At 50.6% G+C, this 41,238-nt stretch carries 37 protein-coding genes and 1 pseudogene; 21 read left to right on the forward strand and 17 right to left on the reverse strand.

Annotation, left to right across the window (positions count from 1 at the left end; all coding sequences use genetic code 11):
- Positions 1-253: hypothetical protein (locus C2M35_RS13865; RefSeq protein WP_158677987.1), on the forward strand; the 253-nt coding region annotated here is incomplete at its 5' end.
- 156 nt (positions 254-409) lie between these two features.
- Positions 410-1,084: a M15 family metallopeptidase gene (locus C2M35_RS13870; protein WP_105265590.1), complete on the forward strand. Its 675-nt coding sequence runs from the start codon at positions 410-412 to the stop codon at positions 1,082-1,084.
- On the opposite strand, the gene C2M35_RS13875 is transcribed toward C2M35_RS13870, so the two are convergent.
- The 3 genes from C2M35_RS13875 to C2M35_RS13885 all read right to left on the reverse strand — a co-directional run bounded on the left by C2M35_RS13875 (position 1,060) and on the right by C2M35_RS13885 (position 2,913).
- A complete protein-coding gene (locus tag C2M35_RS13875; protein WP_105265591.1) occupies positions 1,060-1,872 on the reverse strand; it encodes an alpha/beta fold hydrolase in 813 nt (270 codons plus the stop codon). The two genes, C2M35_RS13870 and C2M35_RS13875, sit on opposite strands and share 25 nt — an antisense overlap.
- Before the next feature lie 114 nt (positions 1,873-1,986).
- Positions 1,987-2,445, reverse strand: coding sequence for a hypothetical protein (locus tag C2M35_RS13880; RefSeq protein WP_105265592.1), 459 nt, complete (start codon positions 2,443-2,445; stop codon positions 1,987-1,989).
- Between the two features lie 3 nt (positions 2,446-2,448).
- On the reverse strand, positions 2,449-2,913 hold the full coding sequence (locus C2M35_RS13885; RefSeq protein WP_199774433.1) for a hypothetical protein: 465 nt from the start codon (positions 2,911-2,913) through the stop codon (positions 2,449-2,451).
- Between the two features lie 419 nt (positions 2,914-3,332).
- On the opposite strand from C2M35_RS13885, the gene cspE reads away from it, so the two are divergent.
- Positions 3,333-3,545, forward strand: a complete 213-nt coding sequence (gene cspE / locus C2M35_RS13890; RefSeq protein ID WP_105189283.1) for a transcription antiterminator/RNA stability regulator CspE — start codon at positions 3,333-3,335, stop codon at positions 3,543-3,545.
- Between the two features lie 264 nt (positions 3,546-3,809).
- Here cspE and C2M35_RS13895 read toward each other — a convergent pair whose 3' ends face one another.
- From C2M35_RS13895 to C2M35_RS13905, 3 genes are all read right to left on the reverse strand, one after another.
- Entirely contained in the window at positions 3,810-4,442 is a 633-nt protein-coding gene (locus C2M35_RS13895) for an acyl carrier protein phosphodiesterase (protein WP_105265593.1), read from the reverse strand.
- A gap of 183 nt (positions 4,443-4,625) precedes the next feature.
- Positions 4,626-4,796 carry a hypothetical protein gene (locus C2M35_RS13900; RefSeq protein ID WP_158677988.1) on the reverse strand — a complete coding sequence of 57 codons (171 nt, stop codon included), beginning with the start codon at positions 4,794-4,796 and terminating at the stop codon, positions 4,626-4,628.
- A gap of 357 nt (positions 4,797-5,153) precedes the next feature.
- Entirely contained in the window at positions 5,154-6,680 is a 1,527-nt protein-coding gene (locus C2M35_RS13905) for an arylsulfatase (RefSeq protein WP_105265594.1), read from the reverse strand.
- 243 nt (positions 6,681-6,923) lie between these two features.
- On the opposite strand from C2M35_RS13905, the gene C2M35_RS13910 reads away from it, so the two are divergent.
- Positions 6,924-8,420 (forward strand): arylsulfatase, encoded by a 1,497-nt coding sequence (locus C2M35_RS13910; protein WP_105213796.1) that lies wholly within the window; start codon positions 6,924-6,926, stop codon positions 8,418-8,420.
- A gap of 62 nt (positions 8,421-8,482) precedes the next feature.
- Here C2M35_RS13910 and C2M35_RS13915 read toward each other — a convergent pair whose 3' ends face one another.
- The 5 genes from C2M35_RS13915 to C2M35_RS13935 form a co-directional block, all read right to left on the reverse strand.
- Entirely contained in the window at positions 8,483-8,935 is a 453-nt protein-coding gene (locus tag C2M35_RS13915; RefSeq protein WP_234000071.1) for a methyltransferase family protein, read from the reverse strand.
- 30 nt (positions 8,936-8,965) lie between these two features.
- A complete protein-coding gene (locus tag C2M35_RS13920; protein WP_105265595.1) occupies positions 8,966-11,224 on the reverse strand; it encodes a tetratricopeptide repeat protein in 2,259 nt (752 codons plus the stop codon).
- A 133-nt stretch (positions 11,225-11,357) separates the two neighbouring features.
- A complete protein-coding gene (locus C2M35_RS13925; protein ID WP_105201251.1) occupies positions 11,358-12,143 on the reverse strand; it encodes a hypothetical protein in 786 nt (261 codons plus the stop codon).
- 67 nt (positions 12,144-12,210) lie between these two features.
- The gene (locus C2M35_RS13930; RefSeq protein WP_105265596.1) at positions 12,211-13,374 is read right to left on the reverse strand and encodes a BamA/TamA family outer membrane protein; all 1,164 of its coding nucleotides are present in this window, start codon (positions 13,372-13,374) and stop codon (positions 12,211-12,213) included.
- A gap of 94 nt (positions 13,375-13,468) precedes the next feature.
- Positions 13,469-13,876 carry a hypothetical protein gene (locus C2M35_RS13935; protein WP_105201249.1) on the reverse strand — a complete coding sequence of 136 codons (408 nt, stop codon included), beginning with the start codon at positions 13,874-13,876 and terminating at the stop codon, positions 13,469-13,471.
- Between the two features lie 194 nt (positions 13,877-14,070).
- Here C2M35_RS13935 and C2M35_RS13940 point away from each other — a divergent pair, with 194 nt between their 5' ends.
- Positions 14,071-18,012, forward strand: coding sequence for a rhombosortase-dependent M36 family metallopeptidase (locus C2M35_RS13940; RefSeq protein WP_158677989.1), 3,942 nt, complete (start codon positions 14,071-14,073; stop codon positions 18,010-18,012).
- Positions 18,013-18,068: 56 nt separating this feature from the next.
- Here the strand turns inward: C2M35_RS13940 and C2M35_RS13945 are convergent, their stop codons facing one another.
- Positions 18,069-19,022: a HEAT repeat domain-containing protein gene (locus C2M35_RS13945; protein ID WP_158677990.1), complete on the reverse strand. Its 954-nt coding sequence runs from the start codon at positions 19,020-19,022 to the stop codon at positions 18,069-18,071.
- A gap of 273 nt (positions 19,023-19,295) precedes the next feature.
- Between C2M35_RS13945 and C2M35_RS13950 the strand changes: the two genes are divergently transcribed.
- From C2M35_RS13950 to C2M35_RS13995, 10 genes are read left to right on the forward strand one after another with little or no spacing between them, the layout of a single operon-like run.
- The gene (locus tag C2M35_RS13950; protein WP_105265598.1) at positions 19,296-19,982 is read left to right on the forward strand and encodes a thermostable hemolysin; all 687 of its coding nucleotides are present in this window, start codon (positions 19,296-19,298) and stop codon (positions 19,980-19,982) included.
- Complete coding sequence (locus C2M35_RS13955; RefSeq protein WP_105265599.1) at positions 19,979-21,400, forward strand: AMP-binding protein; 1,422 nt, start codon at positions 19,979-19,981, stop codon at positions 21,398-21,400. Before C2M35_RS13950 ends, C2M35_RS13955 begins: the two co-directional genes overlap by 4 nt.
- A 6-nt stretch (positions 21,401-21,406) precedes the next feature.
- Complete coding sequence (locus C2M35_RS13960) at positions 21,407-22,096, forward strand: TenA family transcriptional regulator (RefSeq protein ID WP_105265600.1); 690 nt, start codon at positions 21,407-21,409, stop codon at positions 22,094-22,096.
- Positions 22,093-22,878 (forward strand): SDR family oxidoreductase, encoded by a 786-nt coding sequence (locus C2M35_RS13965; RefSeq protein ID WP_105265601.1) that lies wholly within the window; start codon positions 22,093-22,095, stop codon positions 22,876-22,878. The genes C2M35_RS13960 and C2M35_RS13965 overlap by 4 nt, the downstream gene beginning before the upstream one ends.
- Positions 22,879-22,881: 3 nt before the next feature.
- Positions 22,882-23,544 carry a tetratricopeptide repeat protein gene (locus tag C2M35_RS13970; protein WP_234000072.1) on the forward strand — a complete coding sequence of 221 codons (663 nt, stop codon included), beginning with the start codon at positions 22,882-22,884 and terminating at the stop codon, positions 23,542-23,544.
- 15 nt (positions 23,545-23,559) lie between these two features.
- Entirely contained in the window at positions 23,560-24,234 is a 675-nt protein-coding gene (locus tag C2M35_RS13975) for a response regulator (protein ID WP_105265602.1), read from the forward strand.
- Positions 24,231-25,517 (forward strand): Stf0 family sulfotransferase, encoded by a 1,287-nt coding sequence (locus C2M35_RS13980; RefSeq protein WP_105265603.1) that lies wholly within the window; start codon positions 24,231-24,233, stop codon positions 25,515-25,517. The genes C2M35_RS13975 and C2M35_RS13980 overlap by 4 nt, the downstream gene beginning before the upstream one ends.
- Positions 25,502-25,843 carry a cupredoxin domain-containing protein gene (locus tag C2M35_RS13985; protein ID WP_233998016.1) on the forward strand — a complete coding sequence of 114 codons (342 nt, stop codon included), beginning with the start codon at positions 25,502-25,504 and terminating at the stop codon, positions 25,841-25,843. Before C2M35_RS13980 ends, C2M35_RS13985 begins: the two co-directional genes overlap by 16 nt.
- Positions 25,840-26,568: a hypothetical protein gene (locus tag C2M35_RS13990; RefSeq protein WP_105265604.1), complete on the forward strand. Its 729-nt coding sequence runs from the start codon at positions 25,840-25,842 to the stop codon at positions 26,566-26,568. The genes C2M35_RS13985 and C2M35_RS13990 overlap by 4 nt, the downstream gene beginning before the upstream one ends.
- Positions 26,556-27,245, forward strand: a complete 690-nt coding sequence (locus C2M35_RS13995; protein ID WP_105265605.1) for a hypothetical protein — start codon at positions 26,556-26,558, stop codon at positions 27,243-27,245. Before C2M35_RS13990 ends, C2M35_RS13995 begins: the two co-directional genes overlap by 13 nt.
- A 64-nt stretch (positions 27,246-27,309) precedes the next feature.
- Here the strand turns inward: C2M35_RS13995 and C2M35_RS14000 are convergent, their stop codons facing one another.
- The 4 genes and pseudogenes from C2M35_RS14000 to udk all read right to left on the reverse strand — a co-directional run bounded on the left by C2M35_RS14000 (position 27,310) and on the right by udk (position 33,681).
- Positions 27,310-30,525, reverse strand: coding sequence for a S41 family peptidase (locus C2M35_RS14000; protein ID WP_105265606.1), 3,216 nt, complete (start codon positions 30,523-30,525; stop codon positions 27,310-27,312).
- Between the two features lie 119 nt (positions 30,526-30,644).
- Positions 30,645-31,412: a substrate-binding periplasmic protein gene (locus C2M35_RS14005; protein WP_105201236.1), complete on the reverse strand. Its 768-nt coding sequence runs from the start codon at positions 31,410-31,412 to the stop codon at positions 30,645-30,647.
- A gap of 402 nt (positions 31,413-31,814) precedes the next feature.
- A pseudogene (locus tag C2M35_RS14010) lies at positions 31,815-33,037 on the reverse strand (NupC/NupG family nucleoside CNT transporter).
- 14 nt (positions 33,038-33,051) lie between these two features.
- On the reverse strand, positions 33,052-33,681 hold the full coding sequence (gene udk, locus C2M35_RS14015) for a uridine kinase (protein ID WP_105258859.1): 630 nt from the start codon (positions 33,679-33,681) through the stop codon (positions 33,052-33,054).
- A 304-nt stretch (positions 33,682-33,985) separates the two neighbouring features.
- Between udk and C2M35_RS14020 the strand changes: the two genes are divergently transcribed.
- The 3 genes from C2M35_RS14020 to C2M35_RS14030 all read left to right on the forward strand — a co-directional run bounded on the left by C2M35_RS14020 (position 33,986) and on the right by C2M35_RS14030 (position 36,804).
- Entirely contained in the window at positions 33,986-35,218 is a 1,233-nt protein-coding gene (locus C2M35_RS14020; protein ID WP_105201234.1) for a phosphopentomutase, read from the forward strand.
- 11 nt (positions 35,219-35,229) lie between these two features.
- Complete coding sequence (gene deoD, locus C2M35_RS14025) at positions 35,230-35,931, forward strand: purine-nucleoside phosphorylase (protein WP_105201233.1); 702 nt, start codon at positions 35,230-35,232, stop codon at positions 35,929-35,931.
- A 216-nt stretch (positions 35,932-36,147) separates the two neighbouring features.
- On the forward strand, positions 36,148-36,804 hold the full coding sequence (locus C2M35_RS14030; RefSeq protein ID WP_233998381.1) for a HEPN domain-containing protein: 657 nt from the start codon (positions 36,148-36,150) through the stop codon (positions 36,802-36,804).
- Positions 36,805-36,925: 121 nt separating this feature from the next.
- On the opposite strand, the gene C2M35_RS14035 is transcribed toward C2M35_RS14030, so the two are convergent.
- A complete protein-coding gene (locus C2M35_RS14035; protein WP_105265607.1) occupies positions 36,926-37,354 on the reverse strand; it encodes a GNAT family N-acetyltransferase in 429 nt (142 codons plus the stop codon).
- A 165-nt stretch (positions 37,355-37,519) separates the two neighbouring features.
- Between C2M35_RS14035 and C2M35_RS14040 the strand changes: the two genes are divergently transcribed.
- The 3 genes from C2M35_RS14040 to C2M35_RS14050 all read left to right on the forward strand — a co-directional run.
- A complete protein-coding gene (locus C2M35_RS14040; protein ID WP_105265610.1) occupies positions 37,520-38,236 on the forward strand; it encodes a hypothetical protein in 717 nt (238 codons plus the stop codon).
- A gap of 861 nt (positions 38,237-39,097) precedes the next feature.
- Positions 39,098-39,997, forward strand: a complete 900-nt coding sequence (locus C2M35_RS14045; RefSeq protein WP_105265608.1) for an OmpA family protein — start codon at positions 39,098-39,100, stop codon at positions 39,995-39,997.
- 155 nt (positions 39,998-40,152) lie between these two features.
- Positions 40,153-41,238, forward strand: a 1,086-nt coding sequence (locus C2M35_RS14050; protein WP_234000073.1) for an Ig-like domain-containing protein, incomplete at its 3' end; no start/stop codon positions are given.

Here is a 41,238-nt window from a genome sequence, read left to right on the forward strand (position 1 = left end):
GTGGGAAGGTCCGGGTACAATTGAGTCTCCAAACTCGGCTGTAACCAATGTGACTGGCCTGAGCGAAGGTGAGCATACCTTCACTGTGAGCGTAAGCGATGGCGAAATGGTCACGACACGTGAAGTAGTTGTAACTATTACTGCTGAGCAAATCACAGTAGTGCCAGAGCCAGAGAGCAAATCAAGCTCAGGTTCACTAGCCTGGTTATTACTTCTTAGCCCGCTAGCCTGGTTACGCCGTAAAAAAGCTTAACTAACCCAACCTAGTTAACAGCTTAATGCCGCTTACCCTCTCGGTAAGCGGCATTTTTTTATGCCTGTTAAAACCCAAGGGATGCTGTGGCCTTTATCCACTGTTTTAATTGGGGTATGTTAAATAAACAACTCTCAAGTGAGTAGGCTTGGCTTTATGAAAAAGCAGATTATCTTCTGTATTGCTCCATTATTATTTTCTGCATGTGCTAGCTCGACCAATGTTATGCCCGAGGACTTTATTGCCCTGGGCGAGCTGGACCCCAGCATAGCAATGGATATTCGCTACTTTGGCAGTAACAATTTTGTCGGCATTAAAGTAGAGGGTTATGAGGCGCCCAAGTGCATTTTACAGCGCAACGCAGCTAAGGCGTTGGCGCAAGTGCAGCAGGCGGCCAAAGCGCGAGGTCTTACACTAAAGGTGTTTGATTGTTATCGGCCGCAGCGCGCGGTGGATCATTTTGTGCGCTGGGTTGAAGATGATAACGATATTAAAACTAAGGACGAGTACTATCCGAATTTAGCTAAGGATAAGTTATTGGGAGGCTATATTGCCGCTCAGTCTGGCCACAGTCGTGGCGCCACGGTCGATTTGACCCTGGTGGACAGCAGCAGTGGCAAAGAACTGGATATGGGTTCGCCCTTTGATATGTTCGATACTTTATCGAACACAGACGATCCACGCATTAGTGAGGTGCAGCGAAAAAACCGTTACTTGTTGCGGGATTTAATGATGGCCCAGGGCTTCGCTCCTTACCCCTTGGAATGGTGGCACTTTTCATTGAAACCCCAGCCCTATCCCAATACCTATTTTGATTTTGTAGTGCGCTGAACCAGCGCCTTAATTTCCTCGAGCACCATCTCGGGCTCATCCCGTTGCGGAAAATGGTAGCTTTTATCCGTGAGGACGATTTTCCCTTGCGGGAAGGCCAACGCCCAATCTCTGTGCAGTTCGCCCCACATCACTCTGGCCTTATCGGTATAAAATAACAGCGGCGGATTTTCATAGCGCTTAATCGAGGCGATTACCGTTACCGGAATATCGGCTATCTCCGGGTGATCGGGCAAGGGACGTTTAGCCCAAAAGTCGAGGTACTGATTCGACATACCGTTTTTCATGTCATCACGCTTTACCTCGGCTATTTCCTGCTCCGCCTTGGCTAAATCGATCTGACGCATAATATCAACATCATGCTCGGACGCCGGCTCGATAAGCATTAGCGCCGCTACTTTTTCTGGATATCGAGCGGCGAAGGTACGGGCAATATAGGCTCCATACGAGTGGGCGATATAAATAACCGGACCATCAATTTTCAGGGCATCAAGCAGTGCCAGCGCCTCATCGGCGTATTCTTCTGAGCTGTAATTTTTGCGCACCGCGGTGGAACCGCCGTTACCAATACGTGAATAGCGCAGGGTACGATACTCGCTGGTAAGCCGGTCATAGATGGGGTTCCAGTCTTCTAGGCCGGCCGAGCCACCGGCCTCGAGCAGCAAGGTGGCTTTAGAGTCGCCTCGCAATTCGTATTCGACCCGATAGTCACCCAAGGCCACATAAGCGACTTTGGCATTGAGGCTAAGGGAGATAAGCAGCAATAGAATGGCACTAAATTTAGTCATCCTGACATCCAAAATTTAATTTTTAACTCTATGTTTTAATTTATTGAAATGTATTCGGGTAAGTGAGGAAGGTAAATCAAGGCGGCCTATAGGCCACCTTGGGGTCGAGATTGCTCAGGGCTCTGGTTTATCCAGATACACTTGCTGATAGGCATCTTTCACCGCTAAGTCGGTGATCGCCTTGGCAATACCACGGCGCAGGCCGGTACGCCAGCGGTCAATATGGCGCTGCTCAACTTCGCAAGGTGGCTTTTTACAGTCATTGTTAACGCTTGAAATGGCCTCAAACCAAATCTTTTCGCTGTTGTAATGGATATTGACGCGCAGCACGTAGCCCTTGTAGTCCAGCTCCGCCTCGATTGTGTCCGGCGTTTGGTTAACACTGCGCCATTGATATTGGTTCATGCCCAGTTTGATCACCTTGGCGGGTTCGGTGACATAGGGTTGCAACAACAATGGATCGTCATACATGGTAAATGATTGATTTGTTTCTGCGTGAACCTGACTAACTAAGGTGCAGCTCAGGGTGGCAGTGAGCAATAACGACGACAAGGTGCTTTTTATATTTTTCATGCTTTAGACTCCCTGCAAGGCGATTTTCAACTGCTTGACCAGCGAGCGGTTGTATTTGTAATAGTTTCTATGTGTTTTGTAGCAATAATCGCCGACCAGTTTTTCACATTGGTAATCGTTTAGGCCACCTGCATATTTGATTTGTACCGCTTCGCCGTTGTATTCAATGCGATGAAAAATGGTGTGGCCCTTGTAATCCCAGCGCGCCAGAATATAGCCGTCGCCTTCTTGCTCCAGTAGCCAGGCAACGCCCTTGGTTTTTTGCATGCCTTGGAGAATAGCCAAACGCGCCTTAGCGGCATCGCCACTGGGGTTAGGGATCAGATCATAGACGCCGCGCATCTTAGATTCGGATGCCATGCCTCGTCCTTGTTTTTGATATTCGAATGGTTCAGGGGCAGCGCTTAACGTGGTGCTTAACAAAGCCGCCGATAGGCCCAGCGCCATTGCCGCAAGTTGATGTCGCATAAGAAGTCCTTTGTTCTTGTTATATCTAAGGTTAGGGAATGTTTAACTCGATATAGTTAAAACTAAGTTTAAACCTGAACATTAATGTAACACATTGATATCAGATTCATAATAAACACCAAGCAAAGTCGGTAACAAGGGCTCGGCAATGGGGGTTATGAACTTGTTGGGTGAAAATTGTACAAAAAAATGTCGTAAACCTTAGGTGATCTCGTCCCCTTGTGTTAGGATGCTCGCGTCTGATGAGTTCTACCCAGATTCGATTTTGCTTTTGTACTTCAGTTCTTCGTGTGTTCTACCCAGTTAGTGTTCCACCCGAATTTATGCAGCGTAAGCCACTCGTGTTAGCTAGTACTTAGTTCGGCAATTCTGATGTTGCAACGCAACACATTATTTAATTTAAATATTTTGGAGACACTATGTCTAAAACAACTGGTACAGTTAAATGGTTCGACGAAGCAAAAGGCTTTGGTTTTATTACTCCTACTGATGGCGGCAAAGACGTGTTTGTACACTTCCGTGCTATCGTTGCTGAAGGCGGTTTCCGTACCCTTCAAGAAGGTCAGCAAGTTGAATTTAACGTTGAAGAAGGCGCTAAAGGCCCTCAAGCTTCTGACGTTACAGCTATCTAATTAGCTGGCATATCCAGGTGGGGCACCCTCGCTCCACCCGTTTACCTTCCTCTTTACCACTATTTTTACCTCTCGTTTTTTATTAAAGCTTTCTTAAGCTTCATCCCCTAGCTTGCTTTGAGCATAAAAATTGAAATTGCTATAAAAAAGCAATAAAGCCCTTAGTAACCTTACTTACGCCCTTTGTCATCTTCATCTCGAATGTTCTTGATCTGTTAACTCTAAGCCTTGCAGCCCTGTGTATTAGCTCTGTGAGCGGCTACTTTATGTCCGATATTTCAATGGCGCGGGCAAGGCGTTCGAATCCATGTTCACCAATTCAAGGTTATGGGTTTGCACATGGGTGATAAGCTCGGGGAAGAAGGCCAAAAAATGGGCTTCAAAGGCATCGAAATGGCGCTCAATATCTTCGATTGCGCCAGTAAAGTCATTGCGAAAACGGATCCGGCTAGCGATCCTATCCAGTGCCAGGGCAACGCCATCGAGTTCGGCATAGGTAGCAAACCAGTTTTGTTCGCACATTTTCCCCACCACATGTTGCATACGCTCGGGCATCAGCTCGGTGCGAGTGTTGAGAAGCTGGTAACTTTGCTGGCAAAAATCGTTAAATTCGTTGCTGGTAAAGTCTTGCCAATGACGGATCAGCAGATGATCAAACAGCACATCCAATGCTACCGGCGCGAAGCGTCGTCGTTGTGGCGAAAATAAGCTAGTTGCGGCACGCACACTGCTGTGCTTATCGGTAAACCTGTCCACCAGTAAGTGATTCTCTAAACCTAATTGCACCGCCTTGGGCCATTGTTGATGAACCAGGCCGCGGCGAAAATCACCGAGCAGGTTGCCAAAGTGGGAGTCGGCAGTGGGCTGAGCTAAATACAGATGGGCGAGGTAATTCATGGCCACTGATCGCCTTGCTATAAACAGGAGTATGAGTGTAACGCTTTTAAGGCGCTCAGATAAGGGGCGGCGCGCAGGGAGATTTTACCAATTTTGAATGTGCGCGGTGAAAGTTAACCGCAATTAGGTTTGCCTCGGGTTTTAAGGCATAAAAAAGGGAGCTAAACGCTCCCTTTTTTGGTTTTAGGCCTGGCCCTTTAGCCACTGCATAAAGCCTTGCATATCGGCGTTATTTGCAAACTCGATATAGCTTTTGCCTTGATGGTGACTAATGGCCATGCGGCGTTTGTTGATAGAAATACCTGCGATCGGCAAGGTAATATCAATACGTTGATTGTTATATAAATAGGACATAATAAAACTCATTTATTGGCGCCGAAGGGCGCATTCAAATTGCCTTATTATCGTCTGGAAAGCGGCGTCAATTGCGCGGCATTGGGGCTAGCTGCTGTTACAAAACGGCAGTACCCGGTTAATCTTTGTCAGACTTTTAAGGCGTTATAAATTTCGGGATGGAACTGACTGGATCAAGGAAAGGCATCACACGCGCACATTTAATATGTGCATTGCTTACTGATTTAGGATGAGCAAGCAATCCGACAATATACCCATGTAAAAAAGATAAAGCAAGCATTTTATTTAGCTGTCGCTACCCAGAGTGCTTTATCGCTCTAAATCAGGCAGGGGATGAACCCTGCCTGTGATGTATAGCTAGCGGCTGATAGCCTGGTTATTAATAAACTTGCTGACGTCATCTACCTGCAAGCTCATGCTCTTCTGCGTCGGTGGAAATTCTTTAAAGGTCTCAACAAACTCCGCAATTTGCTTGCCGGCTGGGCCTAAGATCCAGCTGCGATTTTCCGCCCATTCATCATAGCCGCGGGCTTCGTGGAAGCGCTCGAACGGATCGAGTTTGAGGTTAGTGATATAGGGGGAGGTTAACGATTGCTGTGTAGCCCTAAACCAGTGATTCTGCTCTTTAAACAATAACTTCCAATCGCCATGACGTAATCCATGAAACGTTGCTTCGGTAAAGTAGTAGAAGTCTTTACGCTTGGTTTTGCCCTGATTAAGGAGCAAGTCGCTTTGATCATAGCCATCGAGGTGCACCTTGTATTTTCGGCCATTGATCTTTTTACCCTTAAGCAGCTCCTCTTTAAGGTTGCCCTGACCAACCCAGGCCATTAGGGTGGGTAGCCAGTCTTCCATGGTCATAAATTCGCCGGTGCTGACGCCCGCGGGGATTTTACCCGGCCATTTAACAACAAGGGGAACGCGGAAACCGCCTTCCCAGCCGCCTACACCTTTTTCACCATGGAAGGGTTGATTGCCGCCATCGGGCCAGGAATTAGAGGCGGCACCATTGTCGGTCGAGAACATTACTATGGTGTTATTGGCCACCTTTAATTCGTCGAGTAGGTTAAGTAACTCGCCCACATCATCATCCATTTCCATCATGCCATCGGCATAAATGCCGTAACCACTGCGGCCTTCATAATACTCATTAAGGTTGGTGCGATAGTGCATGCGGGTGGTGTTATGCCAGACAAAAAATGGCGTATCGGCTTTGACCGCATCGCGAATAAAGCGTTTGGACTCAACCAGAACTTCTTCATCGATATTACGTTGTCTTTCTTTACCGAAGGGGCCTAAGTCTTTGATTTCTTGCTTGCCATTTGCCAAAGCCTTGGAGTGAGTAACACCGCGCATGGGGGCTAAGCCAACGCGCTCTTGCGTCTCTTTATCTTGTGGGTAGTCATATTGCTCAGCATATTCACCGGCATTGAGGTGATAAAGAATGCCGTAAAACTCATCAAAGCCGTGGTTGGTCGGTAAGTGCTCGTCACGGTCACCTAGGTGATTCTTACCAAACTGACCTGTTGTATAGCCTTGTGCTTTAAGCATAGTCGCTAAACTTGGATCGGATGTTTGTATCCCCTCCTTGGCACCGGGTAAGCCCACAGTACTCAAACCTGTACGGATAGGGTATTGGCCGAGAAGGAACGCAGCGCGACCTGCGGTACAGGAAGCCTGCGCGTAATGATCCATAAACATCATGCCTTCATTAGCGATACGGTCGATATTTGGGGTGCTGCCCCCCATCATGCCGCGGTGGTAGGCGCTGATATTCCACATACCCACATCGTCGCCCCAAATCACCAGAATATTGGGCTTATCTGCTGCAAAACTGGGAATACAGGTTAATAGGCAGGATATAAATACAGCGAAACGTAACATAGCTCTCTCCTTGAAATTATATGAGTCCCCATAAGTTATAGCAGTTCCCGGTATTACAACAAGGAAACTGATTATTTTATCTAGCCGATGCCTTGGTATTTGATTTTAATCACAAAAGATGTCCCTTTTTTTGATAAATCATCGTTATTTCTCAACCTTCGTCTATAGTTACTAGGGCTCAAAATTTATTTATCGATGTAGTTTAAAACTTATTTTTATCTTGCTAATAATCAAGGAGAAGTTATGAAATTGCCATTGATAGGTGTAATGGCAGGATTGTTATCGCTGGCGGTAAATGCGAAAGATGATCCTAATGTACTTGCCATTATGGTCGACGATGTTGCGCAACTGTCACTGAGCGCATACTCGCACGGCATGACCTATAACACCCCCAATATCGATCGTATCGCCAATGAAGGCGCGCTGTTTACCGATCACTATGCCCAGCCCAGTTGCACCGCCGGACGTGCGGCCTTTTTAATGGGTCAGTTGCCGGTGCGCACCGGCTTGACCACGGTCGGGCAGCCGGGTAACCCGCTGGGCATTAAAGAAGCGGATCCGACCATGGCCGAGTTTTTGAAAGAGCGAGGCTATATGACGGCGCAGTTTGGTAAAAACCATTTAGGCGATCTGGATGAGCATTTACCCACCCGTCATGGCTTTGATGAGTTCTTCGGTAACCTCTATCACCTCAATGTTTCCGAGGAGCCAGAGCAGGAGGATTACCCCAAGGGCAAAGACTTTAAGAAAAAGTTCGGCCCGCGTGGGGTCATAGAGGCCTATGCCGATGGTCGTATTAAAGATACCGGCCCGCTCACTCGCAAGCGCATGGAAACATTCGATGAAGAGGTGCTCGCTCGCAGCCTGGATTTTATGGAGCGTGCGGTCAAAGCGGATAAGCCCTTCTTTATTTGGCATGCGCCAAGTCGCATGCATGTGTATACCCACCTTAAACCCGAAAGTCGTCATCTGGCCACGCAGATCAGCTCGGAAGAAGATGTGTTTGGCAGTGGTTTAATCGAGCATGATGGCCATGTGGGCCAGCTTTTGGATAAGCTTGATGAGCTTAAGATTGCCGACAACACCATAGTGATCTACACCACGGATAATGGCCCCGAGCAAAGCTCCTGGCCCGATGCCGGTACCACTAAATTCCGCGGTGAGAAAATGACCACCTGGGAAGGCGGTGTGCGCGTGCCCTTTATGGTGCGCTGGCCTAAGGAGATCCCGGCGGGGTTAAAACTCAACGGCATTTCTTCACATGAAGACGTGTTCCCCACCATAGCCGCGGCTGTGGGGGAGAAAAATCTGCGTAAAGCCATGGAAAAGGAATTTAATGTCTATATCGATGGTGAAAATAACCTCGCGTACTGGCGTGGCAAGGTAGAAAAGTCGGCGCGTAACCACTTTTTCTACTATTACGAGTCACAGCTGACCGCGGTACGCGTTGGTCCGTGGAAGATGCACTTTGCCTCTAAACCTGGCGGTCGTTATTATGAAGACCTGGTAACGCATACCATGCCCAAGTTATTTAACCTGCGTAAGGATCCCATGGAGCACTATGACGGGGTCACCGGTTTTCATCAGATCATGAAGAAAAGCTGGGTATTCCAACCGGCCATCGCCTTGTTGACGGAACATATCAAGACCTTTGAAAAGTTCCCGCCACGTCAAGAGTCGGCTTCGCTGAATATTAACGAGGCCATCAGTAAGGCCAAATCGGCATCGACTAACCGCTGATAGTTCATCCTCACTCGGCTGCACTGTGGCCGAGTGAGGTTAACTGATAATCCCTTAAGACCTTAAAACCAGCGCCGCACTCGGCGGCAATAGCGCTTGTATTTATCCCCAAAGGTTTGTCTGAGAAAATGCTCTTCCGGCCGTATTTGAAAACGGTTGAGGTAGATAACAAACAAAGGCAATACGGGGATGGTCGCTAGGTTAGCAAGCCAAAGAGCCCACCCACTCAACATAAGCAAGAATCCCAGGTACATGGGGTTGCGACTCATTTTATAAATGCCGCCGCTGACCAGGCGCGCCGAGCGCTGTGGGTAGCGTGGGTCGACCGTGGTTTGGGCCAGGCGAAATTGCAGCACGCCAAGGGTGGCGATAGCTCCACCGGTTGACACCAATGCCAGGGCAAAACCTAGGCGTCCCCAAAGTTGGAAGGTCAAATCCGGAGTCAGGATTGCGACCAGCCACATTATCAGTGCAGCGAGCAGCACCAGAACCAAAGGTGGGATTTTTAGCGCCACACTTGTCTCCTTATTCTTATGAGCACTCAGCTAGGGCGTGACCGACTGCATCAGGGTAAGCTTTTCTACTAGGGCCGCTATTTGAGGATCTCGTGGCACCAGCTCTTGTAGCCGGGTAGCATAGCGCAGAGCTTGGCGGTAGTTTTGCTCGTTTATGTGGATTTGTACCAGGGTATAACACAGATCCGCGTTATTGCTATCGAGGGCGAAGGCCCGCGCTAATTGTGTTAAAGCGCCCTGAGTCTCACCCATTTCGTTCAGGAGCAAGCCGTAAGTGTAGATATGATTTACGCTGCCATATTGGGCGGCGAGTGCAAGATGCTCTTTGGCCTTGGTTCTGTTTTTCTCTCTCACCCAACTCATGGCCAAGGCGTAATGCACAGCGGCATTGTCGGCATCCTGTTGCAATGCTTGTGTGAGTACTGCCCGTACCTTGCCTTCATCGCCTTGGCGCCGGTAAAGATCCGCGAGGTTAACGTAGGCGGGGATATAAATGGGTTCCACTGCAATGGCTTGTTCATAGTGTTGGTGGGCCACTTTAATTTGCTCCAGCTCCAAGGCCAGGTTACCTAAATTGGTATGGCTACTGGCGCGCTCGCTATTGTAACGCTCCGTTTGTCGGTATTCCTCTAACGCTTTTGCCAACTCGGCTCTGGGCGCATCCTGTAAGTTATTTGGAAAGGGGACCACCAGCATGGCCGCCAGAGCGCGGGCTGCACCGGTGCGAATAGCCAGACGCGGGTCAGCCAACAAGGGTTGTAGCAGGGTATAGCGTTGTGGCAATGGAAACCCCCTTGCGGCCTCGATGGCCCCCAAACGCTTTAACGGCTCTTCATCCCTAACGGCTCGGCTGATTGCGACTAGGGTATTTTTATCCGGGTATCTGGCCATACGTGCCAGCGCCGAGGCGCGGATAATATCCGTATACTCACTGCTTTGAGCGATACGGGTCAGCAATTGAGACGCCGTTGGCAACCCTTGGTCGGCGGCATAAAAGGCTTGAGAAAAATGGCTTTTTCCCAAGTAGTTAGAGTCTGGATGCCAAGTCTTAATGGCGTTAACGGCCCATTGTGGGGTTTTATCCTGATGGCAGCCGTTACAGGCATTCGGTGCCTGTGTCTGTATGCTGAGATCCGGGCGCGGTACGCGCAGACTGTGATCGCGGCGGGGATCAACCTGCATATAGGTGGTGCTGGGCATATGGCAGTCGACGCACTGGCTGCCGGTGCTGCCAAGGGTATGGCCATGATGCTCTGTGCTTTGGTATTGACTGCTGTCATGGCACTGCGTACAGGTTTGGTTGCCGTCCAGCTTTAGTTTGCCCGAGTGGGGGTTATGACAGTTACTACAGGTGACGCCGGCGGCGTACATCTTGCTTTGTAAAAAGGAGCCCCAGACATAATCCTCGTCGAGGATTTGCCCATCCACATGATAAAGCTGCGGTGTGAGCAGGGCAGGCTTAAAGGTATCTAACAGCTCGGCGTGAGGTTCACGGTCCGCGAGTTGCGAGCGCCTGGCATGGCAGGTGGCACACTGAGCGATCTGCTCGGTCTGTTTTACCTCTCCTTGAGGTAATAGGCTGCCATCGGCACCGCGGCTAAAAAGCGCTATCTGAGTGCTTATGTCTTTACTAAAGCCCTTATGTTCTATGTTTTTGTCGCCCTCGGCCCATTGCAGGTGTTGCTGGCTATCGCCGTGGCAGGCGGCACAATCGATATTGATGGCTGCATAGCTCGATGCGAAGCGATTCGATTGAGAGGAAAATTGCTTTTTAAAGTCGGTACTGTGGCAGTCGGCGCACATATGGTTCCAGTTTTGTCCCATTTGGGTGTGATGAAATTCATCCGTGCTGCGCTGCTGCGGGTGCAAAATAAACCAGCGTTGGCCGCCTTCTTCCTTGGTTCGGCTGTCCCACGCCAGAGGGATAAACTGATAGCCGCCGCGTTCGTCTGCAACCAGATATTGTTGCAGGGGCTGATAACCAAAGGTGTAGTGAACCTTTTCACTCTCTTTGCTGCCGTTTGGATATTCACGGTGCAGTACAAAATCATCCCCTTCCTTGCTAAGGGTTAGCATCTGCTTCTCGAAGGCAATGCGCTGCCCATCAAAGGCACCGAGGACAAACTCGGCGGTGGCGGGATTCATGGCCCGGAAATGATGGGAGGCTTGCCAGTCGGCAACCTGTTCCTGATGGCAGCTTTGACACTGCTGGGGCTCGGCATAAGCACTGCCGAGCAAGAGAAATGACGTGAAAACGAGTGCTATGTTCCTTAATAAACCCAAATACATGACGATAATTTTCCCTAACCCTGAAAATGCATAGTTGACGCCCTTCGGCCAGTATAAGGCTATATATCAGCCTGTATTCAATAACTTATCCTGCCGAGCGCGTCAGCGCAACGTGATCAGGGGTCAACAGAGCCTAAAGCTGGTAATTAAACTCGATGCGGTGATCGCCATCGAAAATATCGACGTTTTCGTTCCAGTTGGCAAAGTAACGCACATTCATGCGTGGGGTGATCTGATAACTGGCGGCAAACTCATGGGTTAAAATACTACTCTCGTTGAGGCCGTAATAATTGTCTTTGTAGGTGCTTGAACCGGTGAGGGTTGTCAGCCAAAAAGGATTGTAGTTCAGCCAGATCTTATCGCTTAAATTAACCTTGGCATACATACCGATCAGGCCGTAGCCGCCCATTAACGAGTAACCATCGTCTACGCTGCCATCGCTTTGACGTTCATCCTTACCGACTGAGGCGCCTACGCCGGCAAGGGGGTAAAAGTTGAATGCCCCCTTAGGTGGCAGTGCCTGGATAATAGAGTAGGAAATGTCGGCGCTTTCATCGGCGACCAGATTGGCACGAAAGTTATAGTTCACATCGAGTTGGGTGGCGCGCAGGCTCTTTAGCGTCACGGCGAAGTTGCGAAAACGCAGCGAGTCGAGTGACTCGGTGGTGTGACGCTCTGAACGCCAGCCCAGGGTATCGCCGAGCAGGCCCTTGGCCTCAACCACAAACTGGGCGGCGGTGGCATCATCCCCGGTGTCGTAGGCCTTACCCAGTTTAAAGTTCAGTCCCTTGTCGGTGGCGCCGCCACCAACCTGGGTATAAATTGCCAGCGGGTCTGACATATCGGCAACGTCTTGCTCTTGAGCTAAGGCACTATTACATAGGGGGAGCGCACACAGGGTCAATAAAGCGTATTTCATTTCTCTATCCTTATTAGCAAAGTCCCTTACTGCAAACAGGGTAAGTAAATTTCATAATTGTTGTGGCCTACCAACTGCTGCCGGCTTGAATATATATCGCATTTTCTTCTGGGCCATGGGCGACATCTATGCCCATGCGAAAGCCATATCGTGGCGAGACCAGGTAGCGAAACCCAGTCCCAAGCGTGGTTTTGCTGCTGGCCGCAGACATTTTATCCCACCCATTGGCGGCACGGCCTATGCCGCTAAAGGCAATCAGCTTCCAACGGTCGTTGAGGTGATAACCGAGCTCAAGTTCGGCAACAGCTATATCTTCACCCTGGTAGCGCGACTTGGCAATACCCCGTAGGTCGATATAGGGCAGCACATAGACGGGTAAATTGCCTGCGCCCTGATTGCTTACTCCCTCATAATCCAGGCGTAGGGCAACGCGTACTTTATTGGTCAAATGCCAGTAGTTTAGGGCGCTAAACACATAGCTGTGGTAGTCGCTGTCGCTGCCAAGGGCACCATCAAAGATCATGTATTCCAGATTGTAGTTATAGCCGAGTTCGGGGCTAAAGGGGCTATCCGTGGAGTCGTATTCGGCAACCAGGCCCAAGCCAGAAGTGTTGTTCTCCAGCTCTATTTGCTCAAGAGCATGATTTACCTCATCGACCCAGCGGCCTTCAAAGGCATGCAAAGGTGACTCGGCCAGGCTGATGTCGACATGGCGATAGAGTTGTTTGGCGCCAAAGAACCAATTTGAGTCGCGCCAGCGGGCGCTGAAGGTTTGTATTAACGCCGGTCCGCGTAAGTTGAGCTTTAGCGGCTCACTTAACTGCAGCTTGCCTAGGCTGTAAAAATCGAGGTTGATATCGCCATAACCCACAGCGCCGCGATAACGTAGGGTGTCCTGGCGCCAAAATGCAAGGTGACCCAGGGCAAAAAGGTGGGAGTGATTGCTGGTATAGGCGCCGCCAATCACGCTGATGCCGCTTGGCATAATAGGCGTATCTGTGGTGGCCTTGTCCTGATTGCTTTTGCTGTCGTGGAAAAACAGCCCGGCCAAGCCCAGCCCGGCGCCAACCGCTGGCTCGGTAATAATGGTGGGTACTGGTAAAAAGCGTCGTGGCTTTTGTTCAATTTGAGCCGGGCTTGAGTCGGGTGCTTGTTGCGCCCAGCTCTGGGAAGCTCCGCCTAGAAGTAGCAATAACCAAAAAGTGATGCGTTGAGGCCAGGTGCCTTCCATAGTCTCTGTCTTGTTCGCAAATTAAACCGTTAGTATAGCAAATTATTTTTACATTCAATGCGTTACTAATCTGGTAAAAGAGGGTGAAAGCGGCCTAATATTGAGGTAGTTCGGTCAGAGGACTGTAATCAATTTGCAGCTCGACCAAGGTGAGCTCGGGCATGGTTTTTAAACGAGTCAGTTCGGCGGCCATATCCAGAGTCACTGTGGCGCTGAGGCGATAGTTGTCCCCGGCAATATGGGTAACTCTGTACTCGGGCGTCAGTTGTTCATAGGGCAGCGCCGAACTGGTGACGACAAAATCTCTGCCCACGAGTCCTGGTTCGCCGTTGCTGAGGTTGTCGATACGGGTTCCTGGCAATAACTTTTGTCCCCGCCAGCGGATTTTTTCGCCATTGTTGTCTAAGGTGAAATAGGTCTGTGCAGATGTGCTGGGCTGGGGTGATGATTGCTTTGGCTCGTCCTCACCACATGCGGCTAAGGTTGTTACCGTTAAAAGCATTAACAGGGATCGTATTAGCACCTTATTCGCTCACTTTTCTCTTGCCCTACAGATAGGGTAGTTGCATTGGTTTCAAATAGGCAAGGTATATTATGGTTATAAAGCAAGGTATTACTCCTAGGAACAAGCCAGAATCAGGTGTGGTTTTGGGACCGGTCAAGACGACTGCCACGACTACAATCCCGACTCGGGTCATGACGACACTTTTCCTCACCTTGTCGTTGAATATGCCGATGGCATATGGCGCCTTTGCGCCAGGAGATCATTATCAGGCACAATCGCAACCGCCCAAGTTGTTGGCCAAAGAACAACAGCGATTAGCCCAGCAACAGACCAAACTCGGTATGTCCTCGCACTTTGATCCCTTGCTTAACCGAGCCACCTTTGTCTGGGCACCGGCTACATCGGTACTTAACTTCACTTCTCAGGGTTCCCTGCAGCAAAAAGCCCAGGCACATATGCAGCGTTTAAGCGGCATTGCCAACAATAAGTCGGCTCAACATCAAGCTGGGCATCAAGCTCAGCTTAGTCACTGGCATGACCTGGGTCAGGGCGCGGTGATCGGACGCTATCGTCAGTATGTGCAGGGTATTGAGGTATTTAATCGCCACTATAACGTGATGCTCGACCGCCGTGGCGAGCTAGTGGCCAGCTCCGGCTATTTTGCCGAGGTGCCTACCGAGGCACAGAATTTCAGTGCCCTCACTGCTTTTAGCCATGCCTCTACCGCGGTGCGCCATGCCTTGCATCAGCTTAGTGGAGCTGCGCTGCAGCTTGAATCAATGGGCACACAACAGGGCTATAACTGGTTTAGGGTAGGCAGCAGCGACGCCGATGAGCTCTTTGCTGGAGTGCGCGCCAAAGCCGTGTTTTACCCCCTTAACGGAGAACTATTGGCGGCTCACTATGTGGAGGTTGAACGGCAAAACCGCGACACCTTGGTGAGTGATTACTTTGCTTATGTTATAGCCAGCGGCACTAACAAGGTGCTGTTCAAGAAGAATCTGCAAAGTCATGCCACGGCATACAACTATCGGGTGTATGCCGATGGACAAAGCGGCTATCCGATGGAAGGCCCTCATGGCGACGTGATCCCGGCCATGGGGCTGGGGCAGGAAGATGAAACTTCAGTGCTCAACGCCAATCTCGTGTCTCTAAGTTATTACTCAGGGCTTTCCACAGCCGATCCTTGGTTAAGCGACACGGCCACCCAAACCCAGGGTAACAATGTCTATGCTTATGCCGATATCAACGCGCCTCAAGGCTTTAGCGCCGGTGATCTCAATGCCGAAACCACCTCGGCTTTTACCTTTGATTATGTGCTCGACCCAGACTTACCACCCAGCGCCGAGGTCAATATTAAGGCTGCGGTGGTGAATCTGTTTTATATGAATAACTTTCTCCACGACTTTTTCTACGACCATGGCTTTGATGAAAGTGCCGGTGTGGCGCAACTGAGCAACTATGGTCGCGGCGGTGTTGAGGGCGACCCGATTAATGCCGAAGCACAGGACTACAGTGGCCTGAATAATGCCAATATGGCAACGCCTGCGGATGGGGCCAGCCCGCGCATGCAGATGTTTGTGTTTAACTCCAAAGACGCCAGGGTAGGAGAGGACTATGGGGTGATAGGCCCCGGTGGAGTGTTAACTTCGTCGCGGCGTTCGCAATTTGGCCCGGATGCCTTTGATATCAGCGCCGAGCTGGTGCGCTATAACGATGGCAACGATGTGGATTCCGCTAGCGTCTATGATGGCTGTGAAGTGCCCCTCGACCCCAGCCTACTGGTGGGCAAGGTAGCCATTATCGAGCGTGGTAGTTGTACCTTTGTGACCAAGGTGAAAAACGCCCAGAACGCAGGTGCTGTAGGGGCTTTGATCACTAATAATGTTGATGACGGGACTGCGGCGCCCATGGGCGGTGTCGATGACAGCATCACCATAGGCAATATGGGACTCAACTTTGCCGACGGTCAATCACTGTATACTGCCTTGAATAATGGCGTGGTCAACGTGCGTCTGTTCGACACCAACCCATTGAAGGACGGCACCTTTGATAATGGTATTATTGCTCACGAATGGGGGCATTATATTAGCAATCGCCTGGTAGGGAATGGCGCTGGCCTAGTGAACTTTCAGGGCCAGGCCATGGGCGAGGGGTGGGGAGACTTTCATTCTCTGATGTTTATCGCCAAGGAAGAAGATGCGTCAATTGCGGGTAACAGTGATTTTACTAAGCCCTATGCCATCAGTACCTATGTGTCAGACTTTTACTTTGGTCTTCGCCGTGTTCCTTACACCCCGGATCAGACTATTAACCCTCTTAATTTTAGACACATTAGCGAAGGTGCCGGTGCCGATGTCAATCTGCCGCCGACCTCGGTGGCCTCGCCCCATGACCCGGGGGAGTTATGGGCGTCGGTGCTATGGGATACTTATGTGGCGCTCATTAACCGTCATGGTTTTGCCCAGGCGCAACAACGCATGGCCCGTTATCTGATTGGCGGTTACAAGATGACCCCGGTTGCACCGCTCTACACCGAGGCGCGGGATGCGCTACTGGCTACCATAGCCGCCGAGGATATGACCGACTATCGCTTGGCCTTGGCCGCCTTTGCTAGGCGCGGTCTAGGCTTAGGGGCGCAGTCGCCAGAGCGTTACAGCGTCACCTTGGCCGGTGTGGTGGAATCATTTGAAACCGAGTTGGCCGCGTTCGCCGTCCAGGGAGTTAAGCTCGACGCCGACAGCGATCTGTATTGCAGTTTGGATGGCTTTTTAGACGTGGGAGAGCGTGGCCGTCTTAGCGTACAGCTCACCAATACAGGTAGCGAAACTCTAACCAATATACCGGTACAATTTACCCTTATGTCCGCTCAAGGTGTGATTTTAGGTAATGGTGGCAAGAGCACAGTGGCAGAACTTGCTCCCTTTGCGTCGGCCTGGAGCGAGCCCATCAGCATTGACCTGCTTAATGCCGAAGTGGCCAGTGAGCTCGAGATCGAGGTGAGCTTCCCCGAGCAAAGCGTTGGCGACGATATCGTCGAGCCACAGGCGGTGATCGAGCGTTTCACGGTCAACTTTAGCTTTACTGACGCGCCGCTTGTTAGCGCCAGTCAAGGCGATGATATGGAAAAGGCGGTGCTCAGTCGCGCCAATTTGCCGCTACTCTTGCTGAAGTCAGACCCCCGTGCAGAAAACACCTTGCGCTTTGATAACTCGGACCAAATCGCGCTCTTTGAGCAAGGCGGTTTCGAGCTGGGAGAGCAGGCGTTGTTCCTCAATAACAATGGCTATGAGTCTGATGTGGCGCTGACAACTCGACCCTTTATGGTGTCGACGCAGAGCGAATTCAGCCTGTCATTTTGGCATTACTATGCCTTGGAGGCATTCTGGGATGGCGCGGTGCTTGAAATTAAGGTCGATGATGGCGACTGGCAGGATGTGACTGAGGCCGGTGGTCAATTTAGTGTTGGCTACAACGGCACGCTTAACGAGAGCCCAACGCAATCTCTACAGTTGCGCAACGCATACACGGGTCGTAACAGCAGTGGCGGTGTGCTTGGCAACGAAGAGCAGGTGAGCTTTGGCACCCTGTTGGCAGGAAAGCAGGTGCAACTGCGTTTTCGCATCAGCACAGATATTAACGCTAATGACAGCGGCTGGTGGATAGATAACCTCACCCTAGCCGGTATGGACAGTGCCGCCTTTTACCAACTCAGCGCCCCGGATCCAGACAATTGTGATAACCGCGCTCCTACCTTAGTGGAGTTGATGGCGCAAACCGTGGATGAAGGCGACGAAGTGACCTTAACCGCTCAGGCCGAGGATGTTGATGGTGATGAGCTCAGTTATCAATGGCGGCAGACACAAGGGCCAAGTGTGACCCTCAGTGGCGCACAAACCGCCAGTGTCAGCTTTACCGCGCCTCAAGTGAGTAGTCAGCAGCAGTTGCATTTTACCCTGAGCGTGAGCGATGGCGCGTTAAGCGCCGAGCAAAGTGTGGTGGTCACGGTCAATGATGTGCCCGTAGTAACGCCTCCACCCCCTCCTCCCGTCTCTAGCTCTGGCGGCGGAGGGGGCTCCTTTGGTTGGTTCTCTCTCGCCTTGTTTACCCTGATCCGCTTGTTGCGGAAATAGCAAAGAAAAAGGCCGCAAGAGGATGCGGCCTTTTTATCTTGCAGGGCAATTACAGCTTATAAATAAAGCTGAATGATTTCGCGATTCCACAAGCCTTCTTTAGAGCCGTCACTTTGCAGCACTTCGTTTTGCTTTTGCAAATAGCTATAGCTCACGGTATTGCCTATATCACCCAAGGCCTTAAGCGCCATGGCGCGATCCGACCAGGAGCCGGTACCTTCATACAGGTCAATTAAGAGTTGCACACTGGCGTCGTCTTTCATATTACCAAGTGATGAGATGGCGGCGAGACGAAGGTATTCATCCTCAGATTTAACCAGTTCGCGCAAATAAGGCAGGGCAATTGGGTTATTACTAAAACCAAGCTCATACACATCCAGGTAGTTGGCTTTAACGCCGGCACCCTTAATGCTGTCGATCAGAGTCTGGGTTTTTTCATCGGACAACTTGCCGCCCATAAGTTGCTGATTGATTTTTGCGCTTAATTCTTTAACCACCAGGCTCATGGGTTCATTCAGCGTTGGCTCAATAATTTCGTCAAAGCTCCACACCGGCACCTTGCCGCGCTTCACATAGACGGCAACGGGATAACTGCCTTTAGTCGTCTCCAGTTTGCCTTTGAGCATGGTGAAGGTAATAAAAGGAGTGAAACCATTGGTTCTATGGTTGCGCATATTAAAACGCAAGATCTCTAGCTTGTTTTCGCCCTCACCTAAGGTGATGGGCAAATCACGGGCGGCAAATTCTTCGGCTAAATGTGCCTCGAGGAACTCCACTTGCTTGAGTACCGTGCCTTCATACATCAAGGCGCTGGGCAAAATACCCGAAGTGAAGGGCGCGCTTTTATCGCTGCGCTGGTCGACCACCTGTATTTTTTGCTGGTTGGTCTGAGCCGTCGCCTCATAGGCATTTGGCGAAGGTTGTGGCTTACTCAGCTTGTATGAGCTGGGCGCACAGCCTTGAAGTAAAAGAGAGCAGGAAAGTGCAACTGTTATTGTTATTGTTTTCATTGTAAACATCATAGGTCCTTCAATTTGCTTAATAATTAGCCGCATGAAAATAGCAAACCGCTGAATCTAAAGCAACGAGTTTGTTACAAAGATGTAAACTGGTCTTTTGCAAATACGGGAATAAAAGGGTGTCAGCGCTCGTCAATGGCTGTGCACGGTAAGTGCGTGCAGGCGCAGCAAATTAATTATTTTCTCTTTTTTAAGTTTCTTAAGACTTTCTTAAGTTTCGCTTTCTAAATTGATTCCATCGCCTCATCTTCAGTAGGGTTTGTTATGGAATCTTTATCGCTCAGCTACGGCACAATGCAGTCGCAAAATCTGTTACCCGAGCCCGCGTATCTCGCTCAAGGTTATTTTGTTGCCAATTCAGAGCAGCCCATCCATCGTAGTTTGGCGACCCGTATTCAAGCGGGGTTTGCCAAGCATTATGGCGCCGATGTGCAGGAGTTTATGCCGCTGTTGGCCTGTCTTGGTTACTCCGAGCAGCGCTATTGCTGTTTTGGTTTGCGCAGTGCCAGCCAGCCTTTGTTTATTAACCAATATTTGGATCAGCCACTAGCCGAGCACCTGCAGCAATGGCAATGCCTGCCGTCTCAGTGTATCGAGCTGGGTAATTTGGTGTCCACCCACAGTCAGGCAACGCTGGCACACTTTGTAGTCTTGGCCAAAGCGCTGCAACGAGCCGATAAACGCAAACTGGTATTTTGTGCCACCGCTCATATTCGTAACCTGCTTACTCGCATTGGTGCGCCCTTCGAAGTACTTGGCGATGCCAAGCCGGAGCGCCTGGCAGATTGTGGGCTTAGTTGGGGCAGTTATTACACCAATACACCTCAGGTCTGTGTGGTGGATGTGGCGCAGGTTTGTAAGCATGTGGATAGCACCGACACCCTGTCCTATTTTGCCAAGTCCTATCAGAATGATATCGCTAATCTGGCCGTTGAGGTGGCGCATTTATGATGGCCGAATTAACCAGCCTTTGGCACGGTCAAGTGGTCGATGAGCAACAGCACATGGATGCAGCGCAGTTTTGGCAGCAAGTGGAGCGCCTGGCTACGCACCTAAAGGACATGCAGTTAAGCTGTGTGGCGGTGGCGCTGGATAATGGCCTGCCCTGGCTGGTGGTTGATTTTGCCCTGATGCAGGCGGGCTTAGTGTCCTTGCCCTTGCCTGCCTTCTTTTCGCCCGAGCAACGCCAGTTTGCCCTGGATAAGGCGCGTCCCGAACTTATTATTGGCGCCGCCGACCAGGCAAAAAACGCCGCACAGACCTGGACTATAGGCAGTGAAAGCATTGCCCTGCAACCGAGTAATCTGGCGGCTCCCGAGCACGCAGTGCCCCAAGGCACGCAAAAAATTACTTTTACCTCAGGCTCTACCGGTCAACCCAAGGGCGTGTGTCTGTCCGCGGCGCATATGTTTGATGTCGCCGAGTCCTTGGTCAGTCGCACTAAAGTGGATGCGCCCAAGCATTTATGTTTGCTCCCCTTACCCGTGTTGCTTGAAAACGTAGCCGGGGTTTATGCGCCCATGTTGGCCGGTGGCGATATTTATGTGCCTTCGCTGACAAGCTTAGGCTTCGACGGCGCCCGGTTAACTACCCCACAAAAGCTCTTGGCCACCATTAGCGAGGTAGAGCCCAATACCCTGATTTTGGTGCCGGAATTATTAAAAGCCCTGGTGCAAGCCTGCGCTTCGGGTTGGCAGGCACCCAGTTCCTTAACCTTTATAGCCGTCGGTGGTGCCAAGGTTGCGCCTCAGTTAATTGCACGAGCCCATGATCTGGGTCTGCCCGTGTATCAGGGCTATGGCTTGTCTGAGGCAGGCTCGGTGGTGAGTTTAGCAACGGGCAACGGCGCCGGTGTGGGCGAGCCATTGGCGCATGTTCGTTATGAAATACGCGATGATGAAATGATCATCAAGGCACCGACCTTCCTTGGTTACCTTGGCGAGCCGAACACTCAGTCACAAGGCTTCGCCACCGGCGATCTGGTGCGCATGGACAATGGCGAGTTGCATATTCTTGGCCGTAAAAAGAACCAGCTTATTCTGAGCACCGGGCGCAATATTTCCCCGGAGTGGCCCGAGTCGCTCTTGCTTAGTCATGGGCCCATATTGCAAGCCGTGGTGGTCGGTGAAGGTCAGGCTTTTTTGAGCGCCCTTATTTATTGTCATGAGGCCGTCGATGACGCCCAGCTAGAGGCGCTTATCGACGCCACTAATGCGCAACTGCCCGAGTATGCGCAAATCGTTAAAACCCTGCGTTTAAGTGCGCCGCTCAGTGCTGCCGAGGGCTTGCTCAGTGCCAATCAAAGGCCCAAGCGCCCGGCTATCAATGCGCATTTTTCACAACAAATTTCTCAGTTATATCAGGAGTAGTCCGCTATGTTATTTTTCCAAAAACTGGTCGAACAAACCGAACAAGAGCGTCAATACCTGTTGTCTGCCGAGGTGATCCAAAAGGCGTTGGCCGGTCAGGTCAGCGTCGACCTTTATGTGGCCTTTTTACAACAAGCCTTTCATCACGTTAAACACACGATCCCACTTTTGATGGCCTGTGGCGCCCGCATTAGCAGCGAGCAGGAATGGTTACGCGACGCCATTGCCGAATACATAGAAGAAGAATTGGGACATCAGGAATGGGTGCTCAATGACATCAAGGCCTGTGGTTTTGATAAAGAGCAGGCCCGTTACAGCGAGCCCAATTTTGCCACCGAGATGATGGTCAGCTATGCCTACGACAGCATAGCGCGTATTTCGCCGCTCAGTTTCTTCGGCATGGTGCATGTGCTTGAAGGCACGTCCATTGCGCTGGCCGACAATGCCGCCGACACCATACGCACTAAGCTGGGGTTGCCAAAAAAAGCCTTTAGCTATCTCACCTCCCATGGTGCCTTGGATATAGAGCATGTGAAGTTCTTCCAGGGGCTGATGGACCGTATTACCGACGAGCAGGATCAGCAGGTGATAGTGAATGCGGCGAAGCGTTTTTATCGTCTCTACGGCGACATGTTCCGCACCCTGGATGCTAACCATGGCCTGGCGCCCCTGAGCGCCGAAGTGGAGGCGTTATGAGCGCGCCGATTGCGGTTTTGACCGGAGCCAGCGGCGGTATCGGCGGTGCCATCGCCAAACGATTGGCGGCCCGCAATTACCGGATGATCTTACTCGGTCGCGATCTACCGGCCTTGGAGCAGGTGCGCCAACAGTTGCCAAGCGACGAGGCGTCTTATCATCTGGCCTTACAGGTGGATTTAAGCAACGACGCCGATATTAGCCGGGTGGTTGATCTACTTGGCGATATTGGCCGCTGTGATTTGTTGGTCAACAACGCCGGGGTGAACACCATGGTGCCCTTTGAATCCCTGAGCAAGTGTGATCTCGACGCGGCGCTGGCGGTCAATGTCCGTGCGCCCATGTTGCTGTCTCAAGGGTTATTACCTCTGCTGCAACAAGGTGGCGGCACCATAGTGAATATTGGCTCCTCGTTTGGCGCCATAGGTTACCCGTTACAGGCCCAGTACTGTGCCACCAAGTTTGCTTTGCGCGGTTTTAGTGAAGCGCTGGCCAGAGAGCTAAGTGATACTCAGGTGCGGGTTAAATACTTTGCCCCGCGTGCCACACAAACGGCCATCAACAGCGACAAGGTCACGGCACTCAATAAGGCATTGGGTAACGCCATGGATACGCCGGAGTATGTGGCCGAAGAATTTATGCGTTTACTCGACTCTGACGAGCGCCGCCGCAGTGTCGGGGCCAAAGAGTCCTTCTTTGCAAAAATCAATGCGTTACTGCCCAAGGTGGTGGATAACGCCCTAGCGAAACAACTTGCGACCATTAAACAATTAATGAGGTGAACTATGAAACCCTATTTCGCAATGGCTCTTGTGGCCGCGGCCCTGTCTCAAAGTGCCTTTTCTCAAAGCACCTTGTCCAGTGCCGATGAGCAGATGAATCTGCAACAATTGATGCGCCAATGGGCCCATGTAAATTATGAGCTCAAGGGCGACGATCAAGAGGATGCCTTCGCCAAGCTGGCGAAGAGTGCGCAAAGCTATCGTCAGGCACACCCGGATGAGGCCGAAGGCCATATCTGGTCCGGCATTATTCATTCCAGTTACGCCGGTGCAAAGGGCGGCTTGGGGGCCTTAGGTCTGGCTAAAGAAGCGAAAAAAGACTTTGAAATGGCCATGCGCATCAATGGCGAAGCACTGCAAGGTTCGGCCTACACCAGTTTAGGTACCCTGTATGCGCAGGTGCCGGGCTGGCCTATCGGTTTTGGCGATGATGAGAAGGCTCAGGAGCTGTTTAAAAAGTCCTTGGCTATCAACCCTGACGGCATTGATATTAATTACTTTTATGCTCAGTTCCTCTATGATGAAAGGAAGTATAAACAAGCGAAAGCGCATTTATTGCGTGCCCAGGCAGCGGCGCCACGCGCCGAGCGTCCACTGGCCGATAAATATCGCCAGCAAGAGGTGGCTCAGTTACTGGCTAAGGTGGAGCGTAAGCTAAAACGCTAACAAAGGAGACAGGGATTGCGGTTGTTACTGGTGGAAGACGATGTCATCGTCAATGAAGGCTTGAGCCGTACTCTGGCTCACGAGGGCTATGCGGTGGAATCGGTGACCTGTTTAGCCGAGGCGCGGCCCATGGTGGCCCATGATGATGTGGATCTGGTGATCCTCGATCTCGGCCTGCCTGATGGCGATGGTCTAAGCCTGCTAGCGGATATTAAACGTCGTGCCAAGCCCTTGCCGGTGCTTATCCTTACCGCCCGTGACAGCCTGGATGACAAAATTCAGGGCCTGGACTTGGGCGCCGACGATTACCTGGTCAAGCCCTTTGCCGTGGACGAGCTATTGGCACGTTTGCGGGTGCTGGGTCGGCGCGTCACTGGTGTGGCATCAAGCGTATTGCAATGTGGTTCGGTGCAAATGGATCTCGGTGCCCATCAGGTCAGTGTCGATGGCGCCTTGCTCAATCTGCCGCGCAAGGAGTACATGCTGTTGAAGGCGTTAATGGAAAACCAAAGTCGGGTGCAGTCCAAAGAGCAGCTGGAACAAAAGCTGTACCAATGGGGGGAGGAGCTCGGTTCTAACGCCATCGAAGTGCATATTCACCATTTACGTAAAAAGTTGCCGGCCAAGATGATCAAAACCCTGCGTGGCATCGGCTATGTGTTGGCCACCAATGAAGGCGGCGAACCTTGAGCATACGCACCAAGCTGATGATGCTGTTGTTGGCCATGCTGGTGCTTATCCTGTTTTTAGCCCTGGCCCAAGGCTATCAACGCAGTTTGGCCCGTGCCGATGCCTTGTTTGACCAGCATCTCCAGGCCCGCACCCAATTGCTGTTTGCCGTTGCTCCCGAGGCCCTGCCCAAGCAACAGGCGCAATTTTGGCAGCGTTGGCAAGGCGATACTGTAGTGGGGGGAAGCGAAAGCTTACTCGCCAAGGTGCCGCCCCAGGGCCTGCAAACCATCAACAGCCAAGGGCAACGACTGCGTATCGCCACCTATTGCCGGCAAATAGATTGTGTGGTGCTGGGCGAGCCCATCAGTGAGCGTTTTGCCCTGTCGGAGCAATTGATCATCGCCCTGATGTTACCCATGTTGCTCGGCATTGCTTTATTGGCGGTGTTTATCAGTCTGGCGGTGAAGCGCGCCTTACAACCCCTCACCTTACTCTCTCGCGAGCTCAAAACACGTGCCGCCAATGACTTTTCCATGTTGCGCACCCAAGCCAAGGCCTCGGAAATCAAACCCGTGGTGGACACCCTGAATGCCCTGTTGCGGCGCACCGAGCAGGCCTATTTGCGCGAGCGCTACTTTGCCAGCGATGCCGCCCATGAGCTGCGTACACCCTTGAGCGCGATGAAAATCAACCTGCACAACTTATTACAGCGTCATAAGGATGAGGATGCCAAAGCGCTGAGCCTGAGTGTCGACCGCCTTAATCATTTGGTGGAGCAAATGCTGGCCCTGGGACGGACTTCCTCCCAGCAGTGGCAGGACAAACTGGCCAAGCAGTCGCTGGCCCATATTTGCCAGCAGTTAATCGCCGAGCTCTATCCGCAAATAGCGCAGAAAAATCTGGATATCAGCTTAAGCGGCGAGTGTCGCGAGGTTATCGGTGAGCCCTTTACCCTTAATGTGATGTTGAAAAACATCATTTGCAACGCGGTGAAATACACCCCGGCTAATGGCCGTATTGCCATTCACTTGGCCGACCGAGGTGATAATATTGAGCTGCGGGTGGCCGACTCCGGCCCCGGCATTGCCAGCGAGTTACGGGAGCGCATTTTTGATCGTTTCTTTCGTGTTGGCGGCGACTCGCACCCAGCTCATATTCCCGGTGCGGGTTTGGGCTTGGCCATAGTCCAGCATGTGATAGGTCTCTATCAGGGCGAGGTGCAACTCAAGCAAAGTGAATGGGGCGGATTAGAAGTGATCATTACCATGGCGGTACAGCGGGAGACATTATGCAGCGATTGATATGGATATTGATGCTGCTGAGTATGCCAGCGTTCGCCGAGCTCAAAGAGTTTAAGCTGGTGCTCAAGGATCACCTTTTCTATCCGGCGCGTATGGAAGTGCCGAGCGGTGAAAAAATTCGCCTCTTGGTGCACAACCTCGACGGCGACCCGGAAGAGTTCGACAGCTTTGATTTAAACCGCGAGAAGGTGCTGTTCCCCGGGCGCATTAACGTTATCTATGTCGGCCCTCTGGCCCCCGGTGAGTACTTCTTTTTTGGCGAATTTGCACCCGACACCGCACGGGGAACCCTGGTCGCGGTGCCATTTGCGGAGCAAAGGCCATGATCAACAGTTTATTAGTGACCATCAATCAATTGTTGCCGCCGGCGGTGTTGCTGGTGTTTGCCCTAGTGTTGCACGTTAAGCCTCTGGGACTTAAGCGCTGGCTTATTTTAGCCCTGTGGCTGGTGGTGCCAACATTGAGCTATATCCTCGCGCTTGAGCAGATCAGCCAGTGGTTTGATTACCTGGGTTTTGAGTATTCACAAATGCTGCTGGTGGCGCTATTGGTGCTGGCGGCGCTCAGCGGTTTGGCGCTGCGGCTATGGGCCAGTTTTGTGTTGCTGTTGGCCAGTGCCAGCTGTTTATATTTGAGTCACTACTTACCCTGGCTGCTGCAAGGGCACATGGAGCTGGCTCGTGCCCTGGGGGTGTGTCTCGGGGTGGGCATAGTCGGTAGTTTTGCCATTTTATTTTATTTCTTTCTTACCTGGTTGGCCGAGCACTACGGGCCCTGGGGGGTACTCGGCCTATTTTGCATGCATATTGCCGGCTCCATGGTTGGCATGCTGGACATTGCCGCCGGTGCAGGCTTATTAACCATGCCCTCGCCCTTGGTGGATCTGCGCACCCTGTTGGACGAGCACAGTATTTTTGGCCGTTTGGCCAAGGTGGTAGTGGGTTATGAAGCGACCCCCAGTTCGCTGTCATTATGGGTATATATATTGACGCTGTTGGCGCTGCTAGGGGCAGCAAAATGGCAACGGAGTAGACAAGAATGCGATATTTAACCTGGGCCTTATTGCTGCTGAGTGCCAGCAGTTGGGCCGATGGCATGGTGGTCGATAAGGTCTACCATCCCTATGTCCTGCCCTATGAAAAGGAGCTGGAATGGCGTCTGGTGTCGCGACAAACCGATGAGGGCAATGTGCTGGCGCAGCGCTTTGGTGTCGGCGGTGCCATCAGTGAAACCCTGAGCCTGGAAGTCTATGGTGTCGGTGAGCGCGACGATGAAGGCGACTTTGGTCTGGCCGCCTATGAAGCGGAGTTGCGCTGGCAAATGGTGGAGCAGGGGCGTTATTGGGCCGATTTTGGCGCCCTATTTGAAATCGAAAAGCAGCACAAAGAAGATAACTATGAGATCACTTCTGGCCTCTTGTTCGAAAAAGAGTTCGGCATCACCAGCCTCACCGTCAATGCCTTCTTGGTGTATGAGTGGGGCAGTGATATTGACGCAGAATGGGAGTCGGAGTTTCGGGCGCAATATCGCTATCGTTTGCGCTCGGCGTTTCAGCCGGCATTAGAGCTCTACAGCGGCGAAGACTTTGTCGGTGTAGGCCCGGGCTTTATCGGTTTGCATCGTTATGACGGTCAGCATCAGCTTAAATGGGAAGCGGGCTTTATCAGTGAAGTGGGGCATGGTGGTAAAGACCATAGCTTTCGCCTGGCCCTTGAGTTCGAGTTTTAACAGGACGTTGCAGCTGTTATCAGGGCCTGCATCTCTAAAAGACAGGCAGGCCCTAACGCTCTAGTTAGAACTTACTGGGTGCCGGTGGCACGCTCAGGGGTTGTCTCGGCTTGGCCTCAAGTTCCTTGAGTAGCTCCTCAACGGCGCGCTCAATGGAGGGATCCTTACCCTGATAAATAAGCTCGGGACGATCAATCACCTCGATATCCGGCGTTACGCCTTCGTTCTCGATGATCCAGTTCCCCTCGTTATCTAGGATGCGGAAGGTCGCCGCAATCACCTGGCCGCCATCGACCAGATTCGGGTTGCCGGAAATACCGATTAAGCCACCCCAGGTACGAGTACCAATCAGCTTACCTAAACCCGCCTGACGGAAATAGTAAGGCAGGGCATCACCGCCAGAGCTGGAATAGCCATTGATCAGCATGGCCTTAGGACCATCGTGGGCAAACTGCGGGGTTTTTGTCGGCTCAACACCACGGCGTTTCCAGTAGTTCAGCGGCTTACGTGCCAGCCAGGTGATCATATGCTCGGGAATAAAGCCACCGCCATTGTAGCGGTCGTCGATGATCATGGCGTCCTTGGTGGTTTGCGGCATAAAGTTTTTGAACATGGCGCGGTTGCCCTCGTAATGGGTGTTGGGCAAGTGCACATAGCCGATTCGGCCATTGGAAAGCTTGGTCACATAGTCGGCGCGCTCGTGCACCCATTGCAGATAACGCAGGCCTTGCTCGCTGGCCACTGGCTTGACGCTGACCTTCCAGGCACCTTTTTGGCTTGGTTTGGAGTTTATTAGCAGCTCAACTTGCTCTCCCTGAGTGTTTTCCAGCAATTCATAGAAGTTACTCACCTGGGTGACCGGGCGGCCGTTAACGGCGATAATGAAGTCTCCGTCGCTGGCTTTAACGCCCGTGGTGCCCAGTGGGGAACGGAAGTCTTCATGCCAGTTTTCGCCTTGGAAAATCTGCTCGATTTGCACATAACCCGAGTCGTGGCTCGCCAGTTTGGCGCCCAGCAAACCGTGCTTTTTGCGCTCGGCCGTAGGCATATCACCGGATTGCACATAGATGTGACCGGCATTGATCTCACCGGCAATTTCGCTCAGCACATAGTCAAGATCGGCGCGGTGCGCCACGGCATTGGCCAACGGCTGATATTTGGCCAAGATAGCATCCCAGTCCTGACCATGATGGTTTTCATCGTAGAACCAATCACGCAGGGTGCGCCAGCCTTCCACATACATTTGCTGCCACTCGACTTGCGGGTCGATTTTCAGCGTCATCTTGGTTAAATCCAGCTTGGCCGCGTTCAAATCCTGATCCGCTTTCGGGGCAATAACGCTGTAGTCCTTACCGGCACGCACCAAAACATGTTCACGGTTGCTGGACAGGGTATAGCCATTCACACCCTTGGCCACGGTTTTCAGTTCAGCGTCGTGCTCGGTGCCAAGCAGCTGTAAATCGCCACTGCTCATGGTTAACACGCCGCCTTCGACGCCGGCTAAGGCGTTGTAGTCTCCCGCCGGGGCGTTAAGAGCGGTCACTCGTTGCATAAAGCCACCGCTTTGCAGCTGATTCTTTTTGCTTGTTTCTTTGCTGTCGTCATCGTCACTAAGGATTGCCGCTTCATCGCTTTGCAGGGCAATTAAGGGTGTGATCTTGCTGTTTACTGCGGCGGCATAAATGCGCGTGGCACGGTTAAACATGTAGTCAAACTCGTAGCTGCTAAAGGCGAGGTTGAAGTCGCGTTCAGAGGTAAAGTACAGGTATTGGCCATCCGGTGAGAAGGCCGGGCTGTGCTCATTGGTCATCTCGTCGGTTAAGCGCGTCACCGTTTGCTCTTCGGTATTGTAGTGCCATAGCGAGGCATAGCGGTTTTCGTTGTTTTTCACAAAGACGATGTCTTCGCTGTTAGGCGACCAGATGTACTGTTGAATACCATCCTCATCGTACAGGCCGGTATCTATCTTGTGTTGTTTACCGGATTTTGCATCCAGCCACCACAGGGTGTGGTTTTTATCTGCAAACAGCAGTTTTGAGCTATCCGGCGACCAGACCGGGGTAAAGCGCCAAATGGTGCCGTTGTCGGTGAGTTGCTTCACCGTGTTGTTGTTGGCGCGATCCTTGACGTAAATCTCATATTCGCCACTTTCATCGCTCATATAGGCAATGTAGCGACCATTGGGCGACCAGCTGGCGTCAATTTCACGCCCGGTTGGCGTATAGGACAGGTTGCGTGTGGGCCCTTGTTTCACCGGCACGCTAAAGAGCTCACCACGGGCGGTGAACAGGGCGCGTTTGCCATCATGAGACAAGGACATGGAGTCGATAAACTCACTGACATTCTTGCTGTAAGGCATGGCATACTGGCGTAGACCGGCAATATTAATGGTGAGCTTGGTGCTTTGCTCAGTAATTGGGTCGAAGCGATAGAGGTAGCCGCCATTTTCATAGACCAGGGCGTTAGGGCCGGCCGATGGCCAGAGCACGTCAAAATCCTGGTGATTAGTCAGCTTTTTCGCCTCGTCCCCCTCGCGGTATTGGTACAGATTCAGGGTGTAGTCGCTGTCGGAAACAAAATAGATGTTGTCGCCCACCCAGGTCGGTTGCTGCTCGGTGGCGCGACTGCTGGTCAATTGCTTGGAGGTGTTGTTTTCTAAGTCATACACCCACACATCCTGGGCACGACCGCCTCGCGAGCGCTTCCAGGTACGAAACTCGCGGTCGATGGGGGTGTACACATACTTACCGCCATCGGGAGAGAGCATACCCCCGCCTGTTTCCGGGATAGCCAGAGGCTGCTCTAAGCCACCATCCGCCGGCACCATATAGGGACGGCCCATACGCTTGCCCCAAGGGGTACGGTTGGCACGAAAGACCACGTTTTTGCCATCTGGGGTCCAATCCAACACCCGGTAATCATAACCACCGCGCGGCGGCATAGGGCCAACATCGTTATAGTAAGTCAGTTGTTTTAGCCCGGAACCATCGCGGTTGATCACGTAAATTTGGCGGCTGCCGTTGTACTCGGCGGCAAAGGCGATGCGCTCCCCATCCGGTGAGAATTTAGGAAAGGTCTCAAAGCCAACATGATCGGTCAGGCGTTGGCTGGCACCGGTTGCGGTGTTGGCCACATACACATCACCGGCGTAAATAAAGGTGACATGTTCGTTGTGAATATCGGGGAAGCGCAACAGGCGCGTGTCTTCGGTTTCATAGGCCGACACCCAGGGGGCCAGCGTGGTTGCCACGGCCAAAGCCAAGGTCGTTATTGTTTTCATGGTTATCCTATCCTTTTGGGGAGACTGTTACATCATAGCAAGGGAGCGGATAACTGCGACCGAGGTGCGACTAAAAGTTTGTTAAAAATTATGTAGATGCTTGTTTTTGTGGTGGCGCACTAGTCATTAAAGGTTTGCAGCTCATGATAGGGGTTGCGCAGCTTTTGCTGGTACCAGGTCGTGTCTTCAATGGCGGCGAAGGCCTCTTTGATGTTGGCGACCGTGGTAGCGTCCATGTCTTTGTTGGCTGCCAAGTAGCCGTAGACGCTAAGCTCTTCGATGGCGCTGATAAAACGCAAATGACTGGCGGGCAGATTAAACTGCTGCGCCATGGCACCGACATAGTTAGGGTCATCGATGATCAGATCCACCTTACCGGAAAGCAAGAGGCGGTAGGAGTGCTTGATATCTGTGGTTTGCAGCACGGTAAAGCCGCGTTTTACAAAAAACAAGGCGCTGATATCATCGCGCTGCACCGCTATGCGATAGGCTCGGGCGTCCTCGAGTTGTTTGATGTTGATGTGTTTGCTTGACGATAAGCTGACAAAGCCCAAACGAAAATAGGCGACCTTGCCCAGCCAGTGGAACAGCGGCTCGCGCTCCGGTGTTTTCGCTAAACTGTAGATCAGCGTATTGGCCTGCTTTTTGGCGAGGTAAAAGGCCCGTGCCCAGGGGTAGATGTTGATATCGGCATCCACATTCGCTTCGCTGAGCACATGACGAACGATATCCGTGCTGCTGCCGCCGATATTGTCATTGATTAAAATCTGGTTGGGCGGGCTCAGTTCGGTCACCACCTGCACGGTGTCATCCGCAGCACTGTTAAAAGATAGAAGTGCGCATAGGAAACATAACAAGGGGAGTGACGTTCGCAGCAAGGGGGGCATGCTCTTTCCTTAAGCCAATAATTCCCCTAAGCATAGATAAATGCAATGAAGAATGCACCTAATAACGAAGAAAATATTCCTCATTTGGGTACTTTAATGGATTTATACCAATTCTGTTAAGTATGTGAGCAGATATAGCGCCGGATAAATGATGTGATAACAAGGCGGAATTTTTCTTATGTAGTTACTCTACATCGAAAAATTCCAACGCCGTGAGCATGACATTTAGCCCGCTAGAATGATTAGCTATTTAAGTGAATTGGTATTAGTAGGGCGCAGAAACGATAAAAGGGCCTTGCGGCCCTTTGGTGAAGTATCGTTCAAGTTAGCTGCTGCCTTAACCCCTTAAGGCAACAACCTAGGTCTGAGACCCTGTTTTGCAACTGTGGCTTCTCTTTGTTTCTAAGCAATAGAGAGGAAAAACCCAGCAATTGCGGCGCTCATAAGGTTGGCCATAGATCCTGCCAACACTGCTCTGAGCCCTAGACGTGCGATGTCCTTTCGCCGGCTTGGCGCCATACCGCCAATCCCGCCTAGTAAGATGGCTATCGATGACAGGTTAGCAAAACCACACAGTGCAAAGGTTACGATTGCTTGTGTGTGCTCACTTAACTCATCACGATAATTAACAAAGTCCAAATAAGCGACGAACTCATTTACGACTAATTTCTGGCCGATAAAACTACCGGCTCGCATGGCTTCATCCCAAGGCACACCCAATAACCAGGCGACCGGGGCGAAGACATAACCTAAAATCTGTTGCAGCGTCAGCTCCGGGTTATCGAAGAAGCCGCCAAACCAGCCTAATACACCATTAAGCAGGGCGATAAGCGCTACGAAAGCCAACAGCATGGCGCCTACGTTCAGGGCCAGTTGCATACCGCTTGAGGCACCAGCGGCCGCGGCATCGATGACGTTAACCGGCTGCTCATGCTCGGTATCGAGCTCTGCCAGGGTTTCCTTCGGGGTTTCCGTTTCCGGCACTATCATTTTGGCCATCAGGAAACCACCGGGGGCGGCCATAAAGCTGGCAGCAATCAGGTAGTGCAGTTCAACGCCTATCTTTACATAACCGGCCATGACCGAGCCCGCTACCGTGGCTAAGCCACCTACCATGACCGCGAATAATTCCGACTTGGTCATGGTGGTAATAAAAGGTTTTACTATCAAAGGCGCTTCGGTTTGGCCAACGAAAATATTGGCGGTGGCCGAGAGCGACTCGGGGCGCGACGTTTTCAATAGCTTTTGCAGCGCGCCACCTAAGAATTTAATCACCCAATCCATGATGCCGAGGTAATACAAGACCGCCACCAGGGATGAGAAAAACACGATAACCGGCAACACCTGAAGGCGAATAAAAAGCCTAGAGTGTCTTCCTTGGCCAAGGGACCGAATAAAAAGCTGATGCCATCGGTGGCATAGCCAATTATTTTGGCAACCGCCCTGGACATGGCTTCAAGTATGTTTTTGCCAAATTCAAAAAATAATACAAAGCCACCTATGATGACTTGCAGTAAAAATGCCACGCCGACTGTGCGTGGATTTATCGCTTTACGGTTTGTTGATGCCCCGTAGGCAATCGCCAGTAGCACCAGCATACCGATCAGGCTCATTAATGTTGTCATTGCCGATGTTCCCGTTATTCTTGTAGTAGGTGTTTGATTTTACTTTTTATTATGTCAATTGCTACGCGGTTTTTACCACCTCGGGTGACCACCAAGTCGGCGTTGTGCTTGGACGGCTCGATAAACTGGTAAAACATTGGTCGCACGGTGCGCTTATACTGTTCGACAATCGACTGGATTGTGCGACCGCGCTCTTCAATATCGCGTTGCATACGGCGCATCAGACAGATGTCCAGCGGCGTATCAATAAACACCTTGATATCAAATTCATCTCTCAGTGCCGGATCGCTTAATAACAAAATACCCTCGACGATGAGGATCTTTGCCGGTAAAACGCGGCGTGTTTCCTTTGCGCGGGTGTGCTCGTTATAGTCATAAATGGGCACATCCACGGCGCACCCTTCACGCAATTTGCGCAGGTGCTCGACCAACAATTCGTGCTCAAAGGCATCCGGGTGGTCATAATTGGTTTTGACGCGATGCGCCATAGGTAAATGTGATTGATCCCGGTAGTAGGCGTCTTCCTCGATAATGGCGATCGCCCCAGGCTCTAGCTCATTGACCAGTTCGTTATAAATAGTTTGGCTAAACAACGACTTACCCGACGCAGACGCACCGGCAATGGCGATAATGGTTTGTGTCACAAACAAAGCATCCAGACTGAAATTAGACAATTGATTACTTTAGCAAATTCGCCACGAATAATCTCAATTGATGCCATCCATTAGCGCTTATGCGCGCCAAAAGTGACGCAAATCCTTACGTTATTCCGACAAATGTAGCCTTTATAACGGGTTTTTATTAAGGACTTATGTCCGCTTGAAAAAACATCAGCGGCGAACCCCTAGCGCCCAGAACAAACCTATAATTAGTGTAGGACTTTTGTCCTGTAGCTAAATTTATCAAGTGGTTAAAGTGAGCAACATAGCGTAATAGAGCGAGGCAAGTATGGCACGAGCAATGATCTTGATGGCCGACAGTCTGGGTATTGGCGCGGCACCCGATGCCGAGGCCTTTGGCGATCTTGGTGCCAACACCCTGGGTCACATTTTAGATGCCTACCAGCAGCGATGGGGTGAACCCCTGGCGCTGGCAAACTTGTCGCGACTGGGTTTGATCGATGCCTGTGAGGCGGCGTCTGGTCGAATCCTTAACGTTGCCAATCGCCAACAGCCAATGGCTGCGTGGGGTTATGCCAAGGAGTTATCCAGTGGCAAAGACACGCCGTCGGGGCATTGGGAAATGGCCGGTGTGCCGGTGTTGTTTGATTGGGGTTATTTCCCTTTAACGACACCCAGCTTTCCCGCCGAGTTGATTGATGAATTGGTAGCGCGCACCGGTATTCCCGGGATATTGGGTAATTGTCATGCTTCGGGCACGACCATTATCGCCGAGCTCGGTGAGGAGCATGTGCGCACGGGTAAGCCAATTTGTTACACCTCGGCCGATAGCGTGTTCCAAATTGCCGCCCATGAACAAAGCTTTGGTTTGGATAAGTTATATCAGGTATGTGAAGTTGCACGCTCACTGCTTGATGACTACAACATCGGCCGCGTGATTGCGCGTCCCTTTGTTGGCAATGACAAGGATGATTTTAAGCGCACCGGTAATCGCCGCGATTATTCGGTGTTACCGCCGGCCCCGACAGTGCTTGATAAGCTGGCGGCCGCCGGTGGCGAGGTGATCAGTATTGGCAAAATCGCCGATATTTATGCCCATCAGGGGATCACCCAAAAATATAAGGCGCCGGGCCTGGAAAACCTACTGGCGAAAACCGTCGAGGTGTTCAAACAGGCACCGGACAACAGCTTGGTATTTACTAACCTGGTGGACTTCGATGAACTCTATGGTCATCGTCGTAACGCCGTGGGTTATGGCGAAGCATTGAAAGTATTCGATGACTTTTTGCCCCATGTATTGGCGCAGTTAAAAGAAGATGATCTGCTGATCATCACCGCCGACCATGGCTGCGACCCCACCGCCGCAGGCTCGGATCATACTCGTGAGTATGTGCCGGTAATCGCCTATCGCCCGGGCATGCAAGCCGTGGCTCTGGGTGAGCGTGAGAGTTTTGCCGATATCGGCCAGACCTTGGCGCAATGGTTTGACCTAACAACACTTGAATATGGTAACGGCTTTGTTGCGGCGCTGTCGATTGATACGCCGGACACAGCACAGTAAGAGGACAAGATATGAGTACGCCACATATTAGCGCAGCCCAGGGCGATTTTGCCGAAACGGTATTAATGCCGGGCGATCCACTGCGTGCCCAATACATTGCCGAGCACTTTCTCGACGATGCGAAACAAGTGACTGGCGTACGCAATATGTACGGCTTTACCGGCACTTATAAAGGTAAGCCGGTGAGCATCATGGGCTCGGGTATGGGCATTCCATCCATGTCCATTTATGCCCGCGAGCTGATCGTCAGCTACGGTGTGAAAAATATCATTCGTATCGGTACCTGTGGCGGCATCGCTGCGGATACCAAAATTCGCGACGTGATTTTTGCCCAGGGCGCGAGCACCGACTCCAATGTTAACCGTGCCCGTGTACGTGGCTACGATTTTGCCGCCCTGGCCAACTATGGCTTGCTTGAAAACGGCGTACGCGCCGCCCGTGAATTGGGTATCGATGCCAAAGTAGGGAACGTGTTTACCACGGATACCTTCTATCAGGCCGACTCCTCGTTTTACGAAGAGCTGCATAAGCTAGGTGTACTGGCGGTGGACATGGAAACCGCCGGCCTTTACGGTGTGGCCGCCGAATACGGTGCCAACGCCATGGCGCTGTTTACCGTGAGCGATCATGTGATCACCGGTGAAGCAACGCCAGCCGAAGAGCGTCAAAGCACCTTTAACGAGATGGTGAAAATCGCCCTCGAATCAATCTAATTTATGCACCTAGGGGCCACCCTAGATTGCAACATCAGTGTTCCTTGGTAATACGTGAAAAACGTTAACCTCAAAGTCCCCGCTTTTTAGCGGGGCTTTTTTATGCCTGCAGATAAGGAGAGCGCTTTGTCGTTTTTATAGTGGGCGTTTGACTAGGGAAAACAATTAACTTATTAATATTGTTTTAACGTGTTTGAATTGCCTTAGGTATTTGATATGGAAGTGACTTACCAGAGCTTAAAAGCGCGACAGCGTAGCGAACGAAGTGAATACTCTGAAAACATAGGTTTGCGGGTGCACAGGGCACTGAGCTGGCTGCATAAAGCAGAGCAGATGGAAGGGGATAAAGACTCCCAGTTTATCTTTTATTGGATAGCCTTTAATGCCGCATACTCAAATGTTATTGACGATTGTTACCGTTATACCGAGCAAGATACATTCCGTAATTTTATCGAACGCTTATGTCAGCTGGACGAGCAAGGCCGCTTAGCAGATCTGGTCTGGAATGAATTTGCCAGCAGTATCAGGGTATTGTTAAACAACAAATTTGTGTTTCAGCCCTTTTGGGATTTCCACAATCATAAAAAGTCCGAACAAGAATGGGAAGAGCGCTTCAAAGCCGCAAATTCCTATGCTAATAAAGCACTCGGCGGTAAAAACACCTCCGCCGTTTTATCGGTCATATTTTCTCGCCTATATACATTAAGAAACCAGATTATCCATGGTGGCGCCACCTGGAATAGTTCAGCAAACCGGGCTCAGGTCCGTGATGCGGTTACCTTCTTATCCAAGTTTATTCCGTTCACAATTGAAATCATGATGGATAACGCCCAAGAGTTTTGGGGAGAAGCAAGTTACCCCGTTGTAGAATAAAGCAAATTACCAAGACACCCATCTCAAAGCTTAAAGTATAAGAGTGGGTGTCTTGTTTATTACTCAGTTTTTCTAGCGGCTCTCTTTCAGCCCTTGGGTTCTTTAGCTCTCTTGGTAGCTTTTAGTCCAAACCTTCCACTATAGAAAAGTGATAACTGGCTATTCGAAAGCCCTCCCTAAGGTAAAATTTATGGGCGGGAAAGCGTTGCACGCCTGAATCGAGGTGGATCTGCGTACAGCCGACTTTTTTCGCATAGCTTTTAAACCAGTTCATAAAAAAAGTGCCGACGCCTTTTGACCGGTATGCTTCATTGGTAACCAGATCCTCAATATAGATGTGCTTTCCCCAAGCGAGTTTTTCGCCCATGCTGAACCCGGCAACCGCCAACACCTCGCCCTCCGATATCACATAGACTAGCTGATAGCCCTGTGCTTTCTGTTTCTCTATCTGCACATGCAAACTTTCACGACTGTACTGCGGGCGCAGCTGCAAGAGTACATCAAGCACCTTGTCTTGAAGGTCACCTTGACCCATAAACCTAACTTCCATCTACTTCTCCATTTTGGTGTCTTTAAGCAACGAACGTCATCGTACATAAAACTTATCTCAAATCCACATTGTCGACAATTATATTCGATATGCATATAAATAAATTGTTTATATGGGTTTATAAATTAAGATTGTCGACAATGTTAATTTGGGAATTAGATGCTAATGTGGTTTAACTTTTTCGGAACGCTCAATACTTGCTTCATCTTATTTAGTTTAATAGGGGTGTATTCACAAGTACGTACCATATGGCGAAGGAAGCAAGAACACAAACAGCATCCAACGCATATCCTGTCGCTGAAAATGTTTATGGTTAGCTTCTTAGCCTACTACTCCTTCTTTGTATATGGCATGTCGATAGAGCCTTTCAATCACTATATTGTGTGGCCTAGGTTATGCGCCTCAGTGCTGGTTAGTATCATTCTTTATGAAATATGGCGAGACAGGAAGACACGGCCGTCGTTTCTATGTTTTTCAGCGGCCCTGGCGCTACTTTTGATAGGCGCTTTGTTTGGTGTCATAGGAACTGCTTATGAAGATCAAGGACAGCAAATAATGGCGGTAATGATAGTCTGTATTACCGGGCTCATTGCGCATGGCTATTACAGTCAGATCACCTTAGTGCTTAAGGCGGGGGAGACCGGGGCGCTGGATAGAAAAATGAGTGCGTTCATTTTACTGATGGACATTTCAACTATCGCATTTTCTCTGAGCATGGGGCTTACACAAGGTTGGCCGCTCTTGCTGTTGGCGAGTGTCAGTGCCATTACAAAAATCGCCGTGCTTTATTTATTCAGGTGGGTCCGTTTTAGCCCGATAGCAAGGGCCCGACGAGCCGCTCAAAAAGAAGGATTCTGTATGGCAGAATCGAGCCAACAATGAGCAGAGAAAAATTACCAAGACACCCACCTCTGACTGTGAAGAATAAGAGTGGGTGTCCTCGATAACTCCCACTCGAGAACTTAGATAACTCTTTTTTCAATATTGACTGTTTTTCGAACTGAAAAACGTTGTTTTATTTCAACGCGCCACATTGAGTGGTTGTTCGATAAATGAGCAAATTACAACTAAGCTTCTCATTTGAGTTGAAACAGTGCTTTCTGAAGGTTAGCGGGTCCCGCCGCCATTTAAGTACGACCAAGGCGCTCGATCGGGTGAATATAGAATTCAAATGTCACATTTTAGTTAACGCACTATTTACAAAAAAGGCATCTTGCCTATCGTTGGTTAGCGTAATGATTATTGAAATATCGGACGTCAAAAAGTACTTGATTGCGGACGGTGCTGACTATTTGAAATTACAGGATAACCTTGTGGTTATAGGCGAATAGTTACTTTATCAAGCCTAATGGAAACTAAAGCCTAAGCTATTGAGTGCGGGTTAACTGGTTGTATTTAGTTTGTTAATCAAGTTTTGCAATATGGAAAACGTGCTCCAGCATAAAAGCTCTATTGTCCTACAGTTCCGAATATTGAAAAATGAGAATAATAGTCTTCACTTCACTTTAACCTTCTGTTTTTAAGAGTTAATTCTCCCAAAAAAGCAAAAAAACAAGCCTTGAATAGTAATCTTAAAGTATTAGTACTTTTTTATCATTTCGTCCTTGACGATTGAGTGCTTATCGTACAATACTATTTTTAACATAAGTTAAGAACTTAACGCTTGCTTAATTGGTGAAGTTAATTTTTCTGTCAGTCCACAAGTAAGTGTGGTGTTTCACACGCTCCCGAGAAAAGTAAAAAATGAAAAGTTATCTAAAACACGTTCAATTACTCTGTATGCTTGTTTGCGCTGCAACATTAGTAGCCTGTACCACCTCAGGTTCTCTATTAACTGGCCAACCGCTCAAAGCTTCTTCTCAGATTAGTGATGCAGAAGCTACTGCAAAAATTGTATTTTTCCACGATGGTCCTGTTGATGCCGAGACCTTACGAACGAACTCGATCGTTATCTCAACTCAAGGAAAAGTCATTTCCGGGCTGCACCCGCAACAATACACAGTTATTCAAGCCTGCAGTGGTATGCAAACTTTCCAAATCGCTCGAGGTGGCTCAGCAGCCGTCTCAGTAGAGTTGCCTATTGCTGAAAACTCTGTGTATTACGTCAAGTTGCAACCAAGCACACAAGCATCCGGAGTTACCTACCAGGTTTCGACGCACCGCAGTGTTAGCGATGTCATTGATGGCCGCGAAGCGCGCTCATTTTTGGTGGCGCGTCACCAAGCTAACTGTGCCACACCAGAAGAACCTGTAACGCCAGAACCTCTAATGTCTACTTTTGATTCAGAAGCGCTCTTCGCTTTTGATGGAGCGGAACTTACCGACGTCGTAGCCTCGCATCCTTTAGATGAAGTCGTGAACTTTATCGAGGCCCACTCTGACCACTCTATGCGTATTACTGTATCTGGTTATACCGACCGTCTGGGTGCTCGCGACTACAACCAAACACTCTCTGAGAAACGTGCACAAACCGTCGCCAATTACCTTAAAAACAAAGGTTTTAGCGGCAGTCTCCAAGTATTTGGTTTTGGTGCGGCGGATCCAGTTGTAACGGATTGCCCTTCTTCGTTAAGCCGAGATGCCTTGATTCAATGTTTACAACCGAATCGACGCGTAACAGTGCGTGTTTTACCGGCTAACTAATTCTAATTTACAAGCGCACCTACTAAGCGAAAGCGCTTGCTGGCTATTTTTATAAAATTTACGGAGATGATGTCATGGTCAAAGGGTATGAAATCATTGTTTACAGCGGTGAGCGCGTGGTCGAGAACCACTCTTTAACTACTGACGGGGGAGCATTGACAATCAATGCTCAAAACGACGTTCGTTACGAGCTACTTGACCCTGCAACAGGTGTCGCGCCCCAACAAGTTCTCTTCAAACGTGAAGGCGAAAATTTGGAACTTCACTTTGGTGATGCGGCGCCAGACGCAATCGCAGACGTTATTATTACTGGCTATTATGACCTGAGCACGCCACCCAAGTTTTTCGGTTTAGCAGAAGACGGAGATTACTATTCCTTCGTTCCGCAAAGCGGCTTGACTGAAGACCTGTTAGACAAACTTGACGAAGACGACGAGACTTATCAAAGCTTAGGCTACGAAGATAGCGACTCAGGTATAATGTGGTGGCCATTAGTGTTAGGCGGTGCAGCATTAGCGGCATTGGCGCTTGATGGCGGAAGTGACAGTGACGACAAGGTCAGTATTGCTCCAGACAGCCTTGATATCGAAGCTCCAATCGTCACTTTTAACGACTTAATTACTAATGATACAACGCCCGAGCTCAACGGCACAGTCAATGATCCAGATGCGAAAGTGGTCGTTATCATTAACGGTGTTGAGTATGAAGCAACCAACAATGGCGATGGTACTTGGACACTTGCTGATGACGTCGTTGCCGAATTAGAAGATGGCACCACCGCGGTTGTTGTGATCGCGACGGATCCAACTGGTAACGAGGGGGAGGCTGAAGGCGAGGTTGTTATTGATACCGTAGCGCCAGGTAATGGCGATGATGGTAATAGCATCATCTTCGATGATGGCGGTGATAACCTATTATCCGCTACGGAAGCGGCCGATGCCACTTTAAGTGGCCAAATCGAAACAGGCGCATCAATCATCCGCGTCGTGATCAGTGACGGTACCACCGACATTGAGGTTGACCCTACAGCAATTAGCGTTGATGAAAACGGTAACGTGACCATTAGCGGACAGGACTTCAGTATTTTCGCCGACGGTGAGTTGACAGTTACCATGACGGTTGAAGATGCTGCTGGTAACCGAGGAAACGTGACCGATACCACCACCTTGGATACGGGCGCACCGAGCACGGGTGATGGTGCAAACAGTATTGCATTCGACGACGGCGGCGATGAGCTATTA

This window comes from Pseudoalteromonas sp. T1lg76 (assembly GCF_002964725.1).
Lineage (GTDB): Bacteria > Pseudomonadota > Gammaproteobacteria > Enterobacterales > Alteromonadaceae > Pseudoalteromonas.

Excerpts from the sequence above, each read along its gene's own strand:
- C2M35_RS14020 (WP_105201234.1), top strand. The coding sequence starts at position 33,986 with ATGGCACGAGCAATGATCTTGATGGCCGACAGTCTGGGTATTGGCGCG.
- C2M35_RS13940 (WP_158677989.1), top strand. The coding sequence starts at position 14,071 with ATGACGACACTTTTCCTCACCTTGTCGTTGAATATGCCGATGGCATAT.
- C2M35_RS13950 (WP_105265598.1), top strand. The coding sequence starts at position 19,296 with ATGGAATCTTTATCGCTCAGCTACGGCACAATGCAGTCGCAAAATCTG.
- C2M35_RS14040 (WP_105265610.1), top strand. The coding sequence starts at position 37,520 with ATGTGGTTTAACTTTTTCGGAACGCTCAATACTTGCTTCATCTTATTT.
- C2M35_RS13870 (WP_105265590.1), top strand. The coding sequence starts at position 410 with ATGAAAAAGCAGATTATCTTCTGTATTGCTCCATTATTATTTTCTGCA.
- C2M35_RS13990 (WP_105265604.1), top strand. The coding sequence starts at position 25,840 with ATGATCAACAGTTTATTAGTGACCATCAATCAATTGTTGCCGCCGGCG.
- C2M35_RS13955 (WP_105265599.1), top strand. The coding sequence starts at position 19,979 with ATGATGGCCGAATTAACCAGCCTTTGGCACGGTCAAGTGGTCGATGAG.
- C2M35_RS13895 (WP_105265593.1), bottom strand. The coding sequence starts at position 4,442 with ATGAATTACCTCGCCCATCTGTATTTAGCTCAGCCCACTGCCGACTCC.
- C2M35_RS14005 (WP_105201236.1), bottom strand. The coding sequence starts at position 31,412 with ATGCCCCCCTTGCTGCGAACGTCACTCCCCTTGTTATGTTTCCTATGC.
- cspE (WP_105189283.1), top strand. The coding sequence starts at position 3,333 with ATGTCTAAAACAACTGGTACAGTTAAATGGTTCGACGAAGCAAAAGGC.
- C2M35_RS13945 (WP_158677990.1), bottom strand. The coding sequence starts at position 19,022 with ATGAAAACAATAACAATAACAGTTGCACTTTCCTGCTCTCTTTTACTT.
- deoD (WP_105201233.1), top strand. The coding sequence starts at position 35,230 with ATGAGTACGCCACATATTAGCGCAGCCCAGGGCGATTTTGCCGAAACG.
- C2M35_RS14045 (WP_105265608.1), top strand. The coding sequence starts at position 39,098 with ATGAAAAGTTATCTAAAACACGTTCAATTACTCTGTATGCTTGTTTGC.
- C2M35_RS13925 (WP_105201251.1), bottom strand. The coding sequence starts at position 12,143 with ATGAAATACGCTTTATTGACCCTGTGTGCGCTCCCCCTATGTAATAGT.
- C2M35_RS14000 (WP_105265606.1), bottom strand. The coding sequence starts at position 30,525 with ATGAAAACAATAACGACCTTGGCTTTGGCCGTGGCAACCACGCTGGCC.
- C2M35_RS13910 (WP_105213796.1), top strand. The coding sequence starts at position 6,924 with ATGAAATTGCCATTGATAGGTGTAATGGCAGGATTGTTATCGCTGGCG.
- C2M35_RS13995 (WP_105265605.1), top strand. The coding sequence starts at position 26,556 with ATGCGATATTTAACCTGGGCCTTATTGCTGCTGAGTGCCAGCAGTTGG.
- C2M35_RS13965 (WP_105265601.1), top strand. The coding sequence starts at position 22,093 with ATGAGCGCGCCGATTGCGGTTTTGACCGGAGCCAGCGGCGGTATCGGC.
- C2M35_RS13935 (WP_105201249.1), bottom strand. The coding sequence starts at position 13,876 with ATGCTTTTAACGGTAACAACCTTAGCCGCATGTGGTGAGGACGAGCCA.
- C2M35_RS13970 (WP_234000072.1), top strand. The coding sequence starts at position 22,882 with ATGAAACCCTATTTCGCAATGGCTCTTGTGGCCGCGGCCCTGTCTCAA.
- C2M35_RS13920 (WP_105265595.1), bottom strand. The coding sequence starts at position 11,224 with ATGTATTTGGGTTTATTAAGGAACATAGCACTCGTTTTCACGTCATTT.
- C2M35_RS13900 (WP_158677988.1), bottom strand. The coding sequence starts at position 4,796 with ATGTCCTATTTATATAACAATCAACGTATTGATATTACCTTGCCGATC.
- C2M35_RS13880 (WP_105265592.1), bottom strand. The coding sequence starts at position 2,445 with ATGAAAAATATAAAAAGCACCTTGTCGTCGTTATTGCTCACTGCCACC.
- C2M35_RS13930 (WP_105265596.1), bottom strand. The coding sequence starts at position 13,374 with ATGGAAGGCACCTGGCCTCAACGCATCACTTTTTGGTTATTGCTACTT.
- C2M35_RS13905 (WP_105265594.1), bottom strand. The coding sequence starts at position 6,680 with ATGTTACGTTTCGCTGTATTTATATCCTGCCTATTAACCTGTATTCCC.
- C2M35_RS14030 (WP_233998381.1), top strand. The coding sequence starts at position 36,148 with ATGGAAGTGACTTACCAGAGCTTAAAAGCGCGACAGCGTAGCGAACGA.
- C2M35_RS13960 (WP_105265600.1), top strand. The coding sequence starts at position 21,407 with ATGTTATTTTTCCAAAAACTGGTCGAACAAACCGAACAAGAGCGTCAA.
- C2M35_RS13885 (WP_199774433.1), bottom strand. The coding sequence starts at position 2,913 with ATGCGACATCAACTTGCGGCAATGGCGCTGGGCCTATCGGCGGCTTTG.
- C2M35_RS14035 (WP_105265607.1), bottom strand. The coding sequence starts at position 37,354 with ATGGAAGTTAGGTTTATGGGTCAAGGTGACCTTCAAGACAAGGTGCTT.
- C2M35_RS13875 (WP_105265591.1), bottom strand. The coding sequence starts at position 1,872 with ATGACTAAATTTAGTGCCATTCTATTGCTGCTTATCTCCCTTAGCCTC.